This is a genomic window from Streptomyces sp. NPDC006174 (genome assembly GCF_040614075.1).
GTDB lineage: Bacteria > Actinomycetota > Actinomycetes > Streptomycetales > Streptomycetaceae > Streptomyces.
This window is the reverse complement of sequence record NZ_JBEXTJ010000010.1, coordinates 115,344-170,321: the sequence shown is the minus strand read 5'-3', so window position 1 is coordinate 170,321 and position 54,978 is coordinate 115,344. Positions and strand designations below refer to the sequence as shown.

Here is a 54,978-nt window from a genome sequence, read left to right as displayed (position 1 = left end):
TCTTCGAGAGAGCCGACGACGACCCTGCCGGAGGCGGGTGCGATGGGGGCCACGGAAGGGATGGCGACCACCCGGCAGCCGGCCGCCTCGGCCGCCGCAACGCCGGTCGCGGTGTCCTCGATGACCGCACAGCGCCACGGGTCGGCGCGGAAGCCGGCGGCGGCGGTCAGATAGGGCTCGGGGTGCGGCTTGGTACGGGTGACCTCGTCGCCGGCGACCGTGAGCGCGAAGTGGTGGTGACCCACCGAGTCCAGCACCCGGTCGATGATCCGGCGGTGCGAGGCGGAGACGAGCGCGGTCGGGATCTGCGCCGCGTGCAGCTCGGCGAGCAGCCGCTCGGCGCCCGGCATCAGCGGCACACCGTGCCGGATGCGCTTCTCGAAGCGGTCGTTGAGCAGCACGCTCAGCTCGTCCAGCGCGATGTCCGCACCGGTGACGTCGATGAGATAGCCGGCGCTGCGGGTCATGGGTCCGCCGACGACCACATCGCGCCAGGGCTCCTCCAGCCGGTGTCCGAGGTCGGCGAAGACCTCCTTCTCGACGTCCCACCAGAAGCCCTCGGTATCGACCAGGGTTCCGTCCATGTCGAGAAGGACCGCCTGCAGAGCGGCGCCTTCGGCCGTGCGGGTCAAGGACGCGGGGACCGTACTGGTCATCCGGCACACCTTCCGTAAGGGACGAGAAGGCCGGCCGCCATTCCCGAAAAGCGGGAGGACGACCGGCCTGCACTGGACCGACCAGTGTACGACCTGTCCGGCCACGGTGCGCGAACGACGCGGAACCGTGGTGCGACGGCGTGGTTACCGTGCGTTGAAGTACTTCGCCTCGGGGTGGTGGATGACGATGGCGTCCGTGGACTGCTCCGGGTGGAGCTGGAACTCCTCGGAGAGCTCGACGCCGATCCGGCCCGGCTGGAGGAGGTCGGCGATCTTCGCGCGGTCCTCCAGGTCCGGGCAGGCCCCGTAACCGAGCGAGAAGCGCGCGCCGCGGTACTTCAGCGCGAACATGTCCTCGACGTCGGCGGGGTCCTCGCCGGCGAAGCCGAGCTCGCTGCGGACCCGGGCGTGCCAGTACTCGGCGAGGGCCTCGGCGAGCTGGACGGAGAGGCCGTGCAGCTCCAGGTAGTCGCGGTAGGAGTTGGCGGCGAACAGCTCGGCGGTGGCCTCGCCGATCCGGGAGCCGACGGTGACGACCTGGAGGCCGATCACATCCGTCTCGCCGGACTCCTCGGGACGGAAGAAGTCCGCGAGGCAGAGGCGGCGGCCGCGGCGCTGGCGCGGGAAGGTGAAGCGGGTGCGCTCGGAGCCGTCCTCGTGGAGGAGGATCAGGTCCTCGCCCTTGGAGACGCACGGGAAGTAGCCGTAGACGACGGCGGCTTCCAGCAGGTTGTTGGACTGGAGGTGGTCGAGCCAGCCGCGCAGGTGCGGGCGGCCCTCGGTCTCGACCAGCTCCTCGTACGTCGGTCCGTCACCGGTCCTCGCCTGCTTGAGGCCCCACTGGCCCTTGAACAGCGCGCCCTCGTCGAGCCAGGACGCGTAGTCCTTCAGCGGGATGCCCTTGATGACCCGCGTGCCCCAGAACGGCGGCTCGGGGACCGGGTTGGTGGTGGAGACGTCCGAGCGCACCGAGCCCTCGGGCTCCTCGACCTCCAGCACCGCCGCGACGTCCTTCTTCGGGACCCGGCGCTGCTTCAGCTCGGGCAGCACCGCGCCCGGCACGCCGCGCTTGACGCCGATGAGCGCGTCCATCAGGCGCAGGCCCTCGAAGGCGTCGCGGGCGTAGCGGACCTCGCCCTCGTAGATCTCGTGCAGGTCCTGCTCGACGTAGGCCCTGGTCAGCGCGGCGCCACCGAGGATGACCGGGAAGTCGGCGGCCATCTTGCGCTGGTTCAGCTCCTGGAGGTTCTCCTTCATGATCACGGTGGACTTCACCAGGAGACCGGACATGCCGATGACGTCGGCGCGGTGCTCCTCGGCGGCTTCCAGGATCGCGGAGACGGGCTGCTTGATGCCAAGGTTGACGACGTTGTAGCCGTTGTTGGAGAGGATGATGTCGACGAGGTTCTTGCCGATGTCGTGGACGTCGCCGCGGACGGTGGCGAGCACGATCGTGCCCTTGCCGTCGTCATCGGTCTTCTCCATGTGTGGCTCCAGGTGTGCCACCGCGCTCTTCATGACCTCGGCGGACTGGAGGACGAACGGCAGCTGCATCTGGCCGGAGCCGAACAGCTCACCGACCACCTTCATGCCTTCGAGCAGCGTGTTGTTGACGATGTCGAGGGCCGGAGTGTCCTGAAGCGCCTCGTCGAGGTCGGCTTCCAGGCCGTTCTTCTCGCCGTCGATGATGCGACGCTGGAGCCGCTCGTCCAGCGGGAGGGCCATAAGCTCCTCGGCCCTGCCCGCCTTCATCGACTTCATGTTGACGCCCTCGAACAGGCCCATGAGCTTCTGGAGAGGGTCGTAGCCTTCGGCGCGGCGGTCGTAGATCAGGTCGAGCGCGACCTTGACCTGCTCCTCCTCCAGCCGGGCGATCGGCAGGATCTTCGAGGCGTGCACGATCGCGGAGTCCAGGCCCGCCTTGACGCACTCGTCGAGGAAGACGGAGTTCAGCACGACGCGCGCGGCCGGGTTGAGGCCGAAGGAGATGTTGGAGAGGCCCAGCGTGGTCTGGACGTCCGGGTGGCGCTTCTTCAGCTCGCGGATGGCGCCGATGGTGGCGATGCCGTCGCCGCGGGACTCCTCCTGGCCGGTGCAGATGGTGAAGGTCAGGGTGTCGATGAGGATGTCGGACTCGTGGATGGACCAGTTGGTGGTGAGGTCCTCGATGAGCCGCTCGGCGATGGCGACCTTGTGCTCGACCGTGCGGGCCTGGCCCTCCTCGTCGATGGTCAGCGCGATGAGAGCGGCGCCGTGCTCGGAGGCCAGCGCGCTGACCTGCGCGAAGCGGGAGTCGGGGCCGTCGCCGTCCTCGTAGTTCACCGAGTTCAGCACGGCGCGGCCGCCGAGCTTCTCCAGGCCGGCGCGGAGCACGGGCAGCTCGGTGGAGTCCAGCACGATCGGGAGGGTGGAGGCGGTCGCGAAGCGGCCGGCCAGCTCCGCCATGTCGGCGACGCCGTCGCGGCCCACGTAGTCGACGCAGAGGTCGAGCATGTGCGCGCCTTCGCGGATCTGGTCGCGGGCCATCTCCACGCAGTCGTCCCAGCGGGCCTCCAGCATGGCCTCCCGGAACTTCTTGGAGCCGTTGGCGTTGGTGCGCTCCCCGATCGCCAGGTAAGCGGTGTCCTGGCGGAAGGGGATCGTCTGGTAGAGCGAGGCCGCGCCGGGCTCGGGGCGCGGGTCGCGCTCGGTCGGCGTGAGCCCCTGGGCCCGCTCCACCACGGCCTTCAGGTGGGCCGGCGTCGTACCGCAGCAGCCGCCGATGAGGGAGAGGCCGTAGTCCCGGACGAACGTCTCCTGGGAGTCGGCGAGGCCGTCGGGGCCGAGCGGGAAGTGCGCGCCGTCCTTGGTGAGGACCGGCAGGCCGGCGTTGGGCATGCACATCAGGGGCGTACGGGAGTGGCGGGCGAGGTAGCGCAGGTGCTCGCTCATCTCGTCCGGGCCGGTGGAGCAGTTCAGACCGATGAGGTCGATGCCCAGCGGCTCCAGGGCCGTGAGAGCGGCGCCGATCTCGGAGCCGAGCAGCATGACGCCGGTCGTCTCGAAGGCGAGGGAACAGATCAGCGGCACGTCGATGCCGAGGGCGTCCATGGCCCGGCGCGCGCCGATGATGCTGGACTTGGTCTGCAGCAGGTCCTGGGTGGTCTCGACGATCAGGGCGTCGGAGCCGCCCGCGAGGAGGCCCTCGGCGTTCTTCTGGTAGCCGTCGCGCAGGACGTCGTAACTGATGTGGCCGAGCGAGGGCAGCTTGGTGCCGGGGCCGATCGAGCCGAGGACCCAGCGCTGACGGCCGTCCTTCTCCGCGAACTCGTCGGCGACCTCGCGGGCGATCCGGGCGCCGGACTCGGAGAGCTCGAAGATCCGGTCGGCGATCTCGTACTCGTTGGCGGCGGAGTGGTTCGCGCCGAAGGTGTTGGTCTCGACGCAGTCGACGCCGACCGCGAAGTACTCCTCGTGGACGGAGCGCACGATGTCGGGGCGGGTGATGTTGAGGATCTCGTTGCAGCCTTCGAGGTTCTCGAAGTCCTCAAGCGTCGGGTCCTGCGCCTGGAGCATGGTGCCCATCGCGCCGTCGGCCACCACCACCCGGGTGGCGAGCGCCTCGCGCAGGGCCTGCGCGCGAGTCCGGCTGTCGGGGGCGGGTGTCGGCAACGAGGCCATGGATGATCTCCCAGGGATGCGACGGCTGTCGGCTTTGCGTCCTTCTTGAGGAAGGCGCACCCCGTCAGCGTAGCCGGACACCTCGACGCGTGGTCGGTCCGTCCATGAGGCGGACTGCATGCTGTGCGGGTGCGGGCGCGGCGGGCCGTCAGGAGGAGACTTTCCCCCGAGGCCCGGCGCAGGTCGGCATCGACCGATAGTGTTCAGCATTGTCGAACCGAGGTGGAGGAGTACGGCGCGATGGCCAAGAACATCCAGTCGCTGGAGCGGGCGGCCGCGATGCTGCGCCTGCTGGCGGGCGGCGAGCGGCGGCTCGGGCTGTCCGATATCGCCTCCTCCCTGGGGCTGGCCAAGGGCACCGCCCACGGAATCCTCCGCACGCTCCAGCTGGAGGGGTTCGTCGAGCAGGACGCCGCCTCGGGGCGCTACCAGCTCGGCGCCGAGCTGCTGCGGCTCGGCAACAGCTATCTCGACGTCCACGAGCTGCGGGCCCGCGCCCTGGTCTGGACGGACGACCTGGCCCGCTCCAGCGGCGAGAGCGTCCACCTCGGCGTGCTCCACCAGCACGGCGTCCTCATCGTCCACCACGTCTTCCGGCCCGACGACAGCCGCCAGGTGCTGGAGGTCGGCGCGATGCAGCCGCTGCACTCCACGGCGCTCGGCAAGGTGCTGTCCGCGTACGACCCGGTGGCGCACAGCGAGGTCATGGAGGCGGAGCGCCGCTCCTTCACCGGGCGCACGGTCACGGCCGCCGACGAGTTCGAGGCGATGCTGGACCTGATCCGCGCCCAGGGCTGGGCCGCCGACGCCGAGGAGACCTGGGAGGGCGTGGCCGCCGTGTCCGCGCCGGTCCACGACCGGCGCAGGATGCCGGTGGGCGCGGTGGCGGTGACGGGCGCGGTGGAGCGGGTGGCGCCGGGCGGCGTGCTGCGGCCCGAGCTGATCGCGGCCGTACGGGACTGCGCGCGGGCGGTCTCGCGGGACCTGGGCGCCGGGCGCTTCTGAGCGCCGGGCGCGCCTGAGGGCCGGGGCCCCTGAAGGCTGGGCGCTTCCGAGAGCCGCGCCGCCATCGCCGTAACGCCCGCCGCATGCGCCCGCTCGCGCCCGCGTGGGTCCGGGCGCATCGTGGGGTAACGATCGCGTCGCGCACCGAGTCCTGCACCACAGAACCCTTGACGCTTCCTTCACTCGGGAGAAACACTGCCGTTCAACGGTCGGCATTGTCGAACGCCTAACGGCAATACGCGTTAGGGTGTGACAGTGCCAAGGGCCGGTCAAGCCCTTACAGGTGGGCTGCCCACGCTTTGTGGATACCCATCTGGGGCGCGGACCACCGGAGGGACCCGGTGTTCCGCTCTCCCCTGGACGAAGGACAAAGGAGTCACGGGTGTCCAGCTCCGACATTTTCATCGGCGAGACCATCGGTACCGCCGTACTCATCCTGCTCGGCGGCGGTGTCTGTGCCGCCGTCACGCTGAAGCGCTCGAAGGCCCAGAACGCGGGCTGGCTGGCCATCACCTTCGGGTGGGGTTTCGCCGTGCTGACCGGTGCCTATCTGGCCGGCGGCGTCTCGGGTGCCCACCTCAACCCCGCGGTCACCCTCGGCCTCGCCATTCAGGGCGGTACCGCGTGGGGCGACGTGCCCCTCTACCTCGGCTCGCAGCTGCTCGGTGCGATGATCGGCGCCGTCCTGGTCTACGCGGTGTACTACGGGCAGTTCCACGCCCACCTCACCGACCCGGAGATCATCAAGGCGCAGCCCGCCGACGAGGCGATGGTCGACCAGACCGCCGCCCCCAAGGCCGGACCGGTGCTCGGGATCTTCTCCACCGGCCCCGAGATCCGCAACGGCGTGCAGAACGTCGTCACCGAGGTCATCGCCACCCTCGTGCTGGTCCTGGCGATCCTGACCCAGGGCCTCAACGACGAGGGCAACGGCCTCGGCACGCTCGGCGCCCTGATCACCGCCCTGGTCGTCGTCGGTATCGGCCTCTCGCTCGGCGGGCCCACGGGTTACGCCATCAACCCGGTCCGCGACCTCGGACCGCGCATCGTGCACGCGGCGCTCCCGCTGCCGAACAAGGGTGGTTCGGACTGGGGCTACGCGTGGGTACCCATCGTGGGTCCGCTCATCGGTGGCGCTCTCGCCGGTGGGCTCTACAACCTGGCCTTCGCCTAGCCCACGCGGGTATCAGCGCCGTAACCCTTATCACTTCACAGACTTCCGGGAGCACACCGTGACCGACGCACACACCACCGGCACCCACGGCACCGGCCCGTTCATCGCGGCCATCGACCAGGGCACGACCTCCAGCCGCTGCATCGTCTTCGACAAGGACGGCCGGATCGTCTCGGTCGACCAGAAGGAGCACGAGCAGATCTTCCCGAAGCCGGGATGGGTCGAGCACGACGCGACCGAGATCTGGGAGAACGTGCAGGAGGTCGTCGCCGGGGCCATCGTCAAGGCCGGCATCACCTCCGCCGACGTCAAGGCGATCGGCATCACCAACCAGCGCGAGACCACGCTCCTGTGGGACAAGAACACCGGTGAGCCGGTGCACAACGCGCTGGTCTGGCAGGACACCCGTACCGACGCGCTCTGCAAGGAGCTCGGCCGCAACGTGGGCCAGGACCGCTTCCGCCGCGAGACCGGGCTGCCGCTCGCCTCGTACTTCGCCGGGCCCAAGGTCCGCTGGCTGCTCGACAACGTCGAGGGGCTGCGCGAGCGCGCCGAGGCCGGCGACATCCTCTTCGGCACCATGGACTCCTGGGTCATCTGGAACCTGACCGGCGGCACCGACGGCGGCGTGCACGTCACCGACGTCACCAACGCCTCGCGCACCCTCCTGATGAACCTGCACAAGATGGAGTGGGACGACAAGATCCTCTCCTCCATCGGCATCCCGGCCGCGGTCCTCCCGGAGATCCGCTCCTCCGCCGAGGTGTACGGCCACGCCAAGGGCGGCATCCTCGACGGCGTGCCCGTCGCCTCCGCGCTCGGCGACCAGCAGGCGGCCCTCTTCGGCCAGACCTGTTTCGCCGAGGGCGAGGCCAAGTCCACGTACGGCACCGGCACCTTCATGCTGATGAACACCGGTGGCACGCCGGTGAACTCGTACAACGGGCTGCTCACCACCGTCGGCTACCAGATCGGCGACAAGCCTCCGGTGTACGCCCTGGAGGGCTCCATCGCGGTCACCGGTTCGCTGGTGCAGTGGATGCGCGACCAGATGGGCCTGATCAAGTCGGCCGCGGAGATCGAGACGCTGGCCTCCTCGGTCGAGGACAACGGCGGCGCCTACTTCGTGCCCGCCTTCTCCGGACTGTTCGCCCCGTACTGGCGTCCCGACGCCCGAGGCGTGATCACCGGTCTCACCCGTTACGTCACCAAGGCGCACATCGCCCGTGCCGTCCTGGAGGCCACCGCCTGGCAGACCCGCGAGATCAGCGACGCCATGACGAAGGACTCCGGCGTCGAGCTGGCCGCGCTCAAGGTCGACGGCGGCATGACGTCCAACAACCTACTGATGCAGACGCTCGCCGACTTCCTGGACGCGCCGGTGGTGCGCCCGATGGTCGCCGAGACCACCTGCCTCGGCGCCGCCTACGCCGCCGGCCTGGCCGTCGGCTTCTGGCCGGACACCGACGCGCTGCGCGCCAACTGGCGCCGGGCCGCCGAGTGGACACCCCGCATGGACGCGGACACCCGTGCCCGCGAGTACAAGAGCTGGCTCAAGGCCGTCGAACGGACCATGGGCTGGGTCGAGGACGAAGAAAGCTGACGAGGAGCATTCAAAATGACCACCCTGCAGAGCGTTCCCGCCCTCGGAACGCACCCGGCCTCCGGCTCGCTGCCGAGCCGCGCCGAAACCCGGGAGCAGCTGTCCCGGGCGACGTACGACCTCCTGGTCATCGGCGGCGGCATCCTGGGCATCTCCACCGCCTGGCATGCCGCGCAGTCCGGGCTGCGGGTGGCACTGGTGGACGCCGGTGACTTCGCCGGCGCCACCTCCTCCGCCTCCTCCAAGCTGCTCCACGGCGGTCTGCGCTACCTCCAGACCGGCGCGGTCAAGCTGGTCGCGGAGAACCACTTCGAGCGCCGCGCGGTCTCCCGCGAGGTGGCCCCGCACCTGGCCAACCCGCTCACCTTCTACCTGCCGGTCTACAAGGGCGGCCCGCACGGCGCGGCCAAGCTCGGCGCGGGCGTCTTCGCCTACTCCGCGCTCTCCGCGTTCGGCGACGGCGTCGGCCACGTCATATCCCCGGCCAAGGCCCAGCGCGACGTACCGGAACTGCGCACCGACAACCTGAAGGCCGTCGCGGTCTACGGCGACGACCAGATGAACGACGCCCGCATGGCGCTGATGACGGTCCGCGCGGCCGTCGACGCGGGCGCGGTCGTCCTCAACCACGCGGCCGTCACCGGTCTCCGCTTCACCCGGGGCCGGGTCACCGGAGCCGAGCTGAAGGACAGCGTCGACGGTACGGAGTTCGGCGTCACCGCCCGCCTCGTGCTGAACGCGACCGGCCCGTGGGTCGACCACCTGCGCACGATGGAGGACCCGAACGCGGCGCCTTCCATCCGCCTCTCCAAGGGCGCGCACCTGGTCCTCAAGCGGACCCGGCCGTGGCGGGCCGCGCTGGCCACGCCGATCGACAAGTACCGCATCACGTTCGCGCTGCCGTGGGAGGACATGCTGCTCCTCGGCACGACGGACGAGGAGTACGAAGGTGATCCGGCGGACGTCTCGGTGACCGAGGCCGACACCGCGCAGATCCTCGACGAGGCGGCGTTCTCGATCAAGGACCAGCAGCTCTCGCGCGACCTGATCACGTACTCCTTCGCCGGTCTGCGCGTGCTGCCCGGCGGTCCCGGCGACACGTCCAAGGCCAAGCGCGAGACGGTCGTCACGGAGGGCCGCGGCGGAATGCTCTCGGTCGCCGGCGGCAAGTGGACGACCTTCCGCCACATCGGCCGTACGGTGATGAACAAGCTGGCCGCACTGCCCGGCCACCCGCTGGCCGAGGACATGGAGCCGATGAACCGGCTGCCGAGGAAGCTGCCGCTGCCCGGTATCGCCAACCCGAACGCGGTCGCGCACCGGCTGCTCATCGACGGTGGCACTCCTGGCCCGCGCATGGCACCGGACACCGCACGGCACCTGGCCACGCACTACGGCTCGCTCGCCTTCGACATCGCGCGGCTGGCCAACGAGAGCCCGGCGCTGGCCGAGCGCGTCCACCCGGACGCCCCGGAGATCTGGGCGCAGGTCGCCTACGCCCGCGACCACGAGTGGGCCGAGACGGCCGACGACGTACTGCGCCGCCGGACCACGCTGACGATCCGCGGCCTGGCGACGGACGACGTCCGCGACGGCGTCGAGAAGCTCCTGGCCGACCGCGACTGACCCACCGAGGGCGGCTTCCCGTGCGCGGAAGCCGCCCTCTCCACGCGCCACACTCCCGCCATACGCGCGCAATGTGCCGCGAGGAGAGTGGAGGTCATGAGATTTTCGGTGCTCTCCCTGATCGGCCATGACCCACACCCGCTGACCGGTGAACTCCCCTCCCCCGCCGACCGGTTCGAGGAAGTGATCGCCACCGCGACGGTGGCGGAGGAGCTCGGCTTCGACTCCTGCTCGGTCGGCGAGCGGCACGCCGGAGCGTTCCTCTCCTCCAGCCCGAGCGTGGTGCTCGGCGCGATCGCGGCCCGTACGAGCACGATCCGGCTGCTCACCGGAGTGACCGTGGTCGCGATCCTGGACCCGGTCCGGGTCGCGGAGGACTTCGCGACGCTCGACCAGATATCCCGGGGCCGGATCGAGCTGGTCGTCGGGAAGGGCGCGGAGGCGGGCCACTTCGACCTCTTCGGGCTCGACGAGGAACGCCAGTGGGACCTCCAGAAGGAGAAGTACGAGCTGCTGCGCCGCCTCTGGACCGAGGAAGGCGTCGACTGGGAAGGCGAGTTCCGGCCGCCGCTGAAGAACGTGACGACGGTGCCACGTCCGTACGACGGCCTTCCGCGCGTCTGGCACGGCTCGGCCACCAGCCTCAACTCCCCGGAGCTGGCCGCGAGACACGGCGACCCGCTCTTCACCGCCAACGCCATCCAGCCGCGCGAGGCGTACGCGAAGCTCATCGCGCACTACCGGGAGCGGTTCGAGGCGTACGGGCACGATCCGGCGGACGCCAAGGTGGCGGCGGGCTCCGGCGGGCTGCTCATCGCGGACAGCTCGCAGGCGGCCGTGGAGCGGTACAAGGAGCTGTACGAGGCACGGGTGCGGCAGACGTTCAAGCCGCACCTGGCGGGCAAGGCCGGTTACAACACGCCGTTCCGGACCATCGAGGACGCGATCGACGGCGGCCCGCAGCTGATCGGCTCCCCGCAGCAGATCATCGACAAGATCCTCGGCTGGCACACGGTCTACCGCCACGACCTCCAGTCGATCACCGTGGACGGCTTCGGACTGAGCCGGCCGGAGCAGCTGGAGACGCTCCAGCGGTTCGCGGAGGAGATCGCGCCGGTGGTGCGGCGGGAGGCTCCTTCCACGCTCTGGCAGTGAGCTGGTGCACTGTTCGGCCCGATGATCCACTCCTGCTGGCAAGGTTCACCCGGCCGTGCAAACGGGCTGCGGTCGAAGGGTCCCGAAGCCGTAAGGTTGCTCCGTACGTATGGAGACATCGGAAGGAGGCCCGGGTGATCGAGCTCGAGTCGGTGCCCGAGCTGGTCGACCCGGTCATGGTGGCCGCGTTCGAAGGCTGGAACGACGCCGGTGACGCCGCCTCCACAGCGGTCGGCCATCTGGACCGGGAGTGGAAGGGCGAGGTGTTCGCGGCGCTGGACGCCGAGGACTACTACGACTTCCAGGTCAACCGGCCCACGGTGTGGCTGGAGAACGGGGTGCGGAAGGTCACCTGGCCGACGACGCGCCTCTCGGTGGTGCGCGTCGGCGGCGAGAAACCGCGCGACCTCGTCCTGGTGCGCGGGATCGAGCCGTCGATGCGCTGGCGCTCGTTCTGCAACGAGATCCTCGGCTTCGCCCATGAGCTGGGCGTCGAAATGGTCGTCATCCTGGGCGCGTTGCTCGGTGACACCCCGCACACCCGGCCGGTGCCGGTGAGCGGGGTCACCTCCGACGCGGATCTGGCGCGGACGATGGACCTGGAGGAGACCCGGTACGAGGGCCCGACCGGGATCGTCGGCATCCTCCAGGAGGCGTGCACCCATGCCGGTGTTCCGGCGGTGAGCCTGTGGGCGGCGGTGCCGCACTATGTGTCGCAGCCGCCGAACCCGAAGGCGACGCTGGCCCTGCTGAACCGTCTGGAGGACCTGATCGGGCTGCGCATCCCGCTGGGCGAGCTGCCGGAGGACGCGCGGGCCTGGCAGCTCGGCGTGGACCAGCTGGCGGCGGAGGACAGCGAGGTCGCGGAGTACGTCCAGACGCTGGAGGAGGCGCGGGACACCGCCGAGCTGCCGGAGGCCTCCGGTGAGGCCATCGCCAGGGAGTTCGAGCGGTATCTGCGGCGCCGGGACGGCGGACCGGGACCGGGCGGCCATGCGACGGAGAGCGGCGACTCGGCGTATCTGCGCGACCCGTCGAGCGGCCGCACCCGTCCGCCGAAGCCGCCACGGCCGGAGGCGGGACCGGCGAAAAGGCCCGACGACAACGGGGACAAGGGGCCTGACGAGGCGTCCGGAGAGAGTCCCGACGAGGAGTGACCACGAGAACCGGCCCCGGACTTCACGGAGAAGTCCGGGGCCGGTCGCGTGGTGCGGTCCGCCGCTCTTCTAGAGCGCGACGCCGAGCAGCGCGTCGACGGTACGGGAGACGAGGCCGGGTGCTCCTTCGTCCGTGCCGCCCTCCGCGCTCTGGAGCTCGGCCCACCGGTCCACGGCGGCCAGCGCCGCCGGCGTGTCCAGGTCGTCGGAGAGGGCCTCGCGGACCTCCTCCACCAGCGCGTCGGCCGACCGCCCGTCGGGCCGCGAGACGGCGGCGCGCCAGCGGGCGAGGCGCTCCACGGCGTCGGCGAGGACCTGGTCGGTCCACTCCCAGTCGGCGCGGTAGTGGCGGGAGAGCAGGGCCAGGCGGATGGCCGCCGGGTCCACGCCTTCGCGGCGCAGCGTGGAGACGAAGACGAGGTTGCCCTTGGACTTGGACATCTTCTCGCCGTCGAGGCCGACCATGCCGGCGTGGACGTACGCCTTGGCGAACGGGTGCTCGCCGGTCAGCGCCTGAGCGTGCGATGCGCCCATCTCGTGGTGCGGGAAGACCAGGTCGGAGCCGCCGCCCTGGATGTCGAAGCCCATGCCGAGGTGGTCCAGCGCGATGGCCACACACTCGATGTGCCAGCCCGGACGGCCCTCGCCCAGGGTGGCCCCGTCCCAGCTCGGCTCGCCCGGGCGGGCGGCCATCCAGAGCATCGGGTCGAGGGGGTTCTTCTTGCCGGGGCGCTCGGGGTCGCCGCCGCGCTCGGCGGAGAGCAGCCGCATGGCCGCCGCGTCGAGGCCGGAGACCTCGCCGAAGTGCGGGTCGGCGTCGACGGAGAAGTAGATGTCGCCTTCGAGGTCGTAGGCGGCGCCCGCCTCGCGCAGCCGCTCCACGAGCGGCACGATGCCCGGTATGGCTTCGACCGCTCCGATGTAGTGCTGCGGCGGCAGCATCCGCAGAGCGGTCATGTCCTCGCGGAAGAGTGCCGTCTCGCGCTCCGCGAGCTCGGTCCAGTCCTGACCGTCGCGCACGGCCCGCTCCAGGAGCGGATCGTCCACGTCGGTCACGTTCTGGACGTAGTGAACCTGCCGCTTGGTGTCGAGCCACACGCGCTGAACGAGGTCGAACGCGTTGTAGGTCGCCGCATGACCCAGGTGGGTCGCGTCGTACGGCGTGATGCCGCAGACGTAGATGCGGGCGACGGGACCGGGGTCAAGGGTGATCCGTCCGCCGGTCGCGGTGTCGTGGATCCGAAGGTCGCGGCCCTTGCCAGGCAGGGCGGGGACCTCAGAAGCGGGCCAGGCATGCATGCTCATGAGCGTAACCGGACGATGGTTCCGGATACGAACCGGATCCGGATTCCTGTCCGAAGAGGCACTCTTGCGGTAAACCTTCGAAAGGCTGTACGGCCAGGACGTTCACCGATGGTTGCCGGGGCCGCTACACGGGCGGCCACGGGATCGGCGGCCACTGCCCGCTCGGCTTCGGGTGTACGCGGCCGTCGAGCAGACCCGCTACTCGCGCCCGCAGGGCCTCCAGTTCGGCCGCCGTGATGAGTTGCGCCATCCGGGTGGCCAGCGGTTCGCCCGCCGCCAGCTCGCCGGCGAGCAGCGCGAGCACCCGCAGCGCCTCCTCGGTGAGCGGCTCACCGGCCCAGCCCCACAGGAGCGTGCGCAACTTGTCGTCCGCGTTGAAGGTGACCCCGTGGTCGATGCCGTACAGCAGGCCGCCGGGGGCCGGCAGGAGATGGCCGCCTTTGCGGTCGCCGTTGTTGATCACCGCGTCCAGCACCGCCAGCCGCCGCAGCCGGGGGTCGTCCGCGTGCACCAGCAGCGCGGTCCTCCCGCCGCCGACGTCCGCGTAGCCCACGGCCTTCCAGCCCTCGCCCGGCTCGTCGTCCTCGACGAGCGCCAGCAGCTCAGGCGGGTCCTCGGCGGGCCCGTCGATCCAGAGCTGGCACATGCCCTGCCCGTACGGCCCCTCCCGCAGCACGGTGGGCGGCACCAGGTCCCAGCCGGTCGCCCGGGAGATCTCGTACGCGGCCACCTCCCGCTGCGCGAGCGTGCCGTCCGGGAAGTCCCAGAGCGGCTGCTCGCCCGCGACCGGCTTGTAGGCGCAGGTGCGCTCCTCACCCTCGTACGCGATGGTGCAGTGCAGCACCGCGTTGGACGCCCCGCCGACCTGCCCGAGCACGGTGAGCGTGCCGTCGGTGAGCAGGGTGAGCAGCTCGGTGTCCGTCAGGCTCCGCGACGGTATCCGTTCTGGCGCGGGCATACGTGTCCTTCCGGATCGAGCGGCAGGCTGCACAGCGGGCACGGCGGGCGGCCGGCGTTGACGACGTCCAGGGCGCGCTTGGCGAACGCGCGGGCCTGGGCGCCGCTGAGCCGGACGCGGAGCATCGGCGGGCCGTTCTCCTCGTCCTGCAGGAGCTTCTCCTCAGCCTCCGCAAGGTCGTCCTCGGAGTCCGCGTCGAGCTCGACTAGGGCCTGCGCCTCGACAATCATGCGCTGTTCGTCGCCGTCCCAGGCCAGGGCCATGGTGCCGACCCGGAACTCCTCCTCGACGGGCACGTCCAGCGGGGCCGTGTCGGTGACGTCGGTGGGAGCGACGGCGGGCACCGGCGAGTTGCCGCCGGTACGCCGGACCACCTCGTCGAGCAGTTCGTCGATCCGCTCGGCCAGGGCGGCCACCTGGGTCTTCTCCAGGGCGACACTGGTGACCCGGCCCTGGGAGGAGGCCTGGAGGAAAAACGTACGGCGGCCAGGCAACCCGACCGTACCGGCCACGAATCGGTCCGGTGGGTCGTAGAGGAACACCTGACGGGACACGTCCTGTCTCCCTTGAGAATCGATGGGGTGGATAGCGGCGCTACGGCGCGTCCACCCTACTGCCCACGGAGATCACGGCGCGCCCCCGCCGCCCCCGACCGCCGCGTCCGACGTGCCGTCACCCGCGCCGGACGGCACGGCGGCCGCTCCGACGGGCTGTTCACGCGGTGCCAGCGGGGTGAGGTCGCCGGTGTCGCCGACGCGCAGGAGGAAGGGGCGCAGCCGCGTGTAGCGGATCGCGGTGACCGAGCAGGGGTCGACGTGGATGCGCTGGAAGAGGTCCAGGTGCATGCCGAGGGCGTCGGCGACGACGGACTTGATGATGTCGCCGTGCGAGCACATGACGTACGTGGCGTCCTCGCCGTGCTCCGCCTCGACGCGGGCGTTCCAGTCGCGTACGGCGTCGACGGCGCGCGCCTGCATGGCACGCATCGACTCGCCGCCGGGGAAGGCGGCGGCGGAGGGGTGCTGCTGGACGACGGACATCAGCGGTTCGTCGGAGAGTTCGGCGAGCTTGCGGCCCGACCAGTCGCCGTAGTCGCACTCACTGATGCGGTCCTCGCTGTGGACGGCCAGCTCCGGGCGGGCCTCCAGCAGCGGCTGGAGCGTCTGGCGGCAGCGCTCCAGCGGGCTGGTGACGGCGGCGGCGAGGGGGAGCGCGGAGAGCCGTGCGGGCAGGGCGGCGGCCTGTTCGGTACCGCGCTCGTCGAGGAGGACCCCGGGGGTGCGGCCCGCGAGCACTCCGGCGGTGTTGGCGGTGGAGCGTCCGTGGCGTACGAGGATCAGCGTGGGCATACCGGCAGCCTAGATGTCCCCCCGCGCCAGGTGCGAGGACGGGGCTCCCGGGGCAGGAGGGTGCGGTGACCTGACCCCCGCCCACCTTGTACGTTGTGGTCCTTAACCTCCCAAGGATGCCGAAATGATCGTGGACTGTGCCATCTACCAGGACGGCCGCCGGACCGATGGGCCCGACGACTTCTCCGACGCCCTCGACAAGGCGCGGACGTCCGACGACGCCTTCCTCTGGATCGGCCTGCATGAGCCGAGCGAGCAAGAATTCGACCTGGTGCGCCACGAGTTCGGGCTGCACCCGCTCGCGGTCGAGGACGCGCTGCGCGCGCACCAGCGGCCCAAGCTGGAGGTGTACGACGACTCCTTGTTCGCCGTGGTGAAGCCGGTCGTCTACGAGTCGAACAGCGACACGGTGAGCACCGATGAGCTGATGATCTTCATCGGTGACTCGTTCGTGGTGACGGTCCGGCACGGCGAGAGCGCTCCGCTGGCGGATGTACGCAGCCGGCTGGAGGCGGACCCGCAGATACTGGCGCACGGGCCGACCGCGGTGCTGTACGCGATCAGCGACGCGGTGGTGGACCACTACATCGACGTGGCCGGCGAGCTACAGGTGGACCTGGAGGAGCTGGAGACCGAGGTCTTCGCCCCGGCCGCGAGCGGCGACTCCTCGAACACGGCGGCGAGCATCTACACGTTCAAGCGGCAGGTCCTGGAGTTCCGCCGCGCCACCGGCCCGCTGACGGCGCCGATGACCCGGCTCGCGGGTGCCGGAGTGCCGTTCGTCCACCAGGAGGCGCAGCCGTTCTTCCGTGACGTCGCCGACCACCTGACGCGGGTCAACGAGCAGGTGGAGGGGTTGGACCGGCTGCTGTCGGACATCCTCTCGGCCCATCTCGCGCAGATGGGGGTGCGGCAGAACGACGACATGCGCAAGATCTCGGCGTGGGCGGCGATGGCCGCCGTCCCGACGATGGTGGCGGGCATCTACGGTATGAACTTCGACCACATGCCGGAGCTGCACTGGGCGTGGACCTACCCGGCCGTCGTCGCGTTCATGGTCCTGGCGGTGGTCGGCCTCCACCGGCAGTTCAAGCGGCGCGGCTGGCTGTGAGGATCACGCGCGGCCCTTCAAGGTGACGCGTCCGCGTGGAAGGTCACGCGTGTACGTACAGGGTCACGCGTGACGGAACAGGTCACGCGTACTCGGGTTCCGGTACGGCACGGCCGCCGAGGGCGTCGCGGCGCTCGGGCATCTCCAGGCTCACCATGCGCCGCCAGCCGACGAGGCGCTCGTACGCGTACACCGCGCGGATCCCGGCCGCCAGCGCCACGGCCTTGGCGCGCGGCCAGCCCAGCAGCCGGCCCATGTGGTCCATCACCGCGAGGCTGACGTCGCGGTAGGCGGCGATCTCCGCCAGGGCGCACTCGCGCATGATCCGCTGGATGGTCCGGCCGTGGCCCTCGCCGGCGAGCCGCAGCAGCTCCTCGTGGCAGTAGGCGAGGTGGTTGTCCTCGTCGTCGGAGATCATCCGCACCGCGCGGCCGATGTCCGGGTGGTCGGCGAAGTACCGCCGCAGCAGCCGCATCTGCTCGGAGGCGCGCTGCTCGGTGATCCTGCTGTGGGCCAGATAGGTGATGATGTCGCGCTCGGTGAGCCGCTCCTCGCCGCGCAGCCGGGAGTGCGCGAGGCCGATGCCCTGCTGCTCCAGGAGCATCGTGTAGTCGGTCTCCGGCGGGACGTCGGCCGGCCGGAGACCGCGCTTCTTCAGGAGGGCGTTGAAGATCCGGCCGTGCTTGTCCTCGTCGGCGCCGTGCCGGACGATCCGGGGCGCCAGGGAGCGGCGGCTCTCGGGAACCAGGGCGGCGATGCGGGCGTTCTCCCAGCCGCCCTGGGACTCTCCGCTGGCGGCGATGGAGCAGAAGAGCCGGTAGGCCTCGTCGTCGTCCAGGATCTCCTGGAACAGGCTTCGGGCTGAGAGCATGAGGGCCACCTCCGTACCGGCCCCGTGGAACGGCGCCGCGGGGCAGTAATGCGCAGAGCAGCAGTCAAATGCGCCGGGGAGCGGTCGGCAACCGGAGCAATGACGGATACGTCGGTGGGCGGCCTGGCGTAACCCCGGGGCGTGCGGCGCGTTGTTCCGGTGACGGCCGTGGCGGGGAAGACCCCCGAGCCCCCACCACGGCCGTAGTGCTGCCCTAGGCGAGTCCGGAGCGCTCCAGGGCGTCCGTGCCGGCGCGCAAGGCGGTGAGCCGCTCCTCCAGGGTGAAGCCGGCGGGTGCGAGGTTGAGCGTGGTGACGCCGGCGGCGGCGTACGCCTGCATCCGGTCGGCGATCCGCTCGATGGGCCCGAGCAGCGTGGTCTGGTCGATCAGCTGGTGCGGTACGGCGGCGGCCGCGCCGGCCTTGTCGCCGTCCAGGTACTTGTCCTGGATCTCGGCGGCCTCCTTCTCGTACCCCATCCGCTGTGCGAGCTGGTTGTAGAAGTTCTGCTTCCGGCTGCCCATGCCGCCGACGTACAGGGCGGTGTACGGGCGGAACATGTCGGCGAGGCCCTTGACGTCGTCACCGATGGCGAGCGGCAGCGTCGGCGAGACGTCGAAGCCGTCCATGGTCCTGCCGGCCTTCTCGCGGCCCGCGCGCAGATAGGTGAGCGCGGTCTCCTCCAGGTGCTCGGCGGAGGGGAAGATCAGCAGGGCGCCGTCGGCGATCTCGCCGGTCTGCTCCAGGTTCTTCGGGCCGATCGCGGCGATGTAGAGCGGAATGTGCTCGCGCTCCGGGTGGACGGTGAGCCTGATCGGCTTGCCGGGGCCGCCGGGCAGCGGCAGCGTCCAGTGCTGACCCTCGTACGAGAGGCGCTCGCGGGTCATCGCCTTGCGGACGATCTCGACGTACTCACGCGTCCGGGCCAGCGGCTTGTCGAACTTGACCCCGTACCAGCCCTCGGAGACCTGCGGGCCCGAGACGCCGAGGCCGAGCCGGAAGCGGCCGCCGGAGAGCGAGTCGAGCGTGGCGGCGGTCATCGCGGTCATGGCGGGCTGGCGGGCCGGGATCTGCATGATCGCGGAGCCGACGTCGATGGATTCGGTCTGCGCCGCGACCCAGGTCAGCACGGTCGGCGCGTCGGAGCCGTACGCCTCGGCCGCCCAGCAGACGTCGTAGCCGAGCCGGTCGGCCTCCTGGGCGACGGCGAGATTGTCGCCGTCCATGCCCGCGCCCCAGTAGCCGAGATTGATGCCGAGCCGCATAGCCGCTCCCCTTACTGATCAGTAACGTCCCTTCCTCGCGACTCTAGCGCGGGTGGCGGCGATCCGGCAGGCCCGCGCGACCTCCCGTTGTCCACAGGCCCGCACTCGGTGGGGCCGTGGCCAGTAATCTCAGCGCCCATGGAGCAGAGGCATCTCGGCCGCACCGGCCTACGTGTGTCCCGGATCGGGCTCGGCACCCTCACCTGGGGCCGGGACACGGACGAGCACGACGCCGCCGACCAGCTGAAGGCCTTCTGGGACGCGGGCGGCACCTTGGTGGACACGGCCGATGTGTACGGGGGCGGGGAGGCCGAATTCCTGCTCGGGCGGCTCGTCGGCAGCCTGGTGCCGCGTGAGGATCTGGTCATCGCCACGAAGGCCGGAAACGTCCCCGACCCCTACCGCCGCTTCAACGGCTCGCGCGGACATCTGCTGGCCGCGCTGGACGCCTCGCTGGAGCGGCTCGGCACGGATTACGTGGATCTGTGGCAGGTCCACGCCTTCGATCCGGCGACGCCGCTGGAGGAGACGCTCCAGGCGGTGGACCTCGCCGTCTCCTCCGGCCGGGTCCGCTACGCGGGCGTGTCGAACTTCTGCGGCTGGCAGCTGGCCAAGGCCGCCACCTGGCAGCTCGCCGCGCCCGGCGTGCGCACCCGGCTGGCCAGTACGCAGATGGAGTACTCGCTGCTCCAGCGAGGCATCGAGCGCGAGGTGCTGCCCGCCGCGCTGGACCTCGGCATCGGCCTGCTGCCCTCCTCGCCGCTGGGCCGTGGCGTGCTGACCGGCAAGTACCGCCAAGGCACTCCGTCCGATTCCCGGGGCGCCTCCGAACGGTTCGCTCCGTTCGTCGAGCCGTATCTGGACGACGCGGCGGCCCGGATCACCGACGCGGTGGCAACAGCGGCCGACGGCCTGGCGACGAGCCCGCTGCACGTGGCGCTGGCGTGGGTGCGGGACCGGCCCGGAGTGGCCGCGCCGATCGTCGGTGCGCGCAACGCCGGGCAGCTCACGGAGGCTTTGTCAGTGGAGGCGCTTACTCTTCCCTACGAGATCTGCCAGGCGCTCGACGATGTGTCGGCGCCCGTGCACCGCTATCCCGACCAGGACTGGAGCACGCTGTGACTGCGCTTCCCGGGGAGACCCCCGGCACCGCCGGCACGGACACACCGGAGGCCGCCGAGCCCCCGACGGCCACCGCCGCCGAGGCCTCCGCGCACGCCGAGACGCCCGACGACGTCGAGTCCGGGGCCGAGGCTGCCGAGGCCGGAGCTGAGGAGGCCGGCGAGACCGGTGCGGCCGCCGGTGACGGGCCTGCGGGTGAAGCGCCCGCAGCCGCCGCGCTCTCGGAGGCGCAGGCCGAGCTGGCCGCCCAGCGTGAGCTGCGCGAGAGGATCGCGAAGCGCAAGGCCGAGAAGGAGGGCCCCGTCCCCGCGGGCACGAAGCTGAGCGGCACCGCCGCCGACCTGCTCGCGGCCGTACGGGCCGTGGAGAGCGGCGAGAAGGCCGGCGCCGAGTTCTTCGACTCCCCCGCACCAGCACCCGGGCCCCGCCGCGCCGCGCCGGCCCCCGCCGGACAGCCTCCCCGCCCCGCGCCCGCCCCGGCCGCACCCGTCGACCGGGCCGCCTCGCCCGAGGCCACGGACGCGGTGCGCGCGGTCCTCACCGAAGGCGGCGCACCCGAGACCCTGGCCCGCCCGGCCACCGGGACCCTGGGCGAACAGGCCGCCGAGCTGTTGCGCGCCGATCCCTGGCAGCTGCTGGCGGTCCCGGGCGTCCGGCCCGAGCAGGCGGACGGCTTCGCCCGGGCCCTGCTCGGCGCCGCGTGCGGCCCGGACGACGGGCGCCGCACGGCGGCCCTGGTCGGCTGGCTGCTGGAGCGCGCCGCCCTCCAGGGCCACACGGCGCTGGACGCCGAGGCGGTTCGGGCGGCGCTCGCCGAGCGTGCCGTGAGCGACCCGGACGAGGCCGTGCGCAACGCCGTGGAGGAGGGTGTCGCCCTGGTCTTCCAGGAGGGCGCGGACCCCACGGAGTCGGCGGCCGCCGAGGAGCAGGAGGACGAGGAGACCACCGAGGCTCCGGAGCCGGTCCAGGTGCTGCTGGGTCTCGACCGTTACGCGCTGGCCGAGGAGAGCCTCGCCGACGGCCTGGCCCGCCTCATGAACGCCTGTGAGAAGGGCGCCGACTGGGCGGAGGCCGCTGCCGCCGCGCCTTCCCCGTCCGCCGCCGAGCTGATCCGTACGGCGGCCACCGCCGGGCTCGTCGCCCACAGCGGCGGCGAGGCGGCCAGGGCCGAGCCCGCCGCCCTGATCGCCGCGGCGCGGGGCCTGGGGCTGCGGGCCCTGGGCGCCGCCCACAGCGAGGACGGCCGCCGCCGGCTGGCCGAAGCGGTCGGCGCCCCGGAGACGGCGGTCACCCTGGCCGGGCTGCTCTCCGGCACCGAGGGCCCGGGCCGCGACGAGGACGGGGCGCTCGCGCTCGACCTGCTCGTCGTGCTGGACGCCCCGCAGCTGGACGTGGAGGGCGCGGCCGTCCTGGTCGAGGCGCTGGCGGACGGGGCCCGGCTGGTGCTGAGCGGTGACCCCGGTGTCCTGGCTTCGGCGGGCGCCGGGCGGGTCTTCGCCGATGTGCTGGCCGCACGCGCGTGTCCGCAGGTCGTCTCCCGTACGCCGGATCCCGGCCCGATCGGCGAGCTGGTCTCCGGTATCGGCATCGGCGAGCTGAACCAGGTGGAGGCGCCTGGCAAGGAGGTCGTGATCGTCCCGGTCCGCGACGCCGGCGAGGCGGTCCACCGTACGGTGCAGCTCGTCGCGGACTCGGTGCCCCGGGCCTTCTCGATCGCCGCCGCCGACACCCAGGTCATCACCGTGGGCCACGGCGGCGCGGCCGGAACCCGGGTGCTCAACGAGGCGTTGAAGCAGCGGCTCAACCCGGGGCCCGGCCGGTTCGGCGGGTTCGACCCGGGCGACCGCGTGATCCATGTGCCCGCGCCCGGCCGCGCGGTGCCCGGGGTGGTGCGCTCGGCCGACGCGGAGGGGCTGCACCTGGAGTGCGGCGGCGTCCCCGTCGTCGTACCGCAGGAGCGGGTGGAGTCGGCGGTGCGGCACGGCTGGGCGCTCAGTGCCCATCAGGCGGCCGGGATGCGCTGGCCGGCCGCTGTGGTGGTGCTGCCGGGCGACGCGGCGGCGGGGCTGAGCCGGCCGTGGGTCTACACCGCCTTCGGCCGCGGCGAGCGGCACCTGTCCGTGGTGCACGGTGTCGACCAGGCGCTGCCGCACGCGGTGGCGCAGGTCCCGGCCTCGGAGCGGACGACCCGGCTCCGCCCGCTGCTCGAAGCCGTCCCGACGCCTGACGCGGCTTCCTGAGGGACGTACGACAGCGGGCCCCGGCGCACTCCGCGCCGGGGCCCGCTCTCCTGTCACGCGCGGCCGGCCGCCGGCTCGTCGATCTCCTCGTCCAGCTCCTCCTCGTCGAAGACGGCGCTGACGTCGAAGCGGCACACCACCAGCTCGGGGGCGGCGTCCTCGAACGGCGCGCCCAGCCACTCCCCCGGCTCCGGGAGCGCCTCCGCGGCCGAGACCCAGAGCGTGGAGTCGCCCTCCTCCAAGCCGAACTCCTTGTGCCGGGAAGCGATCTCGTCGGGTTCGTACTCGCCGAAGAGCATGCCGAGCGCGGCGTGGACGCTGGTGCCGACCACCGGTGTCATGGTCCCGTCCGCGCCGGGTCCGGCGTCGATGTCGGCGAGGCGCCGGGCCTGGGCGAGCAGGCGCGGAGGCTCCGCGACCGCGTAGTCGCGCCGGATCAGCACGCTCAGCGCGCTGGGTTCGGCCGGTCCGGCGTAGGGCGGCAGGGAGTCGTCCGCGCCGGGGATCTCGAAGGGGGTGACCTCGTCGTAGCGGTCGTAGAGCAGCTCGTCGTAGACCTCGGCCGCAGCGGCCAGTGAGTTGAACGCTTCGTAGACGGCGGGATCGTCGTCCCCGGTACGGCGTTCGACCGCGCCGAGGTGACGGTCGATCGCGGCTTTGACCGCCTCGGCGGCGGCACGTACCTCGGCAGCGGTGGGCTGCGCAGCATCAGACATAGTGCAGACGCTATCCGTACCGGGCCTCTGCCCGCACAATAGATGCGATGCCGGAATACGAATTTGTCGACGTGTACGTGCCGCGCGGGGTCTCCCGCAAGGAAGCGGCCCGACTGCTGACCGACCACGCCGAGTACGGACACTGGGAGCTGGACCGCCTGACGCTGCGCCGTGACGGCAGCCGCAGGGTGCGGCTGCGCAGACGGATCATCCGTCAGTTGCGAGCCACCTGGTGACAGGGTTGAGCGCCATCCGAACGACAGGGAACGGGCCCCGCGCGACCGCGGGGCCCGTCCATGGTGCGTCCTGCTGAGCTGTGCGCGCCTGGATCAGGCGGCGCTGCGGGAGCGGCGGTAGAGCACCGATCCCATGCCGGCCAGCAGCAGTCCGGCGCTCGCCGGGATGAGCATCTCCATGCCGCCCGCGCCGGTCTGTGCGAGCTGCTCCTCCGGCTCCAGCTGGGGCTCGGGGACGTTCGGCTCGGGCGGCTGGTCGGCCGGGGGCTCGACCGGCGGGTCGACCGGCTTCTCCGGCGTGACCGGGGGCTTCTCCGGCTCCTCCGGCGGCGGGGGCGGCGGCTCGGCGTCGTTGGAGCAGCTGTTGCCGAAGGTCGGGTTCAGCAGCCCGATGACGGAGACGCTGTTGCCGCAGACGTTCACAGGAACGCTGATCGGCGCCTGGATCGCGTTGCCGGAGAGGATGCCGGGCGAGCCCTGCGCGACCCCCTCCGCGCTCGCGCCACCGGCCCGGTGGCGGCCTGCGCCGGGCTCGCCGTGCCGGTCCGACGCGGTGGTGCTGCCCGCCTGCGCCGCGTTGCCCGCCTGGGCTCCGTCGGCGGAGCCGCCGCCGATACGGTTCTGCGCTCCGGAGTCCTGGCGCGACTGCGCCGACCCGTTCTCGCAGTCGTTGCCGAAGGTCGGGTTGATCAGACCGCCGACCGTGACCGAGTTTCCGCAGACGTTGACCGGGATGTCGATCGGGACCGAGACCGAGTTGCCGGACAGCACGCCTGGCGATCCGGTGGCCGTGGAGGCCGCTCCGGCGTCGGCGTGGGCATAGCCGCCGCTGAGCGCGAGGACCCCGCCCGCCGCCGCCATGGTGATCAGGCCTTTACGAGTGACCTGTCGCATAGGTTCGTTTCCTGCCTTCTGCCTTCCGAAAAACCCCCGGACATGACCGTGCGGGAGCCGAATGCCGAACGGTCCCGGAGTGCATGGCACGCACTCCGGGACCGATCGAGCTCAAGCCCTTACGGGCTGACGCCCAACGTCACGCGTTGACGCAGGTGTTGCCGAAGGCGGGGTTCAGCAGCCCGATCACGGAGACCGTGTTGCCGCACAGGTTGATCGGCACGTGGATCGGGACCTGGACGACGTTGCCGGAGAGCACGCCGGGGCTGCCGATGGCCGCACCCTGGGCGCCCGCGTCGGCGGAAGCCATTCCCGCACCCGCGAGAACGAGGCCACCGGTGGCAGCCGCAACTGCGACGACCTTCTTGATCATGATTCCTCCTAGTTGGAAAGTGCGGTCCCAGCCGCGGACCGCAAACCTTGTAACGAGGAGAACGGGGCGGGGCTACGCGTGAACGGCGCGTTTCACCCTTTCGGTCACGTACGCACAGGCGGTCGAATCAGGCCCGGCCCCGGTCGGCGGTTCGTACGGGCCCGGGTCACCGTCCGTCCGCGTCCGGTCGGCGGTTCGTACGAGTCCGGTCAGCTGTGGTCGATGAACCGGTCGAGCACCCGCACGCCGAACTGCAGACCGTCGACCGGAACGCGCTCGTCGACGCCGTGGAACATCCCGGCGAAGTCCAGCTCCGGCGGCAGCTTCAGCGGCGCGAAGCCGAAGCCCCGGATGCCCAGGTCGTCGAAGGACTTCGCGTCGGTGCCGGCCGAGAGCATGTACGGCACGGCCCGGGCGATCGGGTCCTCGGCGACCAGCGCGGTCTGCATGGCGTCGACCAGCGCGCCGTCGAACGTGGTCTCCAGCGCCTTGTCCGCGTGCACGTCCTCGCGCCGCACGTTGGGGCCGAGGATCCGGTCCAGGTCGGCGAGGAACTCCTCCTCGTACCCCGGCAGGTACCGGCCGTCGACATGGGCGGTGGCCTGGCCCGGGATGACGTTGACCTTGTAGCCGGCGCCGAGCTGGGTGGGGTTGGCGGTGTTCTGGAGGGAGGCGCCGATCAGCTTGGCGATGCCGCCGAGCTTGGCGAGCGTCTCGTCCATGTTCTCCGGGTCCAGCTCGGTGCCGAGCGCGTCCGAGAGCTCGTCCAGGAAGTGCCGCAGCGTCTTGGTGACCCGCACCGGGAACTTGTGCCGCCCGAGCCGTCCGACCGCCTCGGACAGCTCCGTGATGGCGTTGTCCTTGTGGATCATCGAGCCGTGTCCGGCGGTGCCGTCCACGGTGAGCTTCATCCAGTGCATGCCCTTCTGGGCCGTCTCCACCAGATACAGCCGCAGGTTCTCGTTGACGGTGAAGGAGAAGCCGCCGACCTCGCTGATCGCCTCGGTGACACCCTCGAAGAGGCCCGGGTGGTTGTCTACGAGGTAGCGGGCCCCGTACGTACCGCCCGCCTCCTCGTCCGCGAGGAAGGCCAGCACGATGTCGCGCGGGGGCTTGCGGCCGGTACGCATCCGTTCGCGTACGACCGCGAGGGTCATCGCGTCCATGTCCTTCATGTCGACGGCGCCCCGGCCCCAGACGCAGCCGTCCGCGATCTCGCCGGAGAACGGGTCGTGCGTCCAGTCCGCCGCGTTGGCCGGGACGACGTCGGTGTGGCCGTGGATGAGCAGGGCGGGCCGTGAGGGGTCCTCGCCCTCGATCCGGGCGACGGTGGAGGCGCGGCCCTTGTGCGACTCGAAGATCTGCGGCTCCAGACCCACCTCTGCCAGCTTCTCCGCCACGTACTCGGCGGCCGGCCGCTCACCGGGGCCGGAGTGGTCGCCGTAGTTGCTGGTGTCGATCCGGATCAGGTCGCGACAGAGGTCCACGACCTCCTTCTCGGCGTTGCCGCCGCCGACGGCCTTGCCCGTGCTGCTCTCGCTCACGCTGCTTCCTTCCGCTGTCGCTCTGGTGCTCCCTTCCCATCCTCCCGCGCCCACGGCCCACACCCAAGGCCGTACACCCCCCGTCACGCACCGTTCACAGCCATCGGGGCGTGATCGAGCACCCTCGAATGTTTGCTATGGTTTTCCACGTCGGAACGGGCAGGAGCCCGCGAGACAGACACCTTGTCCGGGTGGCGGAATGGCAGACGCGCTAGCTTGAGGTGCTAGTGCCCTTTATCGGGCGTGGGGGTTCAAGTCCCCCCTCGGACACCAGCAGGAGCCCCACTTCGGTGGGGCTCTTTTGCGTCACCGGGTCGGAGCGGAAGAGGGGCGAGGATGAGAGGCCGCAGGAAGGCGTCCGCCGGGCCTCTCCCGCAGCGGGACGGGATCGATGCCGTACGGGTGAGGCTGCCGGAGGATCCGGAGGGGCTCTGGACGAGTGTCGGTGCGTATCTGGCCGGGCGGTTCGGCGGGGCGATCGGGGTCGCGCGGGTGGTGGCGATGCTCGACGAAGAGCGGTTCGTGGGGGCCGACGGGACCGCCGTACGGAGTGACGAGCCGTATACCGCCGGGCGGAGCCTCTGGTTCCACCGGGACTTCGCGGCCGAGGAGCCGGTGCCGTTCCCGGTCGGGGTCGTGTACCGGGACGCGCATCTCGTGGTGGCGGACAAGCCGCACTTCCTCGCCACCACGCCCCGGGGCCGGCACATCACCGAGACCGCGGTGGCCCGGCTGCGGCGGGAGCTGGGGCTGCCCACGCTCCAGCCCGCGCACCGGCTGGACCGGCTGACGGCGGGGCTGGTGCTCTTCGTGGTGCGGCCGGAGGAGCGGGGCGCGTACCAGACGCTGTTCCGGGACCGGCTGGTGCACAAGGAGTACGAGGCGGTGGCCCCGTACGACCCATCGGTGGCCCTGCCCCGGACCGTACGCAGCCGGATCGTCAAGGAGCGCGGAGTGCTCGCCGCCCGGGAGGAGCCGGGTGAGGCGAACAGTGAGAGCCGGGTGGAGTTGGTGGAGCGACGGGGTGGACTGGGCCTGTACCGGCTGGTGCCCGCTACCGGGCGTACGCATCAGCTGCGGGTGCATATGAACGCGCTGGGCGTGCCGATCGTCCATGATCCGCTGTATCCGCTGGTGGAGCCGGAGGAGGCCGTGGAGGACTGGAACCGGCCCTTGCAGTTGCTGGCGCGGCGGCTGGAGTTCACCGACCCGGTCAGCGGGGAGCCGCGCCGCTTCGAGAGCGGACTGCGGCTCTCCGCCTGGCCGGAGAGGTGACGTACGCGGTCCTCAGTGGCCGCGCTTGATCCAGTCGTCGAGCTGCGGCGCCTCGGCGCCGATGGTGGTGGGGTCGCCGTGGCCGGTGCGGACCGTGGTGTCGCCCGGAAGCGTGAGCAGCCGGTCCCGGATCGAGTCGATGATCGTCGGGAAGTCCGAGAAGGACCGGCCGGTGGCGCCGGGGCCGCCTTGGAAGAGCGTGTCGCCGGTGAAGACCGTGGCCAGCTCGGGAGCGTAGAGGCAGACGCCGCCGGGCGCGTGGCCCGGAGTGTGGAGGACCGTGAGCGTGGTGCCCGCGACGGTGAGTTCCTGGCCGTCCGCCAACGGACCGTCGGGGGTCCGTTCCGGGTGGGTCTGGAGCCAGAGCGGGAGGTCGTGCGGGTGGAGGAGGATCGGGGCGCCGGTGGCCTCGGCGAGGGCCGGGGCGGCGTCGATGTGGTCGTTGTGCGCGTGGGTGCAGACGATGGCGCGCAGCGTACGGCCGCCGAGCGCGGCCTCGATGGCGGCGGCGTCGTGGGCGGCGTCGATGACGATCGCCTCGGTGTCGTCGCCGACGATCCAGACGTTGTTGTCGACGTCCCACTCGCCGCCGTCGAGGGCGAAGGTGCCGGAGGTGACCAGGTGGTCGATGCGGACGGCCATCAGAAGACCACCACCGAGCGGAGGACGTCGCCGTCGTGCATGCGGGCGAAGGCCTGCTCGATGTCGCCCAGGCCGATCGTCTCGGTGACGAAGGCGGCGAGGTCGAGCCGGCCCTGCTGGTGGAGGTCGACGAGCATCGGGAAGTCGCGGGAGGGCAGGCAGTCGCCGTACCAGGAGGACTTGAGCGAGCCGCCGCGGCCGAAGACGTCCAGGAGCGGCAGTTCGAGCTTCATGTCCGGAGTGGGGACGCCGACGAGGACGACCGTGCCGGCCAGGTCGCGGGCGTAGAAGGCCTGTTCGTACGTCTCCGGGCGGCCGACGGCCTCGATGACGACGTCGGCGCCGTTGCCGTCGGTGAGCGCGCGGATGGCCTCGACCGGGTCGTCGGAGCGGGAGTTGACGGTGTGGGTGGCGCCCATCTTCTTCGCCGTCTCCAGCTTGCGGTCGTCGATGTCGACCGCGATGATCTTCGCCGCTCCGGCCAGCCGGGATCCGGCGATGGCCGCGTCGCCGACGCCGCCGCAGCCGATGACGGCGACCGAGTCGCCGCGGCCGACCTGGCCGGTGTTGATGGCGGCGCCGATGCCCGCCATGACGCCGCAGCCGAGGAGTCCGGCGACCTCGGGGGCCACTCCGGGGTCGACCTTGGTGCACTGGCCGGAGGCGACGAGAGTCTTCTCGGCGAAGGCGCCGATGCCGAGGGCGGGCGACAGCTCGGTGCCGTCGAGCAGCGTCATCTTCTGCTCGGCGTTGTGAGTGTCGAAGCAGTACCAGGGGCGGCCGCGCAGACAGGCGCGGCACTGGCCGCACACCGCACGCCAGTTGAGGATGACGAAGTCACCAGGAGCGACGTCGGTGACGCCTTCGCCGACCGACTCCACGACGCCCGCCGCCTCGTGGCCGAGGAGGAAGGGGAACTCGTCGTTGATCCCGCCCTGCTTGTAGTGCAGGTCGGTGTGGCAGACGCCGCACGCCTGGATCTTGACGACGGCCTCTCCGGGACCGGGGTCGGGGATGACGATCGTCTCGACCCGCACCGGCTCGTTCTTCCCCGGTGCGATGACACCTTGCACCTGTTGTGGCATACCGTGCTCTCCCTGCTCCCGCGCTTCGCGAAGATCGAACGCGGACCACCGTACGCCTTGGGAGACCCGCTACGGTGCGAGCACGTCCAACTCGTGCAGGGCGCCCACCGCGATCTCCTTCGTGATCCGCTCGGCCGCTTCCGGGTCGCCTTCGCGGACCGCTTCGGCGAGGCGTACGTGGAGGGTGACGGCGGCCGGGTCGGGGTCCTCGAACATCACCTGGTGGTGGGTGCGGCCCGCCAGGACCTCGGCGACCACGTCTCCGAGGCGGGCGAACATCTCGTTGCCGGAGGCGTTGAGGACGATCCGGTGGAAGGCGATGTCGTGTCCGAGGTAGCCCTCCAGCTGCTGGCCGCGTGAGGTGGCGACCATGCCGAGGGCGCGTTCGGTGAGCTCGGCGCACTGCTCGGCGGTGGCGTGGCGGGCGGCGAGGCCCGCCGCGACCGGTTCGATGGCGGAGCGCAGGACGGTGAGCGAGCGCAGCTGGCGCGGGCGGTCGGAGCCGGCCAGGCGCCAGCGGATGACCTGCGGGTCGTAGACGTTCCAGGTCTCGGTCGGGCGGACGGTCACGCCGACCCGGCGGCGGGACTCGACCAGGTGCATGGACTCCAGGACCCGGACCACTTCGCGGATCACCGTACGGGAGACGTCGAAGCGCTGGGCCAGCTCGTCGGTGCGTAGGACGCTGCCGGGCGGGCACTGGCCGGAGGAGATCTCCAGACCCAGGGTGTCCAGCACATGTGTATGCAGCCCCTGGCTCTGTGTGGTCATGGGTCAAGCCTAAGGGGCGGCCCCTAGGAACAAAAAGTACGACGTATGTGTCACAGACTCTTGAATAAGTCGTACCTAATAGGTTTCAGTAGCGCGACGGACCGATGTCGAAGAAGACAGCGAGGCACCCCATGAGCACCCCCTACGTCGTCGTGGTGATGGGCGTAGCAGGAACCGGCAAGACCACGATCGGTCCCCTGCTCGCCGCCGAGCTCGGCGTTCCGTACGCCGAGGGCGACGACTTCCATCCGCCGGCCAACGTCGAGAAGATGTCGGCCGGCACTCCGCTGGACGACGACGACCGATGGCCCTGGCTCGATGCCATCGGTCAGTGGGCGCGCGGCCGGGCCGGGCTCGGCGGTGTGGTCTCCAGCTCGGCGCTCAAGCGGTCCTACCGCGACCGGCTGCGGGCCGGGGCGCCTGACGCGCTGTTTCTGCATCTGACCGGCGACCGGGCGCTGATCGAGGAGCGGATGGCGGAGCGCAAGGGCCACTTCATGCCCACCGCGCTGCTCGACTCCCAGTTCGCGACGTTGCAGCCGCTCCAGGCCGATGAGGCCGGAGTGGAAGTCGACGTGTCCGGCAGCCCTACGGAAATCACCCAGCGAGCCGTCGCCGCACTGCGCCGGCTCGACAGTTAAGGACCATCACCGTGACCAGTCTCAGCGTCGAGATGCTGGCAGCGGACGCCGCCGAACCGATCACCTCGGCAGGCAACGCGCAGTTGGGCATCGCCGTCCTGGCGGGCATCGCCGTCATCGTTCTCCTGATCACCAAGCTCAAGATGCACGCGTTCCTGGCGCTGACCATCGGTTCGCTGGCGCTCGGCTCCTTCGCGGGAGCGGCACCGGCCGACACGATCGCCAGCTTCACCGCGGGCCTCGGCTCCACCGTCGCGAGCGTGGGCGTGCTCATCGCGCTCGGCGCCATCCTGGGCAAGCTGCTCGCCGACTCGGGCGGAGCGGACCAGATCGTCGACACCATCCTGGCCAAGGCGAGCCGTGGAGCGATGCCGTGGGCGATGGTCCTCATCGCCTCAATCATCGGTCTGCCGCTCTTCTTCGAGGTCGGGATCGTGCTGATGATCCCGGTGGTGCTGCTCGTCGCCAAGCGCGGCAACTTCTCCCTGATGCGGATCGGCATCCCGGCACTGGCCGGACTCTCCGTGATGCACGGCCTCATCCCGCCGCACCCCGGCCCGCTGGTCGCGATCGACGCGCTGGACGCCAACCTCGGTGTGACGCTGGCGCTCGGTGTGCTGGTCGCCATCCCGACGGTGATCATCGCCGGTCCGGTCTTCGCCCGGTACGCCGCGCGCTGGGTGGACATCGAGCCGCCGGAGAAGATGATCCCGCAGCGCCCGTCCGAGGACCTGGACCGCCGCCCGAGCTTCGCCGCCACCCTGGTGACGATCCTGCTGCCGGTCGTACTGATGCTGCTCAAGGCGCTCGTCGAGATCGTCGTGGACGACCCGGAGAACCACGTCCAGCGGGTGACGGACGTGATCGGTTCGCCGCTGATCGCGCTGCTCGCCGCCGTCCTGCTCGGCATGTTCACCCTCGGCCGGGCCGCCGGGTTCACCAAGGGCAAGCTCGCCGGAACCGTGGAGAAGTCGCTCGCCCCGATCGCCGGGATCCTGCTGATCGTCGGCGCCGGCGGTGGCTTCAAGCAGACGCTGATCGACGCCGGGGTCGGCCAGATGATCCTGGACTTCTCCGAGAACTGGTCGATCCCCGCCCTGCTGCTCGGCTGGCTCATCGCCGTCGCGATCCGCCTCGCCACCGGCTCGGCCACGGTCGCCACGATCTCCGCCGCCGGTCTGGTGGCCCCGCTCGCGGCCGACATGTCGACCTCGCACGCGGCTCTGCTGGTCCTGGCGGTCGGCGCCGGTTCGCTCTTCTTCAGCCATGTGAACGACGCCGGGTTCTGGCTGGTGAAGGAGTACTTCGGGATGGACGTCGGCCAGACCGTGAAGACCTGGTCGGTGATGGAGACGATCATCTCGGTGGTCGCGATGGCCTTCATCATGCTGCTGTCGCTGTTGTTGTAGCGGCTTCCGTACGGCATAGAAGAGCGCCCGCCCCGGTGCCGTACCGGGGCGGGCGCTCTTCTGTGCCGTACAAAGTGGTCAGCGGCGGGTGGTCTCGCTCTCGGCCGCCTTCTCCAGCTGGAACGCCTCGTTGCCGAGGCCGATGCGGGCGTGCACCGCGGGCTTGACCTTGCGCAGGACCGCTCCGTAGACCAGGCCGCCGACCAGCGCGAGGAAGATCACGCCGGGCAGCAGCCAGTTGAGGACCGAGCCGTCGCCGGAGCCGACCAGGACGTCGAAGTCGCGGACGGTGAAGACGGCGATCGACAGCAGCGCGATCCCGGCGAGTCCGGAGGCGACCAGGCGCGGGGCCTGGGCCCGGCCCGCGCCGCGCTTGACGAAGAACGCGATGACGGCGAAGGAGGCGGCGGCCATCAGCAGGATCACGCCGAGCGCGCCGACGTTACCCATCCAGGTGAACAGGCGCAGGACCGGGACGGTCGGGTCGCCGATGTGGTTGCCGTCGCTGAAGGCGAAGGCCAGCACGATCACCACGGAGATGACGGACTGGAGCAGCGAGCCGATGCCCGGTGCGCCGCTCGCGCGGTTGGTGCGGCCGAAGCGGGCGGGCAGCAGGCCTTCGCGGCCCATCGCGAACGCGTAGCGGGCGACCACGTTGTGGAAGCTGAGGAGCGCGGCGAACATCCCGGTGACGAAGAGGACGTGCAGCACGTCGGTGAAGGTCGAGCCGAGCCGCTCCTCGGTGAGGCCGAACAGCATGCCCGGCCCCTCCTTCAGCGAGGTGTCGGCGATGAAGCCGGGTCCGGCGGCGACGGTCAGCGCCCAGGAGCTGATGGCCAGGAACAGCGCCGCGTAGCCCACCGCCAGGAACATCACCCGGGACACCACGATCTGCGGGCGGCTGGTCTCCTCGGCGTAGACCGGGGCCTGTTCGAAGCCGACGAACGCGGCGATGCAGAAGCAGAGCGCGGTGGAGAGCCCGGCGCCGGTGAGGGTCTCCGGGTTGAACGCCGCGAACGAGAGGCCCTCGGGGCCCGGCTCGGAGACGGCGGCGATGTCGAAGATCACGACGAGCAGGCACTCGATGACCAGCAGGACGCCGAGCACTTTGGCGTTGAGGTCGATCTTCAGCCAGCCGAGGATGCCGACCACGACCACCGAGATCAGTGCGGGGATCCACCACTGCACGTCGATGCCGGCGTACGTGGAGAGGATCACGGACACCTCGAAGCCGAGGATCCCGTAGATGCCGACCTGCATCGCGCTGTACGCCACCAGCGCCACGAGCGAGGCGCCGGCACCGGCCGTCGGGCCGAGGCCACGGGCGATGTACGCGTAGAAGGCGCCGGCGTTGTGGACGTGCCGGCTCATCTCCGCGTAGCCGACGCTGAACAGCATCAGGACGGCGCCGAGGATGACGTAGAGAAGAGGCTGGCCGACGATGCCCATCACGCCGAAGACCGTGGGCATCACGCCGGCGACCACCATCAGAGGCGCACTGGCGGCGAGCACGGAGAGGAGCAGGCCCGGGGTGCCGAGGCGGTCGGCGCGCAGGGCGCGCTCCTCACCCTTGTAGGTGTTGATCCCGCCGGTATCGCCGGTCTGCCTGGTGGTGCCGGTCTGCCGGGTCCTGCCTGGAGATGAACTGCCCGTCGACATGGCGGGGGTGGTCCCTTCTTCGGTCTTCGGTTCTCGGTGTTCCGTCTTCGGTTCTCGGTGAGGCGCTGGTCAGGGCGTGCCGAGTGCGTGGTCGCGGGCGGCGGTGAACGCGGCGTACGGGTCGCGGCCGGCGTACGACCACGGGGCGGCCGTGGCGTGCGGGCCGATGCGGTGGAAGAGGGCGGCGGCCTCGGCGGTCCGGCCCTCGCAGACCTTGGCGTGGGCCAGGAAGTTGAGGTCGACGCGGTGGCGCGGGTGGTCCTCGTGCTCCCACTCCAGCCACCAGTCGAAGGCGGCCTTCATCACCTGCCGGGCCCGCCGCCCGGACCAGTGCCCGGACGCGACCGGGTCGTCCGGCTCGCTGCCCGCCGCCACCAGTACGCGGTAGCGCTCGGCGTGGGCGATGACCGGGAGGACGGCGAGCGGCGAGTCGGCCGGGGCCTGTTCGGCGGCCCAGGCGGCGAAGTCGTACACCTCGTGCAGCGGGTCCTGGCCGCTGTCGGGGCGGCTCTCGGCCAGTTGCGCGGTCATCACGTGGTGGGCGTGGTGGTGCTCGGGGTGGCGGGAGCGGACCTCCTCGAAGAGCCGGCCGGTCTCGTCGCCGCCGTCCTCGCGGCCCCGGTCCAGGAGGAGCAGGGCCAGCCACGGCGTGGGGTCGTCGGGGGTGAGCCGGGCGGCGGCGAGGCAGGCCTGCCGGGCGCGGGCGGCATCGTCGGGCCTGGCCTTGGGACGCAGGGCCCGTACGACACGGGCGCAGCCGAGGAGCGTGGTGGCGTCGGCGCTCTCGGGTTCGGCGAGCAGCCAGTCGCCGGCCCAGTCCGCGGCGGAGGGGATCTCTGCGAGGCCCAGGAGGCGGTGTCCCCGGCGGTCCCAGTCCTTGCCGGTCGCCACCAGCAGGGCACGGGCCTCGCTCCAGCGGCCCTGGGTGAACTGGCTGCGCGCGTCGATGAGCTCGCGGTCGTCCAGGGCCGGGTCGAAGACGTGGTCCGAGCGACCGCCCCGGCGGCGGGAGCGGCCCAGGGGCGGCGGAGGCGGGGACATGCCGCAGACTTCTTTCGACGCGGTGTGCGAGCAGATGATCGCGCACAGCCAAGCGGTAGGGAATGCTCCGAGTCAAGAGGTGGTCTCTACCAACTCCGCTCTCCTTCCGGATAGTTGGCCGGAAGTAGTCGGGCCGGGAAAGGTGTTCGCGCAGCGTGCGGGTGGGGTGGGCGGTCGTGGAGTGACGCCTGACACACTGAGGCCATGGAACCTCGTGAACCCCTGAGCCCCTTCCTCCTCGCCTTTCCCGGTCCGCTGCGCGACCGGCTGGTGGCGGCGGTCCTCTCCGGCGAAAAGGTCTCCACCACAGGGCTGTTGGCCGAGTACGAGCTGGAGCAGGAGGAGCTTCCGCCGGTGGGTGAGCGGTCCGCGCTGATCGACTCGGACGGGCGGGAGGTGGCGGTGCTGGAGCTGACCGAGGTGCGGGTGCTGCCGCTCGGTGAGGTGGATCTGCAGCATGCGCTCGACGAGGGCGAGGGGTACGGGTCGGTGGCCGAATGGCGTGCGGGACATGAGGCGTTCTGGCACGGCGAGGAGATGCGGGAGGCGATGGGGGATCCGGCGTTCACGGTGGATGACGGGACGATGATTGTGGCTGAGCGGTTTCGGGTGGTGCGGAGGCTGGATGGCGAGGTGTCCGGGTGAGGTTCCGGGGCGCTGCCCCGCGCCCCGCTCCTCGATCGCCGGAGGGGCCTGATACGCGGGCCCGGTCCGCTGTGTGCGGGAGGGGCTTGAGGATCGGGCCCGGTCCGCTGTGCAAGGGAGCCTAAAGAGCCTTCGCCGCTGCCCGGCCCGCCGCTCGGCCCGAGAAGATGCAGCCGCCCAGGAACGTGCCTTCCAGCGAGCGGTAGCCGTGGACTCCGCCGCCGCCGAAACCGGACGCCTCGCCGGCCGCGTACAGGCCCGGGAGCGGAGTGCCGTCGGCGGTGAGGACCTGGGAGGAGAGGTCGGTCTCCAGGCCGCCGAGGGACTTGCGGGTCAGGATGTTGAGGCGTACGGCGATGAGCGGGCCCGCCGCCGGGTCCAGGATGCGGTGCGGTTTCGCCGTACGGATCAGGCGGTCGCCGAGGTAGGCGCGGGCGCCGTGGATCGCGGTGACCTGGAGGTCCTTGGTGAAGGGGTTGGCGATCTCGCGGTCGCGGGCGGTGATCTCGCGGCGCAGCTCGGCCGCGTCGATCAGGCCGTCGCCGGTCACCGCGTTCATGCCGCGGACCAGAGCGTCGAGGTCCTTCTGCACCACGAAGTCGGCGCCGTGGTCCATGAACGCCTTGACCGGTGCGGGCACGTCCGCGCGGGCCCGGCCGATCACGTCACGTACCGACTTGCCGGTCAGGTCCGGGTTCTGCTCGGAGCCGGAGAGCGCGAACTCCTTGCCGATGATCCGCTGGTTGAGCACGAACCAGGTGTAGCCGTGGCCGGACTTCATGATGTGTTCGAGGGTGCCGAGCGTGTCGAAGCCGGGGAAGAGCGGGACCGGCAGCCGCTTGCCTCGGGCGTCGAGCCAGAGCGAGGAGGGTCCGGGCAGGATGCGGATGGCGTGCTTGGACCAGATCGGGTTCCAGTTCTCGATGCCTTCGGTGTAGTGCCACATCCGGTCCCGGTTGATGTGGTGCGCGCCCGCCTCCTCGGCGATGCCCAGCATCAGGCCGTCGACATGGGCCGGGACGCCGGAGAGCAGCTTCTCGGGCGGAGTGCCGAGGCGCTCGGGCCACTGCGAGCGGACCAGGTCGTGGTTGCCGCCGATGCCTCCGGAGGTGACGATCACCGCCTGGGCCTTCAGCTCGAAGGTGCCGGTCGCCTCCCTGCTGCTGGCGGTGCCTCGCTCGGCCGCGCTCGGCTCCAGGATCTCGCCGGTGACCGTGTCCAGCGCACCGGCCGTGCGCGCGAGACCGGTGACCCGGTGGCGGAACCTCAGCTGGACGAGCCCCTTGGCGACGCCCGCGCGCACCCGGCGCTCGAAGGGCGCGACGACGCCGGGGCCGGTGCCCCAGGTGATGTGGAAGCGCGGTACGGAGTTGCCGTGGCCCATCGCGTCGTAGCCGCCGCGCTCCGCCCAGCCGACGACCGGGAAGATCCGCAGGCCCTGCTGGTGGAGCCAGGAGCGCTTCTCTCCGGCCGCGAAGTCGACGTACGCCTCGGCCCACTTCTTCGGCCAGTGGTCCTCCTCGCGGTCGAACCCGGCGGTGCCGTACCAGTCCTGGAGGGCCAGCTCGCGGCTGTCCTTGATGCGCAGCCGGCGCTGCTCGGGCGAGTCGACGAGGAAGAGGCCGCCGAAGGACCAGTGGGCCTGTCCGCCGATCGACTGCTCGGGCTCCTGGTCGAGGAGGATCACGGAACGGCCGGCGTCGACCAGTTCGGCGGTGGCCACGAGTCCGGCGAGCCCTGCCCCGATCACGATCACATCAGCGTCGTACGCCATGGGTTCCATCCTGTCGGGGAGGAGCGGGGAGGGGCTGCGGGGAGACAAGTTACCCGTGCGTCAGATCTTGGGTACCGGCCGCTGCCACGTCAACCACCCGGGTGCTGTTGGATGAAACGCATGACGCCTTCTGACGAGATCCTGGACATCGTCGACGAGAACGACGAGGTTGTCGGCCAGGCGCCGCGCGGTGAGGCGACCGCCCGGGGCCTGCGCCACCGCTGTGTCTTCATCGAGGCACGGGACGCGGAGGGCCGGGTCTTCGTCCACCGCAGGACGGCCACCAAGCTGGTCTTCCCGTCGTATCACGACATGTTCGTCGGTGGAGTGGTCGGCGCCGGCGAGTCCTACGACGAGGCGGCGCTGCGCGAGGCGGAGGAGGAGCTCGGAGTGTCCGGGCTGCCGAAGCCCGAGCCGCTGTTCCGGTTCCTCTACACCGGCGGCAAGCACACCTGGTGGTCGGCCGTCTACCAGGTGCGGTGCGAGCTTCCGGTCTCGCCGCAGGCCGAGGAGGTCGCCTGGCACACCTTCCTGGACGACGCAGAGCTGGGTATGCGGCTCGGCGACTGGCTGTGGGTGCCGGACGGTGTGGAGGCGTACCGGCGGCTGCGGGAGTTCCGGGCGCTCTGACCTCGTAAGGTGCCCTGTGTGAACAAGATCGCGCAGAGCGTACGCCTGTGGTTCGCGCCGCAGCGGATCCGGGACGAGGGGTCCACGCCGGACTACCGGTTCTCGCTGGCCAACGAGCGGACGTTCCTCGCCTGGATCCGGACCGCGCTGGCGCTGATCGGCGGCGGCTTCGCCGTGGACCAGTTCCTGCCGGAGCTGGCCTGGGGTGTGCGGGCGGGGCTCGCGCTCGGGCTGCTGGCCGCCGGTGTGCTGTGCGCGCTGCGGGCGGTCAACCACTGGGTGCGGTGCGAGCGGGCCATGCGGCGCGGCGAGGATCTGCCGGTCTCCCGGTTCCCGACGGTGCTCGGCATCGTGGTCGCCGTCGTGGCCGTGGCGATGGTGGTGGTGGTCCTCTTCGGCTGGGAGGTCCGGTGACGGCGGTACGGGACCGTGACCCGGGATTGCAGCCCGAGCGGACCCGGCTCGCGTGGCGGCGTACGACACTGTCCGCCACGGTGGTGGCGCTGCTCGCCGGGCGGCAGGCGCTGCACAGCGGTGCGACTCCGGCCGCGCTGGTGGCGGCGGCGCTGACCGCGGTGGCCTGGCTGGGGCTTCTGGCGGTGGCGCATCTGAGGGTGCGGCGCCTGGATGCGGCGCGTCCGGAGCCGCTCGTCGCGCGCGGGGCGCTGACGGCGGCGCTGTGCACGGTGGCGTTCGCGGTGTTCGCCGTGGCGATGCTGTTCTGAGTGCGCCTGGTGGTTGTTCAGCCGTCCCAGTCCACCGTGACGACGATCTTGCCGCGCGTCCGTCCCTCCTGGTTGAGGCGGTACGCCTCGGCCGCCTGCTCCAGTGGGAAGACGCGGTCCACATGGACGGTGACGATGCCCTGCTCGGCCAGCTCGGCGAGCTGTGCCAGGTCGGCGGCGTCGGGCCGGACGAAGGCGTAACGGCCGCCGTACGAGAAGACCTCGCCGTCCGCGATCGAGGCGAGCCGCCCGCCCTCGGCCAGCGTCTGGGCCGAGACCCGCAGCGCCTCGCCGCCCACCGTGTCGAAGGCGGCGTCGAAGCCGTCGGGGACCAGCTCACGCAGCCGGTCGGCGAGGCCGTCGCCGTACTCGACGGGTTCGGCGCCGAGGCTCCGCAGGTGCTCGTGGTTGCGCTCGCTCGCGGTGCCGACGACCCGGCAGCCCTCATGGCGGGCGATCTGCACCGCGAGCGAGCCGACCCCGCCGGCCGCCGCATGGACGAGGACGGTGTCGCCGTCGCGGATCTTGAGCGTGCGGTGCAGCACCTGGTACGCGGTGAGCCCGGCCAGCGGCAGCCCGGCGGCCTCCTCGAAGCTGAGGCTGAGCGGCTTGCGGGCGAGGGTGCGGACGGGTGCGGCGACGTACTCGGCGAACGTGCCGCGCGAGAGGAAGTCCTCCCGGACGTATCCGATCACCTCGTCCCCGACCGCGAACTCGTCGACGGCGATGCCCGGTTCCACGACGACCCCGGACACGTCCCAGCCGGGAATCACCGGGAAGACGGCTTCGAGGCCGCCTTGGAGGTAGCCCTCGCGGGCCTTCCAGTCGACCGGATTGACGGCGGCGGCCCGCACCTTCACCAGGACCGAGTCCGGGCCGACCTTGGGATCGGGCCGCTCGCCGTACTTCAGGACGTCCGCCGAGCCGTACGCGTGATAGCTGATCGCCTTCATCCCTCGACCTTCCGCGCAGGTCGGCGCGGACGCAACTCAGAGGGTACGCGTGCATGAACCGCGTTCAGCGATGCGTGCCCCATCAGGGGCGGAACGGGCTTCCGGAGCCCGATTACGGGAGTTCACTGGACGACATACCGACTGGTCGGCATCATGGTCAGCGATCGTGGTCACGGTCGCCGCTCGTTCCATCGCCCCGGAGGTAGGCCCCATGAGTCCCGTCCCCCCACCAGGTCTCGACCCCGAGCTGCTGCGCGGACACCTCGACCGCGAGCGCCCCGGGCTGGTGCGCGGGCCTCTTGAGGCGCGGCTGATCGAGGGCGGCCGCTCGAACCTGACGTACACGGTCACCGACGGGACCGGCCGCTGGGTGGTGCGCAGGCCGCCGCTGGGCCATGTGCTGGCCACCGCGCACGACATGAAGCGCGAGCACCGCGTGATCAGCGCACTGCACCCGACCGCCGTCCCGGTGCCGGAGCCGGTGCTGTTCTGCGAGGACGAGGCGGTGCTCGGTGCGCCGTTCTACGTCATGGAGCACGTCGAGGGCGTCCCGTACCGGACCGCCGAGCAGCTCGCGCCGCTGGGCCCCGAGCGCACCCGGGCCGCCGTCCTCTCGCTCGTCGACACGCTGGTCGACCTGCACGCGGTGGATCCGGAAGCGGTCGGGCTCGGGGACTTCGGGCGGCCGGAAGGGTTCCTGGACCGGCAGCTGCGGCGCTGGGGCAAGCAGCTGGACGGCTCGCGCAACCGCGAGCTGGCCGGCATCGACGAGCTGCACGCCGCTCTCGGCCGCGAGCTGCCCGCCTCGCCCGCGCCCACCGTCGTCCACGGCGACTACCGCCTGGACAACGTGCTGCTCGGCCCGGACGAGCGCATCAACGCCGTCCTGGACTGGGAGATGTCCACGCTGGGCGACCCGCTGACCGACCTCGGGCTCCTCGTCATGTACAGCTCCGAGCTGGACCTGCCGCACTCCCCGGTCTCCACCACCAGCGGCGCCGCCGGCCACCCCTCCCCCGCCGAGCTGATCGAGCGGTACGCCGCCGGTTCGGGCCGGGACACCTCCGCCATCTCCTGGTACACCGCGTTCGCCTGGTTCAAGCTCGCCGTGATCCTGGAGGGCATCCACTACCGCTACACCCTCGGCCAGACCGTCGGCGCCGGCTTCGACCGGATCGGCGATCTGGTCCCGGTCTTCATCGAGCACGGCCTCACCACCCTCCAGGAAGGCTGACCCACCCATGGACTTCGCATTCGACGCCCGGACCGAGGAGCTGCGGTCCCGGCTGCTCGCCTTCATGGACGAGCACGTGTATCCGGCCGAGCCGGTCGCCGAGGAGCAGCGGGCCCAGCTCGCCTCGCCGTGGGACACGCCCGCGATCGTCGGGGAGCTGAAGGCCGAGGCGCGGCGGCAAGGGTTGTGGAACCTCTTCCTGCCGGACGCGGAGTACGGGGCCGGGCTGACGAACCTCCAGTACGCGCCGCTCGCCGAGATCACCGGCCGCTCCCCGCACCTCGCGCCGACCGCGCTGAACTGCGCGGCGCCGGACACCGGCAACATGGAGGTGCTCTTCCAGTTCGCCACCGACGAGCAGAAGAAGCAGTGGCTGGAGCCGCTGCTGGCCGGAGAGATCCGCTCGGCGTTCGCGATGACCGAGCCGGAGGTGGCGTCCTCGGACGCGACGAACATCGAGACGCGGATCGTGCGGGACGGCGGTGATTACGTCATCAACGGCCGCAAGTGGTACATCTCCGGTGCCATGAACCCGGAGTGCGCGGTCTTCATCGTGATGGGCAAGACCGATCCGGACGGCGCCGACCTCCGCCGCCAGCAGTCGATGATCCTGGTGCCGCGTGACACGCCGGGCGTCGAGGTGCGGCGCGCGATGCGGGTGTACGGGTACGAGGACCACTCGCACGGCGGCCACGCCGAGGTGGTCTTCCACGACGTACGGGTGCCGGCGGCGAACCTGATCGGCGAGGAGGGCGGCGGTTTCGGCATCGCGCAGGCGCGGCTGGGTCCGGGACGGATCCACCACTGCATGCGGTTGATCGGGATGGCGGAGCGGGCCATCGAGCTGATGTGCCGCCGGGCGGTGACACGTACGGCGTTCGGCAAGCCGCTCGCCTCGCAGGGCGTCGTGCAGAACTGGATCGCGGACGCCCGGGTGACGGTGGAGCAGCTGCGGCTGCTGGTGCTGAAGACGGCCTGGCTGATGGACACGGTGGGCAACAAGGGCGCGCACACGGAGATCCAGGCCATCAAGATCGCCACTCCGCGCGCGGTGGTGGACATCCTGGACGCGGCGGTGCAGCTGCACGGCGCGGGCGGAGTGAGCCAGGACTTCCCGCTGGCGGAGCTGTGGGCCTCGGCGCGGACGCTGAAGCTGGCGGACGGGCCGGACGAGGTGCATCAGCGGTCGCTGGCGCGGCGGGAGATCAAGCGGTACGTGTGAGAAACCGGGTGCGGCCCGCTCCTGGGGAGCGGGCCGCACCGGGGTCACGTCACGGTCAGAAGGTGAGCTTCCAGCTGTCGATGTAGCCGGTGTCCTGGCGGGCGACGTCCTGCACCCGGAGCTTCCAGACGCCGTTGGCCACCTCGGCGGAGGCGTTGACGGTGTACGTCGTGATGACGTTGTCCGCCGAGTCGCCGCTGCTGGAGTTCTTCAGCCGGAAAGCTGTGTTGTCCGGTGCCAGCAGGTCGATGACGAGGTCGCCGCGGAAGGTGTGCTTGATGTCCACGCCGACCTGGAGCGCGGCCGGCGCGTTGCCGGTCCGGCCGGAGACGGTGACCGAGGAGGTCACGGCCGCACCGGCGTCCGGGACGGCGACATCGGCGTCGTTGGAGAAGACGGTGCCGGTGGGCGGCTCGCCCGTGGAGCCCGCGGAGAGGGTCCAGATCGCGTGGGCGGCGGCGTCGCTGTTGCGGTCCAGGGCGGTGTCGTTGATGTTCGCCGTGGTGTCGCAGGAGCTGTGGTAGCAGCGGTCGAAGGCCTGGCCCTGCGTTCCGCCCCACTTCTGCACCTGAGCCGCGGTCTTGGTGCGGCTGGCGCCGGTGAAGAGGCCGCCGACGGGAACGCCCGCCGACTTGAACGGGGCGTGGTCGGAGCGGCCGTCGCCCTCGGTCTCGATCTCGGTGGGCACGCCGAGGCCCGCGAAGTAGTCCTTGAAGGTCTTCTCGATGACCGGGTCGTCGTCGTAGACGAAGTAGCCGGCGTTCGGCGAGCCGATCATGTCGAAGTTGAGGTAGCCGGAGATCTTCGAACGCTCTGCGGACGGCAGGTTGTTGACGTAGTACTTGGAGCCGATCAGGCCCAGCTCCTCCGCTCCCCACCAGGCGAACCGCAGGTGCTTGTCGGGCTTGTAGCCGGCGCGCGAGACGGCGAGTGCGGTCTCCAGGACGGCGGCCGAGCCGGAGGCGTTGTCGTTGATGCCGGCGCCGGAGGAGACGGAGTCCAGGTGGGCTCCGGCGAAGACGACCTTGTTCGGGTCGCCGCCGGGCCAGTCGGCTATGAGGTTGTAGCCGGTGGCGCCGCTGGAGGTGAACTGCTGGATCGTGGTGGTGTATCCGGCCGCGTCGAGCTTGGCCTTCACGTAGTCGACGGACGCCTTGTAGCCGGGGCGGCCGTGGGCGCGGTTGCCGCCGTTGTTCGCGGCGATCGTCGAGAACTGCGTGAGGTGGGCCTTGACGTTGGCCAGCGGGATGTCGGGCGCCGCCGCGACGGCGGCGGTCGTGGCCGGCAGGGCCTGCGCGGTGGGCGCGGCGGTGCCGAGGAGGGCTGCGAGGGCGACGGCGGCGACGGCCGCCGGGGATCTGCGCAGGGTGAGGCGGTTCGGTCTCATGGTGGGGCTCCGGATTCCGTTCGGGGACTGACGGAACGTGCGGGGGGTACCCGGCCGCGTGGAACGTACGGCCGGGTCCTGGAGCTGGTGGTGCGCACCGCAGGGCCGGTGGCCGGTGCGATGCGTGACCGATGGTCAATGAGGTGACAGTGTTCCGTCAAGAGCGGAAAACGGACATGTCAGTTCTATTAACGAACACCGAACCGTGTTTGAAAGCGCGCAACCGTCCCTGAACAGCGCCGCGCAGGCGGTGGCGTGTTACGGGCGCAGAGCGCGCAGCAGCAGGTCCGCGAGGTGGTCGGCGACCTGTTCGCGGCTGAGCGGGCCGTCGGGGCGGTACCAGGTGGACAGGTGGTGGACCGAGCCGAAGTGGTAGTCGACCACCAGATCGGCCGGGGTGGCCGTGGAGAACACGCCGCTGCGCTGGCCCTCCTCGACCAGCGCCCGGAACCGCTCGTGGTAGCGGCGGCGCTCCACCCGTACCTGCTTGTTCTTCTCCGGGCTCAGGTGGTGCATGGAGCGGAAGAAGATCGCGGCGTCGTCCAGGTTGTCGATGGTCGTGACGACCACGTCGGCGGCCGCGTCGCGCAGCCGCCGCTCGACCGGTGCGTCGGCGTCCGCGAAGGCGTCGAGCCGCTCCTGCTGGAGCCGCAGCACCCGGGCGTACACCTCCTGGAGGAGGTCCTCCTTGGAGCCGAAGTAGTGGTAGAGCGCGCCCTTGGTGACGCCCGCCGCCTCGACGATCTCCTGCACCGAGGTGCGGTCGTACCCGCGTTCGGCGAAGAGCCGGGTGGCGGTGGCCAGCAGCCTCTGAGGGACGGGAGTGCCGTTCTGCTCCGTCGCCTTGGCCATGAGCCGCCACCTGCCTTTCATACCGTGCGTTCGCTGTTTCGACGAGGTTCTAACGGGAGGAACGCAGTTCCCGCCTGAGGATCTTCCCACTCGCCGTCTTCGGCAGCTCGGCCAGGATCTCCACCTCGCGCGGATACTTGTACGCGGCGAGCCTTTCCTTGCAGTACGTCCCCAGCTCGCCCGGTTCGACGGATGTGCCCGGACGCAGGCTGACATAGGCCCGTACGGTCTCGCCGCGGTACGGGTCGGGCACGCCCACGACCGCCGCCTCGCGCACCGCCGGGTGGGTGTACAAGACGTCCTCGACCTCGCGCGGCCAGACCTTGAAGCCGGAGGCGTTGATCATGTCCTTCTTGCGGTCGACGACGTAGAGCCAGCCCGCCGCGTCCATGAAGCCGATGTCACCGGTGCGCAGCTCGCCGTCCGGGAAGGCGGCCTCGGTGGCCTCGGGCAGGTTCCAGTAGCCGGAGACGACCTGCGGCCCGCGCACCGCGATCTCGCCCTGCTCCCCGAAAGGCACCTCCTGCCCGGTCTCGTCGAGGATCCGTACGACGGTGTCGGGGCCGGGCACGCCGACGGAGAGGGTGCCGGAGACCGGGTCCACCGGAGCCTCGCGCTCGGGCGGGACCGAGGCGCAGGGAGCGGTGCACTCGGTGAGGCCGTAGCCGTTGCGGATGTACGGGCCGAAGCCGGCGCGGAACTTCTCCACCAGCACGGGCGGCAGCGGGGCGCCGCCGGAGGAGATCACCTGGAAGGAGGCGAAGTGGTCCGGTGTGGCGTCCGGGTGGGCGGCCAGGGCCATGAAGGCGGTGGAGGGGCCGACCGTGTACGCGGGCCGGTGGGCGGCGAAGGCGTCGAGGACGACGCCCGCCTCGAAGCGGTAGGCCAGGACCAGCGTGCCCGCGTTGGCGATGCAGGCGGCGAGCTGGCAGACCATGCCGGTGATGTGGAAGAGCGGCGCGAGCGCGAAGTAGGCGGCCCCTTCGGCGACGGGGTGGCCGGTGCGCTGGCGTTCGGCGTTGACCATGATGTTGGCGTGGGAGTTCATGGCGCCCTTGGGAGTGCCGCTGGTCCCGGAGGTGTAGCTGATCAGCGCCACGTCCTCGGGGCCGAGCTCCCGGCCGTCCGGAGGCGGGTGGCCGGCGCGGGCGGCGGTGAGGAGGTCGTCGGCGAGGTCGTCCGGGCCGGGTGCCGGGAGCCGCTCGAAGCCGAGGACGCGGGGGTCGTTCTCGCTCTGGAGGTCCAGCTCGCAGGCGGTCAGCGCGATGGTGAGGTCCGGGGCCTCCTCGGCGGTCTGCCGCAGGTACGCCGCCCAGGCCCGGTCCGAGCAGACGAGCGCGGTGACCCCGGCATCCTTCAGTACGTGGCCGACCTCGCCGGACTTGTACATCGGATTGAGCGGTACGACGGTGGCTCCGGCCTTCCACGCGCCGAGGAGCGCGAGGACGAAGTGCGGGCTGTTCTGGAGCATGATCGCGACCCGGTCGCCGCGCCGCAGGCCCCGGGCGGCGAGGTGTCCGGCGACCGAGTCGGAGAGCGCGTCGACCTCGCGGTAGGTCAGGCGGCCGTCGAAGTAGGCGAGGGCCGGATGGCCTTCCGGGGCCCGCGCGACGGCGGCCCGGAAGGCGTGGACAGCGGTCGGAAGCGGGGCTGTCCGGGCGCGCTGGGCGTCGCTGAGCAGAGCGAGCCACGGCTTGGCCGCGTACCGGGAGCCGCCGGAAGCTGTGTCGGTCATGCGCCGCTCACCTCCTCCCACTTCTGCTGGAGGCGGTTCATGTTGCCCATCCAGCGGTCGGGATCGGCGGCGCGCGCCTGGTAGTACCCGGCGACCTCCGGGTGCGGCAGGACCAGGAAGCGGTCGGCCGCCATAGCGTCGAACAGCGCGTCGGCGACGGCGTCCGGCTCGATGGCTCCTGGAGCCAGGACCAGCTCGCCGGCCGAACCGGCGGCGGTGAGCATGTCCGTCCGTACGCCCTGCGGGCAGATGGCGTGCACCTTGATGCCGCGGTGGCGGTAGGTGAGCGAGAGCCACTCGGCGAAGGCGACCGCTCCGTGCTTGGTGACGCTGTACGGGGCCGCGCCGATCATCGTCAGCAGTCCGGCGGCGGACGCGGTGGCGACGAACCGGCCGCTGCCGCGCTCCAGCCAGTCCGGCAGGAGGGCCTTGGCCGCCCGGACATGGGCCATCACGTTGACGTCCCAGGCGGCGGCCCAGACCTCCTCGTCGGCGAACGCGTCACCGGGCGAGGCGAGTCCGGCGTTGGCGCAGTAGATGTCCACCGTGCCGTCCAGCGCGTCCCGGGCCGCCTCCACGATGCCGGAGGCGTCTCCGGCGACGGCGGTCCCGCCGATCTCCTTCGCGAGCGGCTCGATGCGCGCGAGGTCGAGGTCGTTGACGACCACCCGCGCGCCCTGCTCGGCGAACCTGCGGGCGAGAGCGGCGCCGATGCCGCCTCCGGCCCCGGTGACCACTACGCCGGCGCCTCGCGCCGTATCCGCCGTGCTCATCGTCGTACCGCCTTCCGTCCGTCTGCGTCCGGTCCTGCCGCACCGGCAGACTAACCGGTCGGTATGTGATCGGGGAAGGGCCGGGAAGCGCCCCGGGGCAGGTCGGCGGGGGCGGGGGTCCGGCTCGGGGAATCGGCGCGGCCGGGGTCGTTCCGTGCGGCCCGTACCCGCGCTAGCGTGCGTGGCCATGACAGTCGGCGCGATCATGGAGGTAGCGGAATGAGCCTGTCCCGACGTGGTGTGCTGGCCGCGGGAGGCGCCGTGGGAGCGCTGGCGGCGACGGCGGCCGGCACCGGTGGGGCCGCCGCCTCCGGCCGTGGCCCCGGGCACGGGCGCGGTCGCGTCCGCACCGGCTTCGACCGGCTGGCGGCCGACGGCTACCGGCTGCTGCGGGGCCAGAAGGTCGGGATCGTCACCAATCCGACCGGGGTCACCGCCGACGTACGGCACATCGTCGACGTGATGCATCCGGACGACCGGGTGAACCTGACCGCCGTCTTCGGACCCGAGCACGGCTTCCGGGGCACCGCGCAGGCGGGCGGCTCGGAGGGGCGGTACGACGACCCGGCGACCGGGCTGCCGGTCTACGACACGTACCTCAAGAGCGGGCAGCCGCTCGCGGACATCTTCACCGCGTCGGGCGTGGACACCGTCGTCTTCGACATCCAGGACGCGGGTGCGCGCTTCTACACGTACATCTGGACGCTGTACGACTGCATGGAGGCGGCCGCACTGGCGGGCAAGCGGCTGGTGGTGCTGGACCGGCCGAACCCGGTGACCGGGCGGGCGGCGCTGGGTCCGGTGCTGGATCCGGCGTACGCGACGTTCGTCGGGCGCCGGGAGATCGCGCAGGCGCACGGGATGACGGTGGCGGAACTGGCGCTGTTCTTCAACGCGGAGTTCCTGCACGAGAATCCGGTGCGGCTGGAGGTGGTGACGATGGAGGGGTGGCGGCGGTCGGACTTCTTCGACACGACCGGGCTGCCGTGGGTGCCGCCGAGCCCGAACATGCCGACGCCGGAGACGGCCCTCGTCTACTCCGGCACCTGCCTCTTCGAAGGCACGAACCTCTCCGAGGGCCGGGGCACCACGCGGCCGTTCGAACTGCTCGGCGCGGAGGGCATCGACCGCCGCTGGGCGGCCGCCGCGAACGCGCTGCGGCTGCCGGGGGTCGCGTTCCGGGAGGCGTACTTCGCGCCGACGTTCTCCAAGTTCCAGGGGAAGACGGTGGGCGGGGTGCAGGTGCACGTCCAGGACCGGGAGGCCTTCGACCCGGTCCGTACGGGCATCGCTCTGCTGGTGACGGCGAAGGAGACGTGGAGCGGCTTCGCCTGGCGCCCGGACAACTGGATCGACAAGCTCACCGGGAACACCAAGGTCCGCACGATGATCGACGCGGGAGCGGACACGGACGCGGTGGTGGCCGCGTGGCGGGCGGACCTGACGGCGTTCCGGGCGAAGCGGCGGAGGTATCTGCGGTACGGAGGGTAGTGCGGGCAGGGCCGGGGCTCACGCGGAAGCGCGCCCCGGCCCGCCTGTCTCAGCCGGTGAGGTCGAGGTCGCCGAGGTACTCGCCGTCGCTGGTCAGGCCGCGCTTGCGGTAGCCGAGCTTGAGGTAGAACTCCTCCGGGCCGCCCTCGCCGGGATGCCAGGTCACCGTCGAGACCGTCCCGCCGCGCCGCCGGATCTCCTCGTTCACCGCGCCCACGGCGAACCGCCCGTACCCACGGCCCTGCTCGCCGGCGGCGACGGCGAGCCGCCAGAGGCCGGAGCGCTTCGGAGCATCCGGCACATCGGCGTCGTAGTCGAACGCGACGTCGAAGAAGGCCATCACGAAGCCCACGATCCGGTCGCCGTCACAGATCAGCCGGGGCCAGGCGACGTCGGGATGCACATAGGCCTCGGCCAGCGACTGCGCGACCGGCGAGACGAACTTCCGCTGCTCGGGCGCGACTTCCAGCCGACAGGCGTCGAGCACCGTGTCGGGAGTGACCTTTTCGAGGCGGAGGGTGGCTGCTGTCATAGGGGCAGCCAACCGCACCCACCGGGCGCCGCGCCACCGTTTTTCCTGGTCAGATGGGCAATCTCCGTGGGGCGGGCGAGCCGCATCAACGTGGGCCATCGGCCCGTCGTCGCGTCAGCCGACCGTGCTCGCGCGCACCGGCGCCAAGACCGTACGGATGGTCGACGCACAGGCCACGGCCACCGCGACAGAGGCTGCCGCGAACAGCAGGGCGACCGGCGGACCGAGCCCCGCCGGACGGCCGTAGGTGGCCAGGCCCGCCACGCCGAGCAACGTCTGACCGAGGCCCACCAAGGCCGGCCAGGCCACCGTCAGAGCACGCGGCACCCGGGACCGGACGCGCTCCAGGCCCAGCAGGACCGCACCGCCGGTCAGGACCACCAGCGTGAGCACCAGCAGAGCGGCGTCGAGCAGGCTGAAGCCGGCGGGATCGGTGTGGTCGAGTTCCGCGGTGTCCGGCCGGAGCGTCATGAAGGCGATCTGCAGCAGGCTCACGTAGGCGACCTGGAGCAGCAACAGCGCGGGAGCGACGCGACGTGTGAGGAGGTGGATCATGCGTCGGTCTTCACGAGCTTCTTGTTCTTGATGATCCACAGCTTTCCGTTCTTGACGCGACTGACGCACGGTCGATTCCACGGGCGATCATGTCGCTGCGGAGAGCCGCCTCCTTGTCGCAGGGGGGAGTCTCAGCCAATGGACGGTTTTCATCTTTCGATGGAGCCGAAACGGGCAGACGTACGTCCACTCCTTGACGCCGATGGACGAACGACGGAGGTGGCGGTGCATGGCCGGTTTCCGGAGTCTTGCGAGACAGGTCCGCGATCCACGGAGCGATCTGGCGCTGCGGCGGTACTCGCTGCGCAAGTGCCTGGAGAGGTTCGCTCCGTACGGACACCGGGCGACCTGGGACCATCTGTGCGCCCGGCACGGGATCGATCCCGAGGACCGGGCACCGGATCCGGCGCGGCTGCTGAGCGCGCTGACGGAGCTGGAGGAGGCGCGGGCCATCTGGCTCGCCTACGAGGCGGGGTTCGCGGAGCGGCGGCGGCGCGAGAAGCACGAGGGCCTGCGGCGGCCCGGCGCGTTCGACGACTGGCACCGCCGGACGTGGGGCGGCCACGGGGTGGCGCGCTGCGCGGACCCGGAGGTGCATCCCAGCGAGCCGCTCGCCGAGGTGCTGCGCCGGCTGATCGCGGCGCTCGGCTCCGGCCCCGGTTCCGCCTGCCCGGTCTGCGCGGACACCGGGATCGAGTGGCGGCAGGAGCGGGAGCGCGGGCACGAGCCGTGGTCGGGTCCGGTGTGCACGGCGTGCGGGATCGCGGTGCCGCAGCCGGTGCTGACGGACCGCACGCTGGCCAGGGCCCGGCTGGTACGGCACCGGAGGCTCGCCGCGGCGGCAGCGGCGTAGGGACGGGTACCGGAGCCCTGGAGCGGTCGCTCCCGAGGCCGTTGTCAGTGGCGGATGTCACCATCGGGGACATGATCCAGGTCTGCCTGAACGGCCGGCGCGGTGCGGAGGCTTCGGCCGCCGTGCCCCTGTCCCCCGAAGCGCTGGCCCGGTCGGCGGCCGAGGCCGTCGCCGCCGGTGCCACCGACATCCATGTGCATCCGCGGACCCCTTGCGGGCAGGACACGCTCTCGCCCCGGGTGGTGGCCGCGACGCTGACGGCGATACGGGCGGCGGTGCGCGTCCCGGTCGGGGTGACGACGGGCGCCTGGGCCGAGCCGGACCCGCGGCGCCGGCTGGAGCGCGTACGGGAGTGGTCGGTGCTGCCCGACCACGCCTCGGTCAACTGGCACGAGCCGGGAGCCGAGGAGCTGGCCGCCGCGCTGCTGGAGCGCGGCGTGGGCGTGGAGGCCGGGCTCTGGTCGGGCACGGAGGGGCACCGCCTCTTCCGCCGCTCGTCCGTGGCGCCCCGGGTCCTGCGGGTGCTGGCCGAGGTCACCGACACCGACCCGGCGACGGCGACCGGCTCGGCCCGGCTGCTCCTCGCCGAGGTGGGCGACGCGCACGGCCGCCCGGTGCTGCTGCACGGCGAGGACGGCGGCGCCTGGCCGGTGGCCGCGCTGGCCTTCCGGCTCGGCCTGGACACGCGGATCGGCGCGGAGGACGTGACGGTGCTGCCGGACGGCCGCCCGGCCCGTTCGAACGCGGAACTGGTCACCGCGGCGGTGCGGTTACGACAGGACACGCCGTAGGAGTTGTCCTACTCCTGCTCGTCGGCCGCGGCGCGGCGGCGCTCGGGCATCAGGCGGGAGCCGGTGATGCGTTCGCCGGAGATGTCGTCCGGGTTGGAGAGCACGCAGTTCTCCAGCGAGAGACAGCCGCAGCCGATGCAGTCGGTCAGATGGTCGCGCAGCCGGTGCAACTGCGTGATGCGCTCGTCCAGTTCCCGGCGCCAGGCCTCGGAGAGGCGGGCCCAGTCGTCCCGGTTCGGTGTGCGCTCCTCGGGCAGGGAGGCGAGTGCGTCGCGGATCGTGGCCAGCGGGATGCCGACGCGTTGGGCCGCCCGCACGAAGGCGACGCGGCGCAGGGCGTCGCGGGAGTAGCGACGCTGGTTGCCGCTGGTGCGGCGGCTGCTGATCAGGCCCTTGGACTCGTAGAAGTGCAGAGCGGAGACAGCGGCGCCGCTGCGCGCCGAGAGCTGGCCGACCGAGAGTTCGTGGAGTGTCTGTGGGATCTGTGGCACTCCGCAGACCCTACTGCTCCACCGGTAGCCTCCACCGCCCGATCGTTGACAGGAACGCACCGCACCAGGATGCTGAGCAAGCGCTTAGACATCGCGCCGGACGGCGCGGAGAGCCGGAAGGCAGGGAGCCGGAACATGGCAGAGCCGAAGATCTTCACGTCCGCACAGGAGCTGCGCGACGGAGTGGGCGAGCAGCTCGGACACAGCGACTGGCTGGAGGTCGACCAGAAGCGGATCGACCTGTTCGCCGAGGCGACCGGTGACCACCAGTGGATCCATGTGGACCCGGAGCGCGCGGCGGCCGGACCGTTCGGCACGACCATCGCGCACGGCTATCTGACGCTCTCACTCCTGCCCGCGCTGGTGCCGCAGGTGATGCGGGTCGAGAACATGAAGATGGGCATCAACTACGGGACCAACAAGGTCCGTTTCCCTTCCACCGTCCCGGTCGGCTCACGGCTGCGGGCCACGGCGGTGCTCACCAACGTCGAGGAGGCCGGCGGCGGCGTGCAGATCACCGCGCTGGTCACGGTGGAGCGCGAGGGCGGCGAGAAGCCGGCCTGTGTGGCCGAGTCGGTGTCGCGCTACTACTTCTGAGCGGCGGATTCCGGTGCGGCGGATCCTGCCGCCCGGGCTCCGACCATCCGCAGGACGAGGTCGGCGTAGAGCGCGCCGACCTCGTCGGGCGTGCGGCTGCCCTGCGCGTTGAACCAGCGGGCCACGTCGATGCAGAGCGAGAGCACGGCGAGGGTGGTGCCGGGAATGTCGGGGACGTCGAACTCGCCCGCCCGCACGCCATCGCTGATGATCCGGCGCACCACCGCGTCGCTCCGGCGGCGCAGCTCGACGATCTCGGTGCGGTGCTCGGGGCCGAGGGCGTCGAGCTCGTACTGGACGACGCGCGCGGTGGTGTGGCGCTCGGCGTGCCAGCGGACGAAGGACCGTACGGCTCCGGCGAGCCGCTCGGCGGCCGTGCCGTCCCGGTCGGCCTCGGCCTGGAGCACGTACAGCGCCCGGTCGTGGCCGATCTTGCTGATCCGGTGGAGCAGCTCTTCCTTCGTCTTGTAGTGGATGTAGAGCGCGGCCGGACTCATCCCGGCCCGGCCGGCGATGTCGCGGGTGGTGGTCGCGTGGTACCCGCGCTCGGCGAAGGCGTCGACCGCGGCGACGAGGAGCCGCCTGGCCGCCTCGGGCGTGACCTCGCCCCAGGGAGCGTCGTCGCCGCTCGTCTCCTCCGCCGTACTCATCGCCCAGGGCCCCTCTCCGTCAACAGGACGAACACCATACCCCGAACCTGAGCAAGCGCTTAGGGGCGTCCCATGGGGCGGTGCGGATTTCGGAGCTTCCGGAAGGGGTCAGAGCTTCTGGAAGGGGTCGTGCTCGGCGAGGATCTTCTCCAGCCGGGCCTGGTCGACCCGGCTGACGATCTGCCCGGCCTCCTGCCGGTCCCTGATCACCTTGGCCAGGGTGAAGCAGGACGTCACGAGGTAGAGCACCCCGATGGCGAGGAAGCCGCGCACCCAGGCGTCGGCGTCGAGGAAGAAGATACCGAGGGCCACCGCGCCCATCGCCACCAGGAAGGAGGCGACGGCCTGGCCGTAGAAGGCGGCGGTGCTCTGCTGCTTGACCGATGTCGTGTCACTCATGGGCCCAGCATCCGCCGACGTGGCGCACGCCACATCCGTGCCGGTACTCAGCGGCGTACTCAGACACCCCCTACGAGCCGGGATCACGGCAGTCGCGATCAGAACGCCGAGACGCCCGTCAGCGCGCGGCCGATGATGAGCTTCTGGATCTGGCTGGTGCCCTCGTAGAGCGTCATCACGCGGGCGTCGCGGAGCAGCTTGCCGACCGGGTACTCGTCGATGTAGCCGTAGCCGCCGAAGACCTGGATCGCGTTGTTGGCGCAGCGGACAGCGGCCTCGGAGGCGTACAGCTTGGCCTGCGAGGCGGCGGTGGCGAACTCCTGGCCCCGGTCGATCAGGTCGGCGACCCGCCAGGTGAGCAGCCGCGCCGCCTCGACGTCCACGGAGATGTCACTGAGCAGCTCCTGGACGAGCTGGTGGCCGGCGATGGACGTGCCGAACTGCTCGCGCTCACCGGCGTACCGTACGGAGGCGTCCAAGGCGGCCTGGGCGATGCCGACGCAGCCGGCCGCGACCGACATCCGGCCCTTGGCGAGGGCCGACATGGCGACGGTGAAGCCCTTGCCCTCGGGACCGAGGAGGGTGCCGGCCGGAACGCGGACGTCCTCCAGGACCAGTTCGGCGGTGGCCTGGCCACGGAGGCCGAGCTTGCCGTGGATGGTGCGGCGGGTGAGGCCGGGGGTGTCGGCGGGGACGAGGAAGGCGGAGACGCCGCGGTGGCCGGGGGCGTCGTCGGTGCGGGCGAAGAGCAGGACGACGTCGGCCCAGGTGCCGTTGGTGATGAACATCTTGGTGCCGTTGATGACGTAGTCGCCGCCGTCGCGCACGGCCCGGGTGGCGAGGTTTCCGGCGTCCGAGCCGGTGCCGGGTTCGGTCAGGCCGAAGCAGCCGATCGCCTCGCCGGAGGTGAGCCGCGGCAGCCACTGCCGCTTCTGCTCCTCGCTCCCCCAGGACGCGACGGTCTTGGCGACCAGGCCGAGCGAGACGGAGACGATGCCGCGGACCGAGGAGTCACCACGGCCGAGCTCCTCGGTGACCAGGCAGTACGTGAGGTGGTCGCCGCCGGAGCCGCCGTACTCCTCGGGGACGGTGAGGCCGAGGAAGCCGAGCGCACCGAGCTTCTTCACGATCGACCTGTCGACATTCTCGGCCCGGTCCCAGGCGACGACGTGCGGCGCGACCTCGCGGCCCACGAACTCCTCGGCCAGCCGCCGGACGGCCTCCTGCTCCTGGCTGAGCTCCAGGTTCATCGCGCGCCACCTCACCTCTCGCACAGCACTTTAATTAGCACTGCTAGTTTCTGGTTCGCAGCGCCTACTATGAGCCGCATGGCCCGACCGCGCAAGCCCCTCCTCAGCAGAGACCGCATCATCGAGGCGGCGAGCGCGCTCGTGGACGCCGAAGGGCTCGACGCCGTCTCGACGCGCCGGCTGGCGGCGGTGCTGGGGGTCAGCGGGCCCTCGCTCTACAACCACTTCCGCAACAAGGACGAGATCCTCGACGCGGTCGCCGACGCCGTCTCCGTACAGGTCGATCTGTCGATGTTCGACGAGTTGGACCCGCGTGACTGGCGGGAGGCACTGCACGACTGGGCGCTCTCCTACCGGGCCGCCCTTGCCGCGCACCCGCACATCGTGCCGGTCCTGGCACGGGGTCCGGGTCGCCGGCCGGCGGGGCTGCGGGTCGCGGACGCGGTGTTCGGGGCGATGGTGGGGGCGGGGTGGCCGGCGGCGCAGGCGACGCGGATCGGGGCGCTGATGCGGTACTTCATCACCGGGTCGGCGCTGGGGTCGTTCGCCGGGGGGTTCGTGGACGACGAGAGTGCGTACGATCCGGCCGACTATCCGCACCTGGGGCAGGCGCATCTCCTGGCGGAGCGGTGGCGGCAGGTGGACGAGGGGGCGTTCGAGGTGGGGTTGCGGGCGTTGCTGGACGGGTTGGCGCTGCAGTTCGAGGAGTACGGGGCGCCCTGGGGTTCACCCGACGCCCCTCGCCCGCCCAGCGCCTGAGGCCGGAGCCGCGCTTACAGCCCGTCCGGCGTTTGAGGACGGGCCCGCACATCCAGCCCGTCCGGCGTTTGAGGACGGAAGCCTGGTCGTGGGCCGGGGCGACCCATCCGTGTCCGGAAAGCCATGGTGCGGCCTTGT

Annotated in this window: 53 protein-coding genes and 1 tRNA gene (1 of these 54 cut by a window edge); 25 read left to right on the top strand and 29 right to left on the bottom strand. The window is 71.3% G+C overall.

Going from position 1 to position 54,978, the window contains the following annotated elements; all coding sequences use genetic code 11:
- On the bottom strand, positions 1–656 hold the 5' portion of the coding sequence (locus ABZ267_RS23390) for an HAD family phosphatase (RefSeq protein WP_356756512.1). The gene continues 46 nt to the left of window position 1, outside the view; 656 of the gene's 702 nt are visible here — the first part of the coding sequence; its start codon is at positions 654–656; its stop codon lies off the left edge, out of view.
- A 144-nt stretch (positions 657–800) separates the two neighbouring features.
- Positions 801–4,316, bottom strand: a complete 3,516-nt coding sequence (gene metH / locus ABZ267_RS23385) for a methionine synthase (protein ID WP_356756510.1) — start codon at positions 4,314–4,316, stop codon at positions 801–803.
- 240 nt (positions 4,317–4,556) lie between these two features.
- Here metH and ABZ267_RS23380 point away from each other — a divergent pair, with 240 nt between their 5' ends.
- The 6 genes from ABZ267_RS23380 to ABZ267_RS23355 all read left to right on the top strand — a co-directional run bounded on the left by ABZ267_RS23380 (position 4,557) and on the right by ABZ267_RS23355 (position 12,036).
- Positions 4,557–5,321: an IclR family transcriptional regulator gene (locus ABZ267_RS23380; protein WP_326706703.1), complete on the top strand. Its 765-nt coding sequence runs from the start codon at positions 4,557–4,559 to the stop codon at positions 5,319–5,321.
- Positions 5,322–5,703: 382 nt separating this feature from the next.
- Positions 5,704–6,495, top strand: a complete 792-nt coding sequence (locus ABZ267_RS23375) for an MIP/aquaporin family protein (protein ID WP_356756508.1) — start codon at positions 5,704–5,706, stop codon at positions 6,493–6,495.
- A gap of 58 nt (positions 6,496–6,553) precedes the next feature.
- Entirely contained in the window at positions 6,554–8,098 is a 1,545-nt protein-coding gene (gene glpK / locus ABZ267_RS23370) for a glycerol kinase GlpK (RefSeq protein ID WP_151511653.1), read from the top strand.
- 15 nt (positions 8,099–8,113) lie between these two features.
- On the top strand, positions 8,114–9,724 hold the full coding sequence (locus tag ABZ267_RS23365) for a glycerol-3-phosphate dehydrogenase/oxidase (RefSeq protein WP_356756506.1): 1,611 nt from the start codon (positions 8,114–8,116) through the stop codon (positions 9,722–9,724).
- A gap of 96 nt (positions 9,725–9,820) precedes the next feature.
- On the top strand, positions 9,821–10,879 hold the full coding sequence (locus ABZ267_RS23360) for an LLM class flavin-dependent oxidoreductase (RefSeq protein ID WP_356756504.1): 1,059 nt from the start codon (positions 9,821–9,823) through the stop codon (positions 10,877–10,879).
- A 134-nt stretch (positions 10,880–11,013) separates the two neighbouring features.
- Complete coding sequence (locus ABZ267_RS23355; RefSeq protein ID WP_356756502.1) at positions 11,014–12,036, top strand: PAC2 family protein; 1,023 nt, start codon at positions 11,014–11,016, stop codon at positions 12,034–12,036.
- Between the two features lie 69 nt (positions 12,037–12,105).
- Here ABZ267_RS23355 and mshC read toward each other — a convergent pair whose 3' ends face one another.
- From mshC to ABZ267_RS23335, 4 genes are all read right to left on the bottom strand, one after another.
- Positions 12,106–13,335, bottom strand: a complete 1,230-nt coding sequence (gene mshC / locus ABZ267_RS23350; protein ID WP_356756526.1) for a cysteine--1-D-myo-inosityl 2-amino-2-deoxy-alpha-D-glucopyranoside ligase — start codon at positions 13,333–13,335, stop codon at positions 12,106–12,108.
- Positions 13,336–13,465: 130 nt separating this feature from the next.
- Entirely contained in the window at positions 13,466–14,299 is an 834-nt protein-coding gene (locus ABZ267_RS23345) for an SCO1664 family protein (protein ID WP_356756500.1), read from the bottom strand.
- Positions 14,263–14,853, bottom strand: a complete 591-nt coding sequence (locus tag ABZ267_RS23340; protein ID WP_355865661.1) for a DUF3090 domain-containing protein — start codon at positions 14,851–14,853, stop codon at positions 14,263–14,265. Before ABZ267_RS23340 ends, ABZ267_RS23345 begins: the two co-directional genes overlap by 37 nt.
- A gap of 72 nt (positions 14,854–14,925) precedes the next feature.
- Positions 14,926–15,648, bottom strand: coding sequence for a histidine phosphatase family protein (locus tag ABZ267_RS23335; RefSeq protein WP_356756497.1), 723 nt, complete (start codon positions 15,646–15,648; stop codon positions 14,926–14,928).
- Positions 15,649–15,772: 124 nt separating this feature from the next.
- On the opposite strand from ABZ267_RS23335, the gene corA reads away from it, so the two are divergent.
- Positions 15,773–16,759, top strand: coding sequence for a magnesium/cobalt transporter CorA (corA, locus tag ABZ267_RS23330; protein WP_356756495.1), 987 nt, complete (start codon positions 15,773–15,775; stop codon positions 16,757–16,759).
- 82 nt (positions 16,760–16,841) lie between these two features.
- Here corA and ABZ267_RS23325 read toward each other — a convergent pair whose 3' ends face one another.
- Positions 16,842–17,630 (bottom strand): ferritin-like domain-containing protein, encoded by a 789-nt coding sequence (locus tag ABZ267_RS23325; protein ID WP_356756493.1) that lies wholly within the window; start codon positions 17,628–17,630, stop codon positions 16,842–16,844.
- Positions 17,631–17,844: 214 nt separating this feature from the next.
- Entirely contained in the window at positions 17,845–18,894 is a 1,050-nt protein-coding gene (locus ABZ267_RS23320; protein ID WP_356756491.1) for an LLM class F420-dependent oxidoreductase, read from the bottom strand.
- 138 nt (positions 18,895–19,032) lie between these two features.
- Between ABZ267_RS23320 and ABZ267_RS23315 the strand changes: the two genes are divergently transcribed.
- Entirely contained in the window at positions 19,033–20,016 is a 984-nt protein-coding gene (locus ABZ267_RS23315) for an aldo/keto reductase (protein ID WP_356756489.1), read from the top strand.
- The gene (locus ABZ267_RS23310) at positions 20,013–22,256 is read left to right on the top strand and encodes a helix-hairpin-helix domain-containing protein (RefSeq protein WP_356756487.1); all 2,244 of its coding nucleotides are present in this window, start codon (positions 20,013–20,015) and stop codon (positions 22,254–22,256) included. Before ABZ267_RS23315 ends, ABZ267_RS23310 begins: the two co-directional genes overlap by 4 nt.
- Before the next feature lie 53 nt (positions 22,257–22,309).
- On the opposite strand, the gene ABZ267_RS23305 is transcribed toward ABZ267_RS23310, so the two are convergent.
- On the bottom strand, positions 22,310–22,972 hold the full coding sequence (locus tag ABZ267_RS23305) for a hypothetical protein (protein WP_356756485.1): 663 nt from the start codon (positions 22,970–22,972) through the stop codon (positions 22,310–22,312).
- 47 nt (positions 22,973–23,019) lie between these two features.
- On the opposite strand from ABZ267_RS23305, the gene ABZ267_RS23300 reads away from it, so the two are divergent.
- Complete coding sequence (locus ABZ267_RS23300) at positions 23,020–23,208, top strand: DUF5703 family protein (RefSeq protein WP_003970138.1); 189 nt, start codon at positions 23,020–23,022, stop codon at positions 23,206–23,208.
- A 93-nt stretch (positions 23,209–23,301) separates the two neighbouring features.
- Here ABZ267_RS23300 and ABZ267_RS23295 read toward each other — a convergent pair whose 3' ends face one another.
- From ABZ267_RS23295 to ABZ267_RS23285, 3 genes are all read right to left on the bottom strand, one after another.
- Complete coding sequence (locus ABZ267_RS23295; protein WP_356756483.1) at positions 23,302–24,102, bottom strand: chaplin; 801 nt, start codon at positions 24,100–24,102, stop codon at positions 23,302–23,304.
- A gap of 139 nt (positions 24,103–24,241) precedes the next feature.
- Positions 24,242–24,475, bottom strand: a complete 234-nt coding sequence (locus ABZ267_RS23290; protein WP_356756481.1) for a chaplin — start codon at positions 24,473–24,475, stop codon at positions 24,242–24,244.
- Positions 24,476–24,684: 209 nt separating this feature from the next.
- Positions 24,685–26,019 (bottom strand): M20/M25/M40 family metallo-hydrolase, encoded by a 1,335-nt coding sequence (locus ABZ267_RS23285; protein ID WP_356756479.1) that lies wholly within the window; start codon positions 26,017–26,019, stop codon positions 24,685–24,687.
- A 185-nt stretch (positions 26,020–26,204) separates the two neighbouring features.
- Here ABZ267_RS23285 and ABZ267_RS23280 point away from each other — a divergent pair.
- A tRNA-Leu gene (locus ABZ267_RS23280) sits at positions 26,205–26,292 on the top strand.
- Between the two features lie 63 nt (positions 26,293–26,355).
- Positions 26,356–27,294 carry an RluA family pseudouridine synthase gene (locus tag ABZ267_RS23275; RefSeq protein WP_356756477.1) on the top strand — a complete coding sequence of 313 codons (939 nt, stop codon included), beginning with the start codon at positions 26,356–26,358 and terminating at the stop codon, positions 27,292–27,294.
- A gap of 12 nt (positions 27,295–27,306) precedes the next feature.
- On the opposite strand, the gene ABZ267_RS23270 is transcribed toward ABZ267_RS23275, so the two are convergent.
- The 3 genes from ABZ267_RS23270 to ABZ267_RS23260 form a co-directional block, all read right to left on the bottom strand.
- Entirely contained in the window at positions 27,307–27,936 is a 630-nt protein-coding gene (locus ABZ267_RS23270; protein ID WP_356756475.1) for an MBL fold metallo-hydrolase, read from the bottom strand.
- The gene (locus tag ABZ267_RS23265) at positions 27,936–29,021 is read right to left on the bottom strand and encodes an S-(hydroxymethyl)mycothiol dehydrogenase (protein ID WP_356756473.1); all 1,086 of its coding nucleotides are present in this window, start codon (positions 29,019–29,021) and stop codon (positions 27,936–27,938) included. Before ABZ267_RS23265 ends, ABZ267_RS23270 begins: the two co-directional genes overlap by 1 nt.
- Before the next feature lie 69 nt (positions 29,022–29,090).
- A complete protein-coding gene (locus ABZ267_RS23260; RefSeq protein WP_356756471.1) occupies positions 29,091–29,792 on the bottom strand; it encodes a FadR/GntR family transcriptional regulator in 702 nt (233 codons plus the stop codon).
- Positions 29,793–29,923: 131 nt separating this feature from the next.
- On the opposite strand from ABZ267_RS23260, the gene ABZ267_RS23255 reads away from it, so the two are divergent.
- Together ABZ267_RS23255 and ABZ267_RS23250 are read left to right on the top strand one after the other, a co-directional pair.
- The gene (locus tag ABZ267_RS23255) at positions 29,924–30,433 is read left to right on the top strand and encodes a gluconokinase (RefSeq protein WP_356756469.1); all 510 of its coding nucleotides are present in this window, start codon (positions 29,924–29,926) and stop codon (positions 30,431–30,433) included.
- A gap of 11 nt (positions 30,434–30,444) precedes the next feature.
- Complete coding sequence (locus tag ABZ267_RS23250) at positions 30,445–31,842, top strand: gluconate:H+ symporter (RefSeq protein WP_356756467.1); 1,398 nt, start codon at positions 30,445–30,447, stop codon at positions 31,840–31,842.
- A gap of 78 nt (positions 31,843–31,920) precedes the next feature.
- Here the strand turns inward: ABZ267_RS23250 and ABZ267_RS23245 are convergent, their stop codons facing one another.
- Both ABZ267_RS23245 and ABZ267_RS23240 read right to left on the bottom strand, forming a co-directional pair.
- Positions 31,921–33,501, bottom strand: coding sequence for an APC family permease (locus ABZ267_RS23245; protein WP_356756465.1), 1,581 nt, complete (start codon positions 33,499–33,501; stop codon positions 31,921–31,923).
- A gap of 69 nt (positions 33,502–33,570) precedes the next feature.
- Positions 33,571–34,542 (bottom strand): hypothetical protein, encoded by a 972-nt coding sequence (locus ABZ267_RS23240; RefSeq protein ID WP_356756463.1) that lies wholly within the window; start codon positions 34,540–34,542, stop codon positions 33,571–33,573.
- 204 nt (positions 34,543–34,746) lie between these two features.
- Between ABZ267_RS23240 and ABZ267_RS23235 the strand changes: the two genes are divergently transcribed.
- Positions 34,747–35,187: an ASCH domain-containing protein gene (locus ABZ267_RS23235; RefSeq protein WP_356756461.1), complete on the top strand. Its 441-nt coding sequence runs from the start codon at positions 34,747–34,749 to the stop codon at positions 35,185–35,187.
- Positions 35,188–35,308: 121 nt separating this feature from the next.
- On the opposite strand, the gene ABZ267_RS23230 is transcribed toward ABZ267_RS23235, so the two are convergent.
- Positions 35,309–36,961 carry an FAD-binding dehydrogenase gene (locus ABZ267_RS23230; RefSeq protein ID WP_356756459.1) on the bottom strand — a complete coding sequence of 551 codons (1,653 nt, stop codon included), beginning with the start codon at positions 36,959–36,961 and terminating at the stop codon, positions 35,309–35,311.
- 120 nt (positions 36,962–37,081) lie between these two features.
- On the opposite strand from ABZ267_RS23230, the gene ABZ267_RS23225 reads away from it, so the two are divergent.
- The 3 genes from ABZ267_RS23225 to ABZ267_RS23215 are packed head-to-tail and all read left to right on the top strand — an operon-like array spanning position 37,082 to position 38,316.
- Positions 37,082–37,591, top strand: coding sequence for an NUDIX domain-containing protein (locus ABZ267_RS23225; protein ID WP_356756457.1), 510 nt, complete (start codon positions 37,082–37,084; stop codon positions 37,589–37,591).
- Between the two features lie 18 nt (positions 37,592–37,609).
- Complete coding sequence (locus tag ABZ267_RS23220; RefSeq protein WP_356756456.1) at positions 37,610–38,005, top strand: DUF202 domain-containing protein; 396 nt, start codon at positions 37,610–37,612, stop codon at positions 38,003–38,005.
- Complete coding sequence (locus ABZ267_RS23215) at positions 38,002–38,316, top strand: DUF202 domain-containing protein (RefSeq protein WP_356756454.1); 315 nt, start codon at positions 38,002–38,004, stop codon at positions 38,314–38,316. The genes ABZ267_RS23220 and ABZ267_RS23215 overlap by 4 nt, the downstream gene beginning before the upstream one ends.
- Positions 38,317–38,333: 17 nt before the next feature.
- Here ABZ267_RS23215 and ABZ267_RS23210 read toward each other — a convergent pair whose 3' ends face one another.
- Complete coding sequence (locus ABZ267_RS23210; RefSeq protein WP_356756452.1) at positions 38,334–39,269, bottom strand: NADP-dependent oxidoreductase; 936 nt, start codon at positions 39,267–39,269, stop codon at positions 38,334–38,336.
- A gap of 211 nt (positions 39,270–39,480) precedes the next feature.
- Between ABZ267_RS23210 and ABZ267_RS23205 the strand changes: the two genes are divergently transcribed.
- Both ABZ267_RS23205 and ABZ267_RS23200 read left to right on the top strand, forming a co-directional pair.
- On the top strand, positions 39,481–40,503 hold the full coding sequence (locus tag ABZ267_RS23205; protein WP_356756450.1) for a phosphotransferase family protein: 1,023 nt from the start codon (positions 39,481–39,483) through the stop codon (positions 40,501–40,503).
- Positions 40,504–40,510: 7 nt separating this feature from the next.
- The gene (locus ABZ267_RS23200; RefSeq protein ID WP_356756448.1) at positions 40,511–41,725 is read left to right on the top strand and encodes an acyl-CoA dehydrogenase family protein; all 1,215 of its coding nucleotides are present in this window, start codon (positions 40,511–40,513) and stop codon (positions 41,723–41,725) included.
- Between the two features lie 55 nt (positions 41,726–41,780).
- Here the strand turns inward: ABZ267_RS23200 and ABZ267_RS23195 are convergent, their stop codons facing one another.
- From ABZ267_RS23195 to ABZ267_RS23180, 4 genes are all read right to left on the bottom strand, one after another.
- Positions 41,781–43,112, bottom strand: coding sequence for a M28 family metallopeptidase (locus tag ABZ267_RS23195; protein ID WP_356754740.1), 1,332 nt, complete (start codon positions 43,110–43,112; stop codon positions 41,781–41,783).
- A gap of 258 nt (positions 43,113–43,370) precedes the next feature.
- Entirely contained in the window at positions 43,371–43,964 is a 594-nt protein-coding gene (locus ABZ267_RS23190) for a TetR/AcrR family transcriptional regulator (protein ID WP_356754738.1), read from the bottom strand.
- A gap of 49 nt (positions 43,965–44,013) precedes the next feature.
- Positions 44,014–45,699, bottom strand: a complete 1,686-nt coding sequence (locus ABZ267_RS23185) for an AMP-binding protein (protein ID WP_356754736.1) — start codon at positions 45,697–45,699, stop codon at positions 44,014–44,016.
- A complete protein-coding gene (locus ABZ267_RS23180) occupies positions 45,696–46,472 on the bottom strand; it encodes an SDR family oxidoreductase (RefSeq protein WP_356754734.1) in 777 nt (258 codons plus the stop codon). Before ABZ267_RS23180 ends, ABZ267_RS23185 begins: the two co-directional genes overlap by 4 nt.
- Positions 46,473–46,691: 219 nt before the next feature.
- Between ABZ267_RS23180 and ABZ267_RS23175 the strand changes: the two genes are divergently transcribed.
- Entirely contained in the window at positions 46,692–47,963 is a 1,272-nt protein-coding gene (locus ABZ267_RS23175) for a DUF1343 domain-containing protein (RefSeq protein WP_356754732.1), read from the top strand.
- 49 nt (positions 47,964–48,012) lie between these two features.
- Here ABZ267_RS23175 and ABZ267_RS23170 read toward each other — a convergent pair whose 3' ends face one another.
- Together ABZ267_RS23170 and ABZ267_RS23165 are read right to left on the bottom strand one after the other, a co-directional pair.
- Complete coding sequence (locus ABZ267_RS23170) at positions 48,013–48,495, bottom strand: GNAT family N-acetyltransferase (RefSeq protein ID WP_356754730.1); 483 nt, start codon at positions 48,493–48,495, stop codon at positions 48,013–48,015.
- A gap of 114 nt (positions 48,496–48,609) precedes the next feature.
- Complete coding sequence (locus ABZ267_RS23165) at positions 48,610–49,050, bottom strand: hypothetical protein (RefSeq protein ID WP_356754728.1); 441 nt, start codon at positions 49,048–49,050, stop codon at positions 48,610–48,612.
- A gap of 229 nt (positions 49,051–49,279) precedes the next feature.
- Here ABZ267_RS23165 and ABZ267_RS23160 point away from each other — a divergent pair, with 229 nt between their 5' ends.
- Entirely contained in the window at positions 49,280–49,903 is a 624-nt protein-coding gene (locus tag ABZ267_RS23160; protein ID WP_356754726.1) for a hypothetical protein, read from the top strand.
- 71 nt (positions 49,904–49,974) lie between these two features.
- Positions 49,975–50,694, top strand: a complete 720-nt coding sequence (locus ABZ267_RS23155; protein ID WP_356754724.1) for a 3-keto-5-aminohexanoate cleavage protein — start codon at positions 49,975–49,977, stop codon at positions 50,692–50,694.
- A gap of 8 nt (positions 50,695–50,702) precedes the next feature.
- Here ABZ267_RS23155 and soxR read toward each other — a convergent pair whose 3' ends face one another.
- On the bottom strand, positions 50,703–51,185 hold the full coding sequence (soxR, locus tag ABZ267_RS23150; RefSeq protein ID WP_356754722.1) for a redox-sensitive transcriptional activator SoxR: 483 nt from the start codon (positions 51,183–51,185) through the stop codon (positions 50,703–50,705).
- 135 nt (positions 51,186–51,320) lie between these two features.
- Here soxR and ABZ267_RS23145 point away from each other — a divergent pair, with 135 nt between their 5' ends.
- Positions 51,321–51,782, top strand: a complete 462-nt coding sequence (locus ABZ267_RS23145; RefSeq protein ID WP_356754720.1) for a MaoC family dehydratase — start codon at positions 51,321–51,323, stop codon at positions 51,780–51,782.
- Here the strand turns inward: ABZ267_RS23145 and ABZ267_RS23140 are convergent.
- The 3 genes from ABZ267_RS23140 to ABZ267_RS23130 form a co-directional block, all read right to left on the bottom strand.
- Positions 51,773–52,432, bottom strand: a complete 660-nt coding sequence (locus tag ABZ267_RS23140) for a TetR/AcrR family transcriptional regulator (RefSeq protein WP_356754718.1) — start codon at positions 52,430–52,432, stop codon at positions 51,773–51,775. The two genes, ABZ267_RS23145 and ABZ267_RS23140, sit on opposite strands and share 10 nt — an antisense overlap.
- Positions 52,433–52,540: 108 nt before the next feature.
- The gene (locus tag ABZ267_RS23135; RefSeq protein WP_015607581.1) at positions 52,541–52,831 is read right to left on the bottom strand and encodes a YiaA/YiaB family inner membrane protein; all 291 of its coding nucleotides are present in this window, start codon (positions 52,829–52,831) and stop codon (positions 52,541–52,543) included.
- Between the two features lie 98 nt (positions 52,832–52,929).
- Positions 52,930–54,081 (bottom strand): acyl-CoA dehydrogenase family protein, encoded by a 1,152-nt coding sequence (locus ABZ267_RS23130; RefSeq protein WP_356754716.1) that lies wholly within the window; start codon positions 54,079–54,081, stop codon positions 52,930–52,932.
- A 78-nt stretch (positions 54,082–54,159) separates the two neighbouring features.
- Here ABZ267_RS23130 and ABZ267_RS23125 point away from each other — a divergent pair, with 78 nt between their 5' ends.
- A complete protein-coding gene (locus ABZ267_RS23125; RefSeq protein WP_356754714.1) occupies positions 54,160–54,840 on the top strand; it encodes a TetR/AcrR family transcriptional regulator in 681 nt (226 codons plus the stop codon).
- Positions 54,841–54,978: the final 138 nt, after the last annotated feature.

Bases quoted from the DNA above. Each gene is read 5' to 3' on its own strand.
- ABZ267_RS23165 (WP_356754728.1), bottom strand. From the start codon at position 49,050: ATGATCCACCTCCTCACACGTCGCGTCGCTCCCGCGCTGTTGCTGCTC.
- ABZ267_RS23260 (WP_356756471.1), bottom strand. From the start codon at position 29,792: ATGACCACACAGAGCCAGGGGCTGCATACACATGTGCTGGACACCCTG.
- mshC (WP_356756526.1), bottom strand. From the start codon at position 13,335: ATGCATGCCTGGCCCGCTTCTGAGGTCCCCGCCCTGCCTGGCAAGGGC.
- ABZ267_RS23130 (WP_356754716.1), bottom strand. From the start codon at position 54,081: ATGAACCTGGAGCTCAGCCAGGAGCAGGAGGCCGTCCGGCGGCTGGCC.
- ABZ267_RS23240 (WP_356756463.1), bottom strand. From the start codon at position 34,542: ATGTCCCCGCCTCCGCCGCCCCTGGGCCGCTCCCGCCGCCGGGGCGGT.
- ABZ267_RS23335 (WP_356756497.1), bottom strand. From the start codon at position 15,648: ATGCCCACGCTGATCCTCGTACGCCACGGACGCTCCACCGCCAACACC.
- ABZ267_RS23255 (WP_356756469.1), top strand. From the start codon at position 29,924: ATGAGCACCCCCTACGTCGTCGTGGTGATGGGCGTAGCAGGAACCGGC.
- ABZ267_RS23295 (WP_356756483.1), bottom strand. From the start codon at position 24,102: ATGCGACAGGTCACTCGTAAAGGCCTGATCACCATGGCGGCGGCGGGC.
- ABZ267_RS23235 (WP_356756461.1), top strand. From the start codon at position 34,747: ATGGAACCTCGTGAACCCCTGAGCCCCTTCCTCCTCGCCTTTCCCGGT.
- ABZ267_RS23160 (WP_356754726.1), top strand. From the start codon at position 49,280: ATGGCCGGTTTCCGGAGTCTTGCGAGACAGGTCCGCGATCCACGGAGC.
- ABZ267_RS23205 (WP_356756450.1), top strand. From the start codon at position 39,481: ATGAGTCCCGTCCCCCCACCAGGTCTCGACCCCGAGCTGCTGCGCGGA.
- ABZ267_RS23200 (WP_356756448.1), top strand. From the start codon at position 40,511: ATGGACTTCGCATTCGACGCCCGGACCGAGGAGCTGCGGTCCCGGCTG.
- ABZ267_RS23195 (WP_356754740.1), bottom strand. From the start codon at position 43,112: ATGAGACCGAACCGCCTCACCCTGCGCAGATCCCCGGCGGCCGTCGCC.
- corA (WP_356756495.1), top strand. From the start codon at position 15,773: ATGATCGTGGACTGTGCCATCTACCAGGACGGCCGCCGGACCGATGGG.
- ABZ267_RS23225 (WP_356756457.1), top strand. From the start codon at position 37,082: ATGACGCCTTCTGACGAGATCCTGGACATCGTCGACGAGAACGACGAG.
- metH (WP_356756510.1), bottom strand. From the start codon at position 4,316: ATGGCCTCGTTGCCGACACCCGCCCCCGACAGCCGGACTCGCGCGCAG.
- ABZ267_RS23300 (WP_003970138.1), top strand. From the start codon at position 23,020: ATGCCGGAATACGAATTTGTCGACGTGTACGTGCCGCGCGGGGTCTCC.
- ABZ267_RS23145 (WP_356754720.1), top strand. From the start codon at position 51,321: ATGGCAGAGCCGAAGATCTTCACGTCCGCACAGGAGCTGCGCGACGGA.
- ABZ267_RS23315 (WP_356756489.1), top strand. From the start codon at position 19,033: ATGGAGCAGAGGCATCTCGGCCGCACCGGCCTACGTGTGTCCCGGATC.
- ABZ267_RS23270 (WP_356756475.1), bottom strand. From the start codon at position 27,936: ATGGCCGTCCGCATCGACCACCTGGTCACCTCCGGCACCTTCGCCCTC.
- ABZ267_RS23380 (WP_326706703.1), top strand. From the start codon at position 4,557: ATGGCCAAGAACATCCAGTCGCTGGAGCGGGCGGCCGCGATGCTGCGC.
- ABZ267_RS23125 (WP_356754714.1), top strand. From the start codon at position 54,160: ATGGCCCGACCGCGCAAGCCCCTCCTCAGCAGAGACCGCATCATCGAG.
- ABZ267_RS23245 (WP_356756465.1), bottom strand. From the start codon at position 33,501: ATGTCGACGGGCAGTTCATCTCCAGGCAGGACCCGGCAGACCGGCACC.
- ABZ267_RS23175 (WP_356754732.1), top strand. From the start codon at position 46,692: ATGAGCCTGTCCCGACGTGGTGTGCTGGCCGCGGGAGGCGCCGTGGGA.
- ABZ267_RS23325 (WP_356756493.1), bottom strand. From the start codon at position 17,630: ATGCTCTCAGCCCGAAGCCTGTTCCAGGAGATCCTGGACGACGACGAG.
- ABZ267_RS23140 (WP_356754718.1), bottom strand. From the start codon at position 52,432: ATGAGTACGGCGGAGGAGACGAGCGGCGACGACGCTCCCTGGGGCGAG.
- ABZ267_RS23180 (WP_356754734.1), bottom strand. From the start codon at position 46,472: ATGAGCACGGCGGATACGGCGCGAGGCGCCGGCGTAGTGGTCACCGGG.
- ABZ267_RS23265 (WP_356756473.1), bottom strand. From the start codon at position 29,021: ATGCCACAACAGGTGCAAGGTGTCATCGCACCGGGGAAGAACGAGCCG.
- ABZ267_RS23210 (WP_356756452.1), bottom strand. From the start codon at position 39,269: ATGAAGGCGATCAGCTATCACGCGTACGGCTCGGCGGACGTCCTGAAG.
- ABZ267_RS23155 (WP_356754724.1), top strand. From the start codon at position 49,975: ATGATCCAGGTCTGCCTGAACGGCCGGCGCGGTGCGGAGGCTTCGGCC.
- ABZ267_RS23135 (WP_015607581.1), bottom strand. From the start codon at position 52,831: ATGAGTGACACGACATCGGTCAAGCAGCAGAGCACCGCCGCCTTCTAC.
- ABZ267_RS23290 (WP_356756481.1), bottom strand. From the start codon at position 24,475: ATGATCAAGAAGGTCGTCGCAGTTGCGGCTGCCACCGGTGGCCTCGTT.
- ABZ267_RS23360 (WP_356756504.1), top strand. From the start codon at position 9,821: ATGAGATTTTCGGTGCTCTCCCTGATCGGCCATGACCCACACCCGCTG.
- ABZ267_RS23170 (WP_356754730.1), bottom strand. From the start codon at position 48,495: ATGACAGCAGCCACCCTCCGCCTCGAAAAGGTCACTCCCGACACGGTG.
- ABZ267_RS23230 (WP_356756459.1), bottom strand. From the start codon at position 36,961: ATGGCGTACGACGCTGATGTGATCGTGATCGGGGCAGGGCTCGCCGGA.
- ABZ267_RS23305 (WP_356756485.1), bottom strand. From the start codon at position 22,972: ATGTCTGATGCTGCGCAGCCCACCGCTGCCGAGGTACGTGCCGCCGCC.
- ABZ267_RS23190 (WP_356754738.1), bottom strand. From the start codon at position 43,964: ATGGCCAAGGCGACGGAGCAGAACGGCACTCCCGTCCCTCAGAGGCTG.
- ABZ267_RS23275 (WP_356756477.1), top strand. From the start codon at position 26,356: ATGAGAGGCCGCAGGAAGGCGTCCGCCGGGCCTCTCCCGCAGCGGGAC.
- ABZ267_RS23365 (WP_356756506.1), top strand. From the start codon at position 8,114: ATGACCACCCTGCAGAGCGTTCCCGCCCTCGGAACGCACCCGGCCTCC.
- ABZ267_RS23320 (WP_356756491.1), bottom strand. From the start codon at position 18,894: ATGCGGCTCGGCATCAATCTCGGCTACTGGGGCGCGGGCATGGACGGC.
- ABZ267_RS23345 (WP_356756500.1), bottom strand. From the start codon at position 14,299: ATGCCCGCGCCAGAACGGATACCGTCGCGGAGCCTGACGGACACCGAG.
- ABZ267_RS23185 (WP_356754736.1), bottom strand. From the start codon at position 45,699: ATGACCGACACAGCTTCCGGCGGCTCCCGGTACGCGGCCAAGCCGTGG.